The 54,997-nt window shown below is 67.2% G+C and carries 58 protein-coding genes and 3 tRNA genes (1 of these 61 cut by a window edge); 25 read left to right on the top strand and 36 right to left on the bottom strand.

The window, feature by feature from the left end:
- Nucleotides 1-79: 79 nt before the first annotated feature.
- Entirely contained in the window at nt 80-466 is a 387-nt protein-coding gene (gene rpsI, locus VF168_02110; GenBank protein HEX7002965.1) for a 30S ribosomal protein S9, read from the bottom strand.
- 70 nt (nt 467-536) lie between these two features.
- The gene (rplM, locus tag VF168_02115) at nt 537-962 is read right to left on the bottom strand and encodes a 50S ribosomal protein L13 (GenBank protein HEX7002966.1); all 426 of its coding nucleotides are present in this window, start codon (nt 960-962) and stop codon (nt 537-539) included.
- Nucleotides 963-1,188: 226 nt separating this feature from the next.
- Between rplM and VF168_02120 the strand changes: the two genes are divergently transcribed.
- Nucleotides 1,189-3,480 carry a penicillin acylase family protein gene (locus tag VF168_02120; protein ID HEX7002967.1) on the top strand — a complete coding sequence of 764 codons (2,292 nt, stop codon included), beginning with the start codon at nt 1,189-1,191 and terminating at the stop codon, nt 3,478-3,480.
- A gap of 3 nt (nt 3,481-3,483) precedes the next feature.
- Here VF168_02120 and VF168_02125 read toward each other — a convergent pair whose 3' ends face one another.
- Genes VF168_02125 through VF168_02140 form a run of 4 tightly spaced genes read right to left on the bottom strand, consistent with a single transcriptional unit; the run spans nt 3,484 to nt 7,330 of the window.
- On the bottom strand, nt 3,484-4,386 hold the full coding sequence (locus VF168_02125; protein ID HEX7002968.1) for a hypothetical protein: 903 nt from the start codon (nt 4,384-4,386) through the stop codon (nt 3,484-3,486).
- A gap of 46 nt (nt 4,387-4,432) precedes the next feature.
- The gene (locus tag VF168_02130) at nt 4,433-5,872 is read right to left on the bottom strand and encodes an RsmB/NOP family class I SAM-dependent RNA methyltransferase (protein ID HEX7002969.1); all 1,440 of its coding nucleotides are present in this window, start codon (nt 5,870-5,872) and stop codon (nt 4,433-4,435) included.
- A complete protein-coding gene (gene nrdR / locus VF168_02135) occupies nt 5,869-6,489 on the bottom strand; it encodes a transcriptional regulator NrdR (GenBank protein ID HEX7002970.1) in 621 nt (206 codons plus the stop codon). The genes VF168_02130 and nrdR overlap by 4 nt, the downstream gene beginning before the upstream one ends.
- A 13-nt stretch (nt 6,490-6,502) precedes the next feature.
- Nucleotides 6,503-7,330, bottom strand: coding sequence for an SDR family NAD(P)-dependent oxidoreductase (locus VF168_02140; GenBank protein HEX7002971.1), 828 nt, complete (start codon nt 7,328-7,330; stop codon nt 6,503-6,505).
- A gap of 170 nt (nt 7,331-7,500) precedes the next feature.
- Between VF168_02140 and VF168_02145 the strand changes: the two genes are divergently transcribed.
- The 3 genes from VF168_02145 (at nt 7,501) to VF168_02155 (ending at nt 9,973) form a co-directional block, all read left to right on the top strand.
- Nucleotides 7,501-8,013: a polymer-forming cytoskeletal protein gene (locus VF168_02145; protein HEX7002972.1), complete on the top strand. Its 513-nt coding sequence runs from the start codon at nt 7,501-7,503 to the stop codon at nt 8,011-8,013.
- 132 nt (nt 8,014-8,145) lie between these two features.
- Nucleotides 8,146-9,033: an acetyl-CoA carboxylase, carboxyltransferase subunit beta gene (accD, locus tag VF168_02150; GenBank protein ID HEX7002973.1), complete on the top strand. Its 888-nt coding sequence runs from the start codon at nt 8,146-8,148 to the stop codon at nt 9,031-9,033.
- On the top strand, nt 9,017-9,973 hold the full coding sequence (locus VF168_02155) for an acetyl-CoA carboxylase carboxyltransferase subunit alpha (protein ID HEX7002974.1): 957 nt from the start codon (nt 9,017-9,019) through the stop codon (nt 9,971-9,973). The genes accD and VF168_02155 overlap by 17 nt, the downstream gene beginning before the upstream one ends.
- Before the next feature lie 12 nt (nt 9,974-9,985).
- Here VF168_02155 and rpe read toward each other — a convergent pair whose 3' ends face one another.
- Together rpe and gabT are read right to left on the bottom strand one after the other, a co-directional pair.
- Nucleotides 9,986-10,645, bottom strand: a complete 660-nt coding sequence (gene rpe / locus VF168_02160) for a ribulose-phosphate 3-epimerase (protein ID HEX7002975.1) — start codon at nt 10,643-10,645, stop codon at nt 9,986-9,988.
- A gap of 156 nt (nt 10,646-10,801) precedes the next feature.
- On the bottom strand, nt 10,802-12,118 hold the full coding sequence (gene gabT, locus VF168_02165; GenBank protein HEX7002976.1) for a 4-aminobutyrate--2-oxoglutarate transaminase: 1,317 nt from the start codon (nt 12,116-12,118) through the stop codon (nt 10,802-10,804).
- Nucleotides 12,119-12,264: 146 nt separating this feature from the next.
- Between gabT and VF168_02170 the strand changes: the two genes are divergently transcribed.
- Both VF168_02170 and VF168_02175 read left to right on the top strand, forming a co-directional pair.
- The gene (locus VF168_02170; protein ID HEX7002977.1) at nt 12,265-13,020 is read left to right on the top strand and encodes a class I SAM-dependent methyltransferase; all 756 of its coding nucleotides are present in this window, start codon (nt 12,265-12,267) and stop codon (nt 13,018-13,020) included.
- Nucleotides 13,021-13,203: 183 nt separating this feature from the next.
- Nucleotides 13,204-14,049, top strand: coding sequence for a 3-hydroxyacyl-CoA dehydrogenase family protein (locus VF168_02175; GenBank protein HEX7002978.1), 846 nt, complete (start codon nt 13,204-13,206; stop codon nt 14,047-14,049).
- 31 nt (nt 14,050-14,080) lie between these two features.
- On the opposite strand, the gene VF168_02180 is transcribed toward VF168_02175, so the two are convergent.
- Nucleotides 14,081-14,154, bottom strand: a tRNA-Gln gene (locus tag VF168_02180).
- 53 nt (nt 14,155-14,207) lie between these two features.
- Nucleotides 14,208-14,281 (bottom strand) — tRNA-Gln (locus VF168_02185).
- A 272-nt stretch (nt 14,282-14,553) separates the two neighbouring features.
- On the opposite strand from VF168_02185, the gene VF168_02190 reads away from it, so the two are divergent.
- The 8 genes from VF168_02190 (at nt 14,554) to VF168_02225 (ending at nt 20,293) form a co-directional block, all read left to right on the top strand.
- A tRNA-Ser gene (locus tag VF168_02190) sits at nt 14,554-14,643 on the top strand.
- Between the two features lie 90 nt (nt 14,644-14,733).
- The gene (upp, locus tag VF168_02195) at nt 14,734-15,363 is read left to right on the top strand and encodes a uracil phosphoribosyltransferase (GenBank protein HEX7002979.1); all 630 of its coding nucleotides are present in this window, start codon (nt 14,734-14,736) and stop codon (nt 15,361-15,363) included.
- Between the two features lie 79 nt (nt 15,364-15,442).
- Nucleotides 15,443-16,549, top strand: coding sequence for an MraY family glycosyltransferase (locus tag VF168_02200; GenBank protein HEX7002980.1), 1,107 nt, complete (start codon nt 15,443-15,445; stop codon nt 16,547-16,549).
- The gene (gene wecB, locus VF168_02205; GenBank protein ID HEX7002981.1) at nt 16,546-17,667 is read left to right on the top strand and encodes a UDP-N-acetylglucosamine 2-epimerase (non-hydrolyzing); all 1,122 of its coding nucleotides are present in this window, start codon (nt 16,546-16,548) and stop codon (nt 17,665-17,667) included. The genes VF168_02200 and wecB overlap by 4 nt, the downstream gene beginning before the upstream one ends.
- 85 nt (nt 17,668-17,752) lie before the next feature.
- Nucleotides 17,753-18,616, top strand: coding sequence for a dihydropteroate synthase (gene folP / locus VF168_02210; GenBank protein ID HEX7002982.1), 864 nt, complete (start codon nt 17,753-17,755; stop codon nt 18,614-18,616).
- On the top strand, nt 18,609-18,971 hold the full coding sequence (gene folB, locus VF168_02215) for a dihydroneopterin aldolase (GenBank protein HEX7002983.1): 363 nt from the start codon (nt 18,609-18,611) through the stop codon (nt 18,969-18,971). Before folP ends, folB begins: the two co-directional genes overlap by 8 nt.
- Entirely contained in the window at nt 18,968-19,501 is a 534-nt protein-coding gene (gene folK / locus VF168_02220) for a 2-amino-4-hydroxy-6-hydroxymethyldihydropteridine diphosphokinase (protein ID HEX7002984.1), read from the top strand. Before folB ends, folK begins: the two co-directional genes overlap by 4 nt.
- Nucleotides 19,502-19,597: 96 nt before the next feature.
- The gene (locus tag VF168_02225; GenBank protein ID HEX7002985.1) at nt 19,598-20,293 is read left to right on the top strand and encodes a metallophosphoesterase; all 696 of its coding nucleotides are present in this window, start codon (nt 19,598-19,600) and stop codon (nt 20,291-20,293) included.
- Here the strand turns inward: VF168_02225 and VF168_02230 are convergent, their stop codons facing one another.
- Complete coding sequence (locus tag VF168_02230; GenBank protein HEX7002986.1) at nt 20,294-20,692, bottom strand: DUF2203 domain-containing protein; 399 nt, start codon at nt 20,690-20,692, stop codon at nt 20,294-20,296. It abuts the gene before it with no gap.
- 311 nt (nt 20,693-21,003) lie between these two features.
- On the opposite strand from VF168_02230, the gene VF168_02235 reads away from it, so the two are divergent.
- The gene (locus VF168_02235; protein HEX7002987.1) at nt 21,004-21,900 is read left to right on the top strand and encodes an ROK family protein; all 897 of its coding nucleotides are present in this window, start codon (nt 21,004-21,006) and stop codon (nt 21,898-21,900) included.
- 12 nt (nt 21,901-21,912) lie between these two features.
- Here VF168_02235 and VF168_02240 read toward each other — a convergent pair whose 3' ends face one another.
- Genes VF168_02240 through VF168_02250 form a run of 3 tightly spaced genes read right to left on the bottom strand, consistent with a single transcriptional unit; the run spans nt 21,913 to nt 23,776 of the window.
- Nucleotides 21,913-22,182: a hypothetical protein gene (locus tag VF168_02240; GenBank protein ID HEX7002988.1), complete on the bottom strand. Its 270-nt coding sequence runs from the start codon at nt 22,180-22,182 to the stop codon at nt 21,913-21,915.
- The gene (locus VF168_02245) at nt 22,182-23,072 is read right to left on the bottom strand and encodes an acyltransferase (protein HEX7002989.1); all 891 of its coding nucleotides are present in this window, start codon (nt 23,070-23,072) and stop codon (nt 22,182-22,184) included. The genes VF168_02240 and VF168_02245 overlap by 1 nt, the downstream gene beginning before the upstream one ends.
- Nucleotides 23,073-23,128: 56 nt before the next feature.
- A complete protein-coding gene (locus VF168_02250; GenBank protein HEX7002990.1) occupies nt 23,129-23,776 on the bottom strand; it encodes a hypothetical protein in 648 nt (215 codons plus the stop codon).
- Nucleotides 23,777-23,863: 87 nt separating this feature from the next.
- Between VF168_02250 and VF168_02255 the strand changes: the two genes are divergently transcribed.
- Together VF168_02255 and VF168_02260 are read left to right on the top strand one after the other, a co-directional pair.
- Nucleotides 23,864-25,189, top strand: a complete 1,326-nt coding sequence (locus VF168_02255; protein HEX7002991.1) for a PASTA domain-containing protein — start codon at nt 23,864-23,866, stop codon at nt 25,187-25,189.
- Nucleotides 25,190-25,317: 128 nt separating this feature from the next.
- The gene (locus tag VF168_02260; protein HEX7002992.1) at nt 25,318-27,102 is read left to right on the top strand and encodes an E3 binding domain-containing protein; all 1,785 of its coding nucleotides are present in this window, start codon (nt 25,318-25,320) and stop codon (nt 27,100-27,102) included.
- On the opposite strand, the gene VF168_02265 is transcribed toward VF168_02260, so the two are convergent.
- Together VF168_02265 and VF168_02270 are read right to left on the bottom strand one after the other, a co-directional pair.
- On the bottom strand, nt 27,099-27,353 hold the full coding sequence (locus VF168_02265; GenBank protein HEX7002993.1) for a PspC domain-containing protein: 255 nt from the start codon (nt 27,351-27,353) through the stop codon (nt 27,099-27,101). The two genes, VF168_02260 and VF168_02265, sit on opposite strands and share 4 nt — an antisense overlap.
- Complete coding sequence (locus VF168_02270) at nt 27,350-27,709, bottom strand: DUF309 domain-containing protein (protein ID HEX7002994.1); 360 nt, start codon at nt 27,707-27,709, stop codon at nt 27,350-27,352. The genes VF168_02265 and VF168_02270 overlap by 4 nt, the downstream gene beginning before the upstream one ends.
- Nucleotides 27,710-27,768: 59 nt before the next feature.
- Between VF168_02270 and ispD the strand changes: the two genes are divergently transcribed.
- The gene (gene ispD, locus VF168_02275) at nt 27,769-28,440 is read left to right on the top strand and encodes a 2-C-methyl-D-erythritol 4-phosphate cytidylyltransferase (protein HEX7002995.1); all 672 of its coding nucleotides are present in this window, start codon (nt 27,769-27,771) and stop codon (nt 28,438-28,440) included.
- Entirely contained in the window at nt 28,437-29,285 is an 849-nt protein-coding gene (gene ispE / locus VF168_02280; protein HEX7002996.1) for a 4-(cytidine 5'-diphospho)-2-C-methyl-D-erythritol kinase, read from the top strand. The genes ispD and ispE overlap by 4 nt, the downstream gene beginning before the upstream one ends.
- A 4-nt stretch (nt 29,286-29,289) precedes the next feature.
- Here the strand turns inward: ispE and VF168_02285 are convergent, their stop codons facing one another.
- The 8 genes from VF168_02285 to VF168_02320 form a co-directional block, all read right to left on the bottom strand.
- Nucleotides 29,290-30,042 carry a ThuA domain-containing protein gene (locus VF168_02285; GenBank protein HEX7002997.1) on the bottom strand — a complete coding sequence of 251 codons (753 nt, stop codon included), beginning with the start codon at nt 30,040-30,042 and terminating at the stop codon, nt 29,290-29,292.
- Nucleotides 30,039-31,736 carry a dihydroxy-acid dehydratase gene (gene ilvD / locus VF168_02290; protein HEX7002998.1) on the bottom strand — a complete coding sequence of 566 codons (1,698 nt, stop codon included), beginning with the start codon at nt 31,734-31,736 and terminating at the stop codon, nt 30,039-30,041. The genes VF168_02285 and ilvD overlap by 4 nt, the downstream gene beginning before the upstream one ends.
- 66 nt (nt 31,737-31,802) lie before the next feature.
- Nucleotides 31,803-32,999: an aminotransferase class I/II-fold pyridoxal phosphate-dependent enzyme gene (locus tag VF168_02295; protein HEX7002999.1), complete on the bottom strand. Its 1,197-nt coding sequence runs from the start codon at nt 32,997-32,999 to the stop codon at nt 31,803-31,805.
- Nucleotides 33,000-33,009: 10 nt separating this feature from the next.
- Nucleotides 33,010-34,092 (bottom strand): 3-isopropylmalate dehydrogenase, encoded by a 1,083-nt coding sequence (gene leuB / locus VF168_02300; protein HEX7003000.1) that lies wholly within the window; start codon nt 34,090-34,092, stop codon nt 33,010-33,012.
- Nucleotides 34,089-34,697, bottom strand: a complete 609-nt coding sequence (gene leuD, locus VF168_02305) for a 3-isopropylmalate dehydratase small subunit (protein HEX7003001.1) — start codon at nt 34,695-34,697, stop codon at nt 34,089-34,091. The genes leuB and leuD overlap by 4 nt, the downstream gene beginning before the upstream one ends.
- On the bottom strand, nt 34,698-35,309 hold the full coding sequence (locus VF168_02310; protein HEX7003002.1) for a class I SAM-dependent methyltransferase: 612 nt from the start codon (nt 35,307-35,309) through the stop codon (nt 34,698-34,700).
- Between the two features lies 1 nt (nt 35,310).
- A complete protein-coding gene (leuC, locus tag VF168_02315; GenBank protein ID HEX7003003.1) occupies nt 35,311-36,756 on the bottom strand; it encodes a 3-isopropylmalate dehydratase large subunit in 1,446 nt (481 codons plus the stop codon).
- A gap of 259 nt (nt 36,757-37,015) precedes the next feature.
- Entirely contained in the window at nt 37,016-37,564 is a 549-nt protein-coding gene (locus tag VF168_02320) for a dihydrofolate reductase family protein (protein ID HEX7003004.1), read from the bottom strand.
- Between the two features lie 436 nt (nt 37,565-38,000).
- Here VF168_02320 and VF168_02325 point away from each other — a divergent pair, with 436 nt between their 5' ends.
- Nucleotides 38,001-38,321: a hypothetical protein gene (locus tag VF168_02325; GenBank protein ID HEX7003005.1), complete on the top strand. Its 321-nt coding sequence runs from the start codon at nt 38,001-38,003 to the stop codon at nt 38,319-38,321.
- Between the two features lie 77 nt (nt 38,322-38,398).
- On the opposite strand, the gene VF168_02330 is transcribed toward VF168_02325, so the two are convergent.
- The 4 genes from VF168_02330 to VF168_02345 all read right to left on the bottom strand — a co-directional run bounded on the left by VF168_02330 (nt 38,399) and on the right by VF168_02345 (nt 43,805).
- Nucleotides 38,399-39,664, bottom strand: coding sequence for a type IV pilus twitching motility protein PilT (locus VF168_02330; protein ID HEX7003006.1), 1,266 nt, complete (start codon nt 39,662-39,664; stop codon nt 38,399-38,401).
- Nucleotides 39,665-39,681: 17 nt separating this feature from the next.
- Nucleotides 39,682-42,339, bottom strand: coding sequence for an ATPase, T2SS/T4P/T4SS family (locus tag VF168_02335; protein HEX7003007.1), 2,658 nt, complete (start codon nt 42,337-42,339; stop codon nt 39,682-39,684).
- Complete coding sequence (locus VF168_02340; GenBank protein HEX7003008.1) at nt 42,317-42,817, bottom strand: YqeG family HAD IIIA-type phosphatase; 501 nt, start codon at nt 42,815-42,817, stop codon at nt 42,317-42,319. Before VF168_02340 ends, VF168_02335 begins: the two co-directional genes overlap by 23 nt.
- 88 nt (nt 42,818-42,905) lie before the next feature.
- Complete coding sequence (locus tag VF168_02345; protein HEX7003009.1) at nt 42,906-43,805, bottom strand: alpha/beta hydrolase; 900 nt, start codon at nt 43,803-43,805, stop codon at nt 42,906-42,908.
- A gap of 206 nt (nt 43,806-44,011) precedes the next feature.
- Between VF168_02345 and VF168_02350 the strand changes: the two genes are divergently transcribed.
- Nucleotides 44,012-44,506, top strand: coding sequence for a DUF4258 domain-containing protein (locus VF168_02350; protein HEX7003010.1), 495 nt, complete (start codon nt 44,012-44,014; stop codon nt 44,504-44,506).
- A 51-nt stretch (nt 44,507-44,557) separates the two neighbouring features.
- Here the strand turns inward: VF168_02350 and VF168_02355 are convergent, their stop codons facing one another.
- The gene (locus VF168_02355; GenBank protein ID HEX7003011.1) at nt 44,558-45,340 is read right to left on the bottom strand and encodes a TatD family hydrolase; all 783 of its coding nucleotides are present in this window, start codon (nt 45,338-45,340) and stop codon (nt 44,558-44,560) included.
- Nucleotides 45,341-45,508: 168 nt separating this feature from the next.
- On the opposite strand from VF168_02355, the gene VF168_02360 reads away from it, so the two are divergent.
- Both VF168_02360 and VF168_02365 read left to right on the top strand, forming a co-directional pair.
- On the top strand, nt 45,509-45,700 hold the full coding sequence (locus VF168_02360) for a hypothetical protein (GenBank protein HEX7003012.1): 192 nt from the start codon (nt 45,509-45,511) through the stop codon (nt 45,698-45,700).
- Nucleotides 45,701-45,754: 54 nt separating this feature from the next.
- Nucleotides 45,755-46,396, top strand: a complete 642-nt coding sequence (locus VF168_02365; protein HEX7003013.1) for a septal ring lytic transglycosylase RlpA family protein — start codon at nt 45,755-45,757, stop codon at nt 46,394-46,396.
- 48 nt (nt 46,397-46,444) lie between these two features.
- On the opposite strand, the gene trpA is transcribed toward VF168_02365, so the two are convergent.
- The 4 genes from trpA to VF168_02385 all read right to left on the bottom strand — a co-directional run bounded on the left by trpA (nt 46,445) and on the right by VF168_02385 (nt 49,719).
- Entirely contained in the window at nt 46,445-47,224 is a 780-nt protein-coding gene (gene trpA / locus VF168_02370) for a tryptophan synthase subunit alpha (protein HEX7003014.1), read from the bottom strand.
- Complete coding sequence (gene trpB / locus VF168_02375) at nt 47,221-48,444, bottom strand: tryptophan synthase subunit beta (GenBank protein ID HEX7003015.1); 1,224 nt, start codon at nt 48,442-48,444, stop codon at nt 47,221-47,223. The genes trpA and trpB overlap by 4 nt, the downstream gene beginning before the upstream one ends.
- A 182-nt stretch (nt 48,445-48,626) precedes the next feature.
- On the bottom strand, nt 48,627-48,773 hold the full coding sequence (locus tag VF168_02380; GenBank protein HEX7003016.1) for a hypothetical protein: 147 nt from the start codon (nt 48,771-48,773) through the stop codon (nt 48,627-48,629).
- Nucleotides 48,774-49,059: 286 nt separating this feature from the next.
- Nucleotides 49,060-49,719 (bottom strand): hypothetical protein, encoded by a 660-nt coding sequence (locus VF168_02385; protein HEX7003017.1) that lies wholly within the window; start codon nt 49,717-49,719, stop codon nt 49,060-49,062.
- 67 nt (nt 49,720-49,786) lie between these two features.
- Between VF168_02385 and VF168_02390 the strand changes: the two genes are divergently transcribed.
- Both VF168_02390 and VF168_02395 read left to right on the top strand, forming a co-directional pair.
- On the top strand, nt 49,787-50,989 hold the full coding sequence (locus VF168_02390) for an MFS transporter (protein HEX7003018.1): 1,203 nt from the start codon (nt 49,787-49,789) through the stop codon (nt 50,987-50,989).
- A 69-nt stretch (nt 50,990-51,058) separates the two neighbouring features.
- A complete protein-coding gene (locus VF168_02395) occupies nt 51,059-51,445 on the top strand; it encodes a PH domain-containing protein (GenBank protein HEX7003019.1) in 387 nt (128 codons plus the stop codon).
- An 8-nt stretch (nt 51,446-51,453) separates the two neighbouring features.
- On the opposite strand, the gene gluQRS is transcribed toward VF168_02395, so the two are convergent.
- The 3 genes in view from gluQRS to VF168_02410 are tightly spaced (at most 27 nt apart) and all read right to left on the bottom strand, a layout consistent with a single transcriptional unit that may run on beyond the window.
- On the bottom strand, nt 51,454-52,410 hold the full coding sequence (gene gluQRS / locus VF168_02400; protein HEX7003020.1) for a tRNA glutamyl-Q(34) synthetase GluQRS: 957 nt from the start codon (nt 52,408-52,410) through the stop codon (nt 51,454-51,456).
- 27 nt (nt 52,411-52,437) lie between these two features.
- Nucleotides 52,438-53,031 (bottom strand): xanthine phosphoribosyltransferase, encoded by a 594-nt coding sequence (gene xpt / locus VF168_02405; protein ID HEX7003021.1) that lies wholly within the window; start codon nt 53,029-53,031, stop codon nt 52,438-52,440.
- 7 nt (nt 53,032-53,038) lie between these two features.
- Nucleotides 53,039-54,997, bottom strand: partial view of a prolyl oligopeptidase family serine peptidase gene (locus tag VF168_02410; GenBank protein ID HEX7003022.1) — the 3' portion only. Its footprint extends 120 nt past the window's final position; only the last 1,959 of its 2,079 coding nucleotides appear in the window; the start codon falls outside the window, past its right edge; the stop codon is at nt 53,039-53,041.

A 54,997-nucleotide genomic window follows, 5' to 3' on the forward strand; every position in this document is an offset into this window, starting at 1 on the left:
AGATGTGGGGTCGTAGAGCGCTCTCCGACCCCTGCCTCACGGCCGGCGTCGAACACCGGCCGGGTTGCTCGTCGATTCTCTAGCGCTTGCTGAACTGCGGCGCGCGACGGGCCTTCTTGAGACCGTACTTCTTGCGCTCCACGATGCGGGCGTCGCGGCTCAGGTAGCCACCCTGCTTGAGCGCCGGGCGGAAGTTGGGATCGACCTTCAGCAGGGCCCTTGCGACCCCGAGGCGGATGGCGTCGGCCTGGCCGCTGGGACCACCGCCGCTCACGGTGATGACCGCGTCGTAGCGACCGGCGGTGTTGGTCACCTTGAGCGGCTCGAGGGCCTGAACGCCGACCAGGATGCCGCGGAAGAACTCCTGGAACTCCTTGCCGTTGACCGTGATGCGGCCGCTGCCGGGGCGGAGGAAGACGCGGGCGACTGCCGCCTTGCGGCGTCCGGTACCGTAGTACTGATCCATCAGCGAGACTCCAACTCGGTCGAGCGCCGCGAAGACCGCGCCGTCCGATTCCGTTCACGACTGTTTGCCATCAGGCCAACTCCATCTCTTTCGGTTGCTGGGCGGCGTGCGGGTGGGCAGGACCGGCGTAGACCTTGAGCCGGCGGATGAGCTTGCGGCCCATCCGGGTCTTGGGGAGCATTCCCCAGACGGCCCGCTCCAGCACCCGCTCAGGATGCTTCTCGAGCATCTCGCGCGCGGTCGTCGTGCGGAGTCCGCCCTGGTAGCCGGTATAGCGGGTGTAGACCTTCTGGTCGAGCTTGTGGCCGGTGAAACGAACCTTCTCGGCGTTCACCACCACCACGAAGTCTCCACCGGCCTGGTTCGGTGTGTAGTCGACCTTGTGCTTGCCGCGCAGGATCTGAGCGATCTGCGTGGCCAAACGACCGACGGTCTGGCCGGCGGCGTCGACGAGAATCCAGTCGTGCGTCGTTTCCTTCGGAAAATACGTCTTCACGTCACTTCACGTCCTCTAACTGGGTTTGCTCTGCCGCCAGTTCGCCAAGGTGCTCCACCAGTTATCCTGGGACGAAGCGGATCGGGGAAGCGTCGTGGCCGACAAGGCACGAAACCAAACGCGAGTGTAGCACAGGCGTTCCGGCTCAGTAAAGCGTTCATGAGCGGCGGAAGCGAGGTAGCGGCTCGCGGCTCTCACGATACAATCGCGACAGTCCGGAGGTTCCATGTCACGCGCTGTTCGCGGCCCGCTCCTGCTGATCGTCTTCATCGCGCTGCTGCTCGCAGGGCTCTGGTTCTGGGTTCGCACGTCGCTCCCGGAACTCGAGGGAGAGGTCAGACTCCCCGGTCTGGCCCATCCGGTCGCGATCACCCGCGATGACTACGGGGTGCCTCTGATCGAGGCCGAATCGCAGGAGGACCTCTACTACGCCCTTGGCTACGTTCACGCTCAGGACCGGCTCTGGCAGATGGAGTACCGACGCTTGCAGGCGGCCGGCCGCCTCGCCGAGCTGCTGGGTGAGGAGGCCTTGCCCTCCGACCTGCTCATGCGCACCCTCGGGCTCCACGAAGCGGCCGAGCGTGAACTGGCCGCTCTGAGCCCTCGTACGAGCGGCGTCCTCCAGGCGTACAGCGACGGGGTGAACGCCTACCTCGCGACTCGTACCGGCGCTCTCCCGCTGGAGTTCCAGTTGCTCGGCCATGCGCCGGAGGAGTGGTCGCCGGTCGACGTCGCCCTTCTGCAGAAGCTGGTCGCCTGGCGATGGTCCTCGGCGGCCGCCGATGAACTGTTCGCGGCGCGGCTCCTCGCCGCTTCGGAGCGGGCGGGGCTCCTCATCGGGGCCCAGCGGCCGCCACCGCTCGCCGGTCCGGACGCACCCTTGCGGGGGTCGTTGCAACGGCTGCCCCTGGCCCGACTGCACGACCTCCTGGTCCGCTCGAGCGGCGTGTTCGCCGGCAGCGAAGCGTGGGTGCTGGGCCCGGAGCGTAGCGCCGATGGAGTCCCGCTCCTCGCCGTCGAAGGGGCCGGGCCGGCCACCGCGCCGGCTCCCTGGTACCTGGTGCGGCTGCGGGCCCCGGGCCTGAACGTCGCGGGCGCATCCCTGCCCGGACTCCCGCTCCTCTTCTCGGGCCGTAACGGTGAGATCGCCTGGGCGCTCGTTCCTGCCCCGGTCGATGACGCCGATCTGTTCATCGGCCGTACCACTCGGGGGGAGGGCCGGGAGGACGGTTATCGCAGCGCCGGCCGGTACCACGAGTTCGCCAGGCGCCGGGAGGCGATCGAAGTCCGCGGGGCCGACGACGTCGAACTGGTGGTGCGGGAAACTGTTCACGGCCCGATCATCTCGGACCTCGTTCCGGCCGATAGCGAGCCGAACGGAGGCGCCAGCGAGCCGGAGGGTGACGCGGAGGATCCGTTCCTGGCTCTGAGCTGGACGGCGCTGCGAGAGGGGGACTCGACCCTCGGGGCGGGCCTCGCCCTCGCGGGCGCCAGCGACCGGGAGGAGCTCAGGGCCGCTCTCGCCAGCCTCGACGAACTCCACGGGTTCGCGCTCTATGCCGATGAAGTGGGGAGGATCGGGCGCCAGAGGATAGGTCGTCTCCCAGCGCGGCGGGAGACGGGTGGGCGCCTTCCTACTCCGGCGGAGGCTGGCGGCTGGCAGGAGTGGGCAGCTTCGGCGCGGCTGGAGAGCAGTGGCGGAGGGACATCACTGGCTGCTGCCGGCAATCTCGCCGCCAGCAGCCAGCTGATCGACTCCCTCGAAGTCCACACCGCGGCCTCCCTCGCTCACATCCTCGAGAAGGAGTACCTGCACGGGTCCGCGGAGTTGCTGCCGGCGCTGAGGGAGAGCGTGCCGGTCGGCGCAGCCGCGGCTAGCGCCCAGGCCGAGCTCGTCGGCTGGTCCGGGGAGGCCGCGGAGGGCGCTGCCCCCCTCCTCTTCTCTGCCTGGCTCATCGAGTTGGGACGTGAGCTGCTGGGCGACGAGCTGGGGAACGAACTGGCCGAGGAGGCCAGCCGCTACCCGGAACTCCTGCGTCGGGCCCTCTCCTCGAGAGACTGGTGCGACGACCGGCGAACGGATGAGCGGGAATCGTGCGCGGAGGTGACTTCGAAGGCGCTTTCGGCGGCGGCAGGCGATCTGGCGGAGCAGCATGGACCGCAGCCGGCCCGATGGCCCGAGCACCCTTCCGCCCAGGTCGCCTATCGCCACCTGGTACTGGATGAGACGCTACTGGCGCCGCTCTTCGTCGTGGGACAGGACGGGCGCTCGAACCGGCCGGGGATCGGAAGAGGCCCCGTCTTCCGAGCCGTGTTCCAGCTCTCCGACGAGACCGTTCCGGAGGAAGATGATGATGCAGCTCGGTCCGGCTTCCTGATCCCCACCGGCCAGTCGGGTAACGTGCTCTCACGCCACTATCGGGACCTGTCCGCACGCTGGCCTGAAGTCCGCTTGCTGCCGCTCTTCGCTAACGGGGCCGAAGCGGGTGCCAGGCTCCTGCTGGAGCCGCCCCGCTAGCGTCTACTCGCGGCCCACCGGGTACGGCTGCCCCCGCTGGGTTGCGCTGAACTTCCTGCGGAGCCCGAGTGCATCGAGCAGTTCCAGCGTTCGCTGCTCGATCACCGACGGTTCGTGATCGACGAGGAGCTGCCACCCCGGCCGCGCCAACGGCCTCGCCCGTCGCTCGGCGGGCGCTTCGTCCGGGGGCAGCACCAGGTCCTCGCCGGGGATAGCGTCCGCCCGTCCGTGCCGCAGAGCGAGTTCGGCCAGCACGTAGTAGAAGGCCGACCTGGAGGTGATCTCCACCGGCTCACCGTCGAACGAGACCTGCAGCTTGCCGCGCATGTTGCGCACCGCCTCCGCGTAGCGCCTCACCTCTTCGCCGGTGATCCGCTCGAAGGGGTCAGCCGGCACGAACTCGGTCCGTTGCCCGGCAACCGGCGCCGACCTCTCGCCGGTGTCGCGCCCACCTCCGGACCGGGCGGCGCTCGTCCCCCCGTCGGACTGCGCTTCTCCGGCGATGAGATGCTTCAACTCCTGAGCGAACCCCTCCTCGAACAGGTCGGCATCCTTCCCCCCATGACGCCACTGCCGTCCGTTGCAGTAGACGACGCTGCTGACTTCCGCCCCGGCCGGTTCCGGCAACTGGGAGTCGACCGGCAGCACGACGAAGCGAAGGTCGCGTTGGCCGCTCAACCTGTACTCGAGCCGTTCGGCGCTTACCTCGCCGGTAAGGCGCAGCCGCTCCAGGTCGAACACCTCGACACCCAGGGAGGCGAGAACGGGGAAGAGCACTCCTTGGGCCACGTCCGGCGCGGTCGCCGGGGGGCGCAGGACGAGGGTCGCCCGGGCTCGTCCAAGTGCGGCGGCCACCCGCGGGTGCTCGGCATGAGCGGGCGCGTCGGGTGGCGGGGTCTCGGGCATCGACCCACTCTACCGTGCCCTTCGGAGGGCGTTCCCCGACCGCTCCTCAACCGGCGAGCGGTCTACGGAGTCCTTTCGGGTAGTGGTTCTTCACGATGCCGCGGGCGCGTCGGCCCCAGCCCAGCGGGTGGCCTGCGACCGTCACCAGCAACCAGCCGTCGGACCCGGCCACGTCCAGCTCGGCGCCCAGCATGTAGTGGGCCAACTGCTCGTCGTCGGGCTCTAGATCTACCCTCCTCTCCGACTCGCTCGCGTCCAGTGCGAGAGCGAGGGCGTGGGAGGGTATGAAGCGGCCCTTGGCTGCGCTGCCGAGCCAGACTCCGGGGCGCATGACCGTTACACCCGCGAGCGAAGGCGCTCCCGATGGTAGGGCGTAGAGGCCGTCGTTCCGCAAGGTCTTCTCGTGCTCCGGGAACGGGTCGTGCGTCAGGTTCTCGGCCACGAACTCGTTCCAGGCGGCGACGGCCCGATGCAGCTCCGCTTCCGCAGGCTCACTCCCTGAGCGCCGACGCCGCCTCGGGTCGGGCACGACGCCACTCCGGGCGTCCTCGACGCCTGAGCCGGCCCGGTCGCTTCCCGAACGGCGCAGCAGGGCTACGAAGTGACCTTCGCCGCGGCTTCGGTGGGGCCAGATACGGGCGGCCAGTGAAAGGCGAGGACCGCTGGTGAACTCGGCGGCCCACTCCGGACGGCCGCCGTCCACGCCTGCGAGTCCCGTGGGCGCCAACTCCCAGTCGGGGTGAGCGTCGAGGAAGCGGGCGACGAGCCTCTCGTCCTCGAGCGGTTCGAAGGTGCAGGTGCTGTAGACCAGGCGTCCGCCCGGCTTGACCAGCCGCGCGGCGACCGCCAACAGTTCCGCCTGAGTGCGGGCACAACTCTCGACGAGGCCGGTCGTCCACTGCTCGACAGCCTGCGGAGTCTTGCGGAACATCCCCTCTCCCGAACAGGGGGCGTCGAGCAGGAGGGCGTCGAAATGCGCCCCCCAAGCGTCCGCCAAACGCCCTGGATGAGCGTTCGTAACCAGGGACCGCTTCGAGCCCCAGCGTTCCATGTTCCTGCTCAGTTCGCGGGCCCGGGCGCCGTTTACATCGTTGGCGACCAGCAGGCCGTCGGTCCCCAGCAGCGAGGCGAGGTGGGTGCTCTTGCCGCCGGGCGCGGCGGCCAGGTCGAGCAGGCGCTCGCCGGGCCGTGGCGCCAGCGCCTGGGCTGCAGCCATCGCCGAGGGCTCCTGCAGGTAGTAGAGGCCGGCTGCATGGAACGGATGAAGTCCAGGCCGCTCGCCGGCCGCCAGCAGATAGCCGGCAGGACACCAGGGAACGGGGTCGAGGGGCCAGGGGGAGATGCGCTCGAACTCCCCGGCCGAGATCTTGAGGGTATTCACCCTCAGGCCGATCACCGGCTCGGCCTCGAGGCTGCGCTCGAGAAGGTTCGCCTCCTCGCCCAGCAACTCCTGCATCCGCCGCCTGAACGGGGGTGGAAGATTCAGCCCTTGCCTCTGTCCTCGGCCTCGAGTCCGTCGAGCAGGGCGGGCTGTTGGGCGGCCGTCCTGGCCCGCTTGGGCGCCGGTGCGGTCTCCGGGCCGCGTGTCTCGCGCACAGCACGCTCCTGAGTGTCAGGGACCGTCGCCTCATCCGGCTCGACAGCGCTCTCCTCGCGGCTGCCTACCTCTCCGAGCTGCTTGATCTCGTCGATGAAACGGTCGACCGAGTCGAAGTCGCGGTAAACGCTCAGGAACCGGATATAGGCTACGTCGTCGAGCTCCTTGAGGAATCTGAGGGTGCGGAGGCCGATCTCCTCGGAGGCGATCTCGGGCACCTGCACCTCGTCCTCGAACCCGTAGGCGAACTCACGCAGCTGCTTCTCGGTGACCGGCCGCTTGTTGCAGGCTATCCGCAGCTTGTCGAGCAACTTGTCCGGGTTGAACGCCTCGCGTCGTCCCGATCGCTTGCTCACCATCAGCGCCTCGAACTGGGCGCGTTCGTAGGTCGTGAAGCGGCGGTGACAGTTCTCGCAGTCGCGTCGACGCCGGATGGACGCCCCTTCATCCGAGGGACGCGAGTTGATGACGCGGGTGTTGCTGGAGGTGCAGTAGGGGCACTTCATCGGAAGCCAGGCATCAGCCGGGCAGCTCCCGCGGGAAAGCTACCTGGTCCTCGAACTCGTCCTCGCCTTCCTCGGTCTCCAGGTCCTCGAGGCCGTCGCCGGTCCCGTCGTCGTAGAGGCTCGCCTCCAGGTCGTCCTGGCGAACGGACGTATCGAGGGCAGCGCGTACCTCGGGCAGGAGCGATTCGACGACCTTGGGAGGCGGGGGCAGGTCGACGTAGAACTGTTGTCCCCGGAGTCCACCTGCCGTATCAGACCCCAGGAACATCACGCTCTCGATGAGGGCAGCATCGTGCCGCGGGTCGGACGCCGACCGCGATGGGATCACGACGTTGGTGCGGATCTGCTCGTAGCGGTCCCCGAAGCCGGCGACCATGCCCGTCAACGCCGAGCGAACGGCCACCATCTGGGGCTCCTCCGCGCTCTCGGGCGGCGCCACGAGGACCAGCCACCCCTCACGGAGCACCTGAGCGCACACCTTCAGAGTGAGGTAACTGCTCTTGATGTCCTCCTCGAGCAGTTCCATGAACTCGCTCTCCCCCAGCGTGTGGAAGGCGGTGTGGCTGCCGTAGGCGGCCACGTGGACGACCCCGTTCAGGTCCCCGAAGATCTCGTACACCTTGTGGAAGGCGTTGAGAACATCCATGTGGGTGGTCATGTCTGCCTGGATCGGTATCGCCTGACCGCCCAGCTCTTCGATCTCGGCGGCTGTCTTCGAAGCCAGGTCCACGTCGCGGTCGGCACACACCACGTCGTACCCGGCCTGGCCGCAGGCGAGGGCAACTGCCCTCCCGAAGCCCTGCCCGACGTTGGTAACGAGCACGACGCTGGCTGTACCCATGACGGCTAGGATACAGCCCTTCGTGAGAAGGTCACAAGTGATGCGGCGACCGGGAACCCGTGAACTCCGGTGAGCCGCCGGCGAGGACCCTGTGAAGAGCTTTATGGACGCCTGCAGGTGCCCGCCGGATAGAACAGAGCAGGGTGGCCGGCGGTTACTGGAGGGCACGAGTGTTTTCTAGAAAAGGCAAGGGAAGACGCGGCAACGAGCCGTTCACCTACATCCATGAGGGAACTGTCGTTCGCGGCGACCTGGAGGCGACAGGCAGAGTCCGCGTCCACGGCACCGTTCACGGCAACGTGACGGTCGAGGGCGTACTCGAGGTCGCTGCCGAGGGCAGCATCAAGGGCGAACGGGTCGAAGCGGAACAGGTGAGGATCCTTGGAACGGTCGAAGCGCTCGTCGCCGCTTCGGGCAAGGTCGAGATATGGCGTGGCGGCAGCTTGGATGGCGATGTCCGTGCTGCCTCGCTCGACATCGAGGAGGGCGCCAGCTTCACCGGTCGCAGCGAGATGCGTCCGGCAGGCGCGCGTCCTGCCCTGCCGCGTGCCAGCGACAGCGCCCCTGCCGAGGAGCAGCCGCAGGAGGTCGCCGTCTCCGAGGAGGGCCAGCCTGACAGCGTGAGCGACGACGAGCAGTTCCCAGACGCTTTGCGCTCGGCGCCGCCCGTGGAGCAGGTCTGAGGGTCTGATGGAAGCGGAAGCGCCGCTTCGCGTCGCTACGACGGCGTTAGAGTAGCTCGAAGCGGCCCCGAACGCTGAATCCGGCGTCGAGAACAGGGTCGCCACAGGCACCATGATAGGTTTGGAGAACTGATGGCACTGGAACGCTTCTTCCGCCGTAACCGGCCCACCAAGGGGGAAGACGACAACAGTCCTTCCGGGCTGTGGTTGAAGTGTGACGCGTGCGCTTCTCAGATCTACCGTAAGGATCTGGTGGCGAACCTCTACGTTTGCCCCGAGTGCCACTTCCACTATCGGATGCCTGTCGACGCCCGCATCGAACTGCTGGCCGACGAGGACAGCTTCGAGCAGTGGTCGGGACGGCTCGCTCCCCAGGATCCGTTGGAGTTCGTCGACACCGAGCCCTACCTGGACCGGATCGACCGGGTCCAGCAGAAGACGGGGCGTCAGGACGCTATCGTCACGGGCGGCGCCTTGCTGCACGGTGAGCCCGTTGCGCTTGCCGTGATGGACTTCTTCTTCAACGGGGGCTCGATGGGCTCGGTCGTCGGCGAAGAGATCGCTCGAGCTGCCGAACGGGCTGCCGACGAGGGGCGGAGCCTGATCGCCGTGACCGCGTCGGGTGGCGCCCGGATGCAGGAGGGCGCGCTCTCCCTCATGCAGATGGCCAAGACGACGGTCGCTCTCGATGCGCTCGCGCGTCGGCGGCTGCCGTACATCTCTGTCCTCACCGATCCCACGACCGGTGGTGTGACGGCGAGTTTCGCGACCCTGGGCGACCTGATCGTCGCGGAACCGAAGGCGCTCATCTGCTTCGCAGGGCCGCGGGTGATCCAGCAGACCATCAAGCAGGATCTGCCCGAGGGCTTCCAGCGCGCGGAGTTCCTGCTCAAGAAGGGGATGATCGACGAGGTCGTCGAGCGGAAGCGGCTGAAGGACCAGCTCGCTTCCTACCTTCAGCTTCTCCGCGGTGGACTCACCGCTTTCGCCAAGGAGGAATCCCATGGCGTTGCCGTTTGAGAAGCCGATCGAGGACCTCGAGGCGAAGATCAGCGACATGCGCAGCTACGCTCAGGAGCAGCAGATCGACCTGAGCGACGAGATCAGGTTGCTGGAGGAGCGGCTCACCCGGTTGCGGGCCGAGACGTTCGACAACCTCAGCCGCTGGCAGAGGGTGCAGGTGGCGAGGGCGCCGGGGAGGCCGACCGGGCTCGACTACCTCGTCAGCGTGTTCAGCGACTTCCAGGAGCTGCACGGCGACCGGACACTGGGCGATGATCCGGCGCTGGTGGCCGGGCTGGCCCGGCTCGACGGCCAGTCGGTGGTGGTCCTGGCCCAGCAGAAGGGCCGCGACACGAAGGAGAACATCCACCGCAACTTCGGCATGGCGCACCCGAGCGGCTACCGCAAGGCGATGCGGATGTTCGACTTGGCCGATAAGTTCGCTCTGCCCGTGATCACCCTCATCGACACGCCCGGGGCGTATCCCGGCATAGCCGCTGAGGAGCAGGGCCAGGCGTGGGTAATCGCCGAGGCGATCCAGCGGATGAGTCGCCTGCGGGTGCCGGCCATCAGCGTCGTCATAGGCGAGGGGGGTTCGGGCGGAGCCCTCGCCATAGGCGTTGCCAACAGGGTCCTGATATTGGAGAACGCAATCTACTCGGTGATAAGTCCTGAGTCGTGCGCGGCGATCCTCTGGCGTGACGCCGCGGAGGCACCACGGGCAGCCGAGGCGCTCAAGCTCACCGCCCGCGACCTCTTGAAGCAGGGCGTCGTGGATAGGGTGATCGAGGAGCCGGTAGGCGGCGCTCACAAGGATCCGGCGGGCGCCATGAAGCGCGTGGCCGCGGTGCTCCGCGAAGAGCTGGACGGCTTGCAGGAGATGCTCCCCGATCAGCTGGTCTGCGACCGCAGTGAGCGGTTCAGGAAGCTGGGGAGCTTCAAGGAACTGTCGTCCTGAGGGCGCAGCTGGTCAGCCTGCCGCCACTCGGAGCTCGGCGAGGTTGCGGGCGATGCTCCCCTGCTCGTTGAAGATCGCGCTGCCCGCGACCAGAATCTGAGCCCCGGCTTCCACGGCGCCGGCGGCGGTCGATCCGTTCATGCCGCCGTCCACTTCGATCGTGCAGGCCGGGTTGAGTTCATCGCGCCACTCCGCGAGCTTCGCCAGGCGGCCCAGGGCTCCCCGGATGAAACTCTGACCACCGAAGCCCGGGTTGACGCTCATGACGAGCGCCAGGTCGAGGTCGGGCAGCGCCTCGCCAAGCACCTCCAGCGGCGTGAGGGGGTTGACCGCGAGGCCGGCGCCAGCACCCGCATCGTGGATCATCTGCAGAGCCCGGTGGACGTGGGGCGTAGCTTCGGCATGAACGGTGATGTTGGTCGCTCCGGCAGCAGCGAACGCGTCGATGTAGCGCTCGGGCTCGACGATCATCAGGTGCACGTCGAGTGGCAGCTCGGTCGAGCGGCGGCAGGCCTCGACGATGAGCGGTCCGATGGTGATGTTGGGGACGAACCGACCGTCCATGACGTCGACGTGGATGAGATCGGCGCCGGCCGCCTCGGCCTCGCGTATCTGTTCGCCCAAGCGGGAGAAGTCGCAGGAGAGGATGGAGGGGGCGATCTTCACCGGCACGGCTGAGTATACGGGCTGTCGGACGACCGGTGAACTGCGCGAGGGAGGCCGGGGCCGAGGAGCGTCGTTGCGAAGCGGGCTCTAACCGAGCGCAATCCGGGCGATAGCGGAACGGCCGGCTCGGTGAGCCGGCCGCCACGACGTTGCCAGCCGCTGCTAGGCTACCGCCGTCACCGCGTCCAAAGCCTTCGCGAAGGCGCGCTCCATCTTCTGGAGGCCCTCTTCGAGTTCGCTGTCGCTCAGGTTGATGGGGGGCAGAAGCCGGATCACGTTCCCGTAGGTTCCCGTGGGCAACAGGATGAGCCCATCCTCGCGAGCTTCAGCGGCGATGGCTTCGACCGCTTCCTTGTTGGGCGCTTTCTCCTCGCCCTGCACGAGTTCGATGCCGATCATCGCTCCGGGACCCCGGACGTCGCCGATCTGGCTCCAGCGGCGCTGCCAGTCGCGGAACCTCGCGGTCGCCTTCCGGCCGATCTCTGCCGAGCGGGCCAGCAGGTCTTCGTTCTCGATCACCTCGAGGGTGGCGAGCGCCGCAGCGCAGCTGGTCGGGTTGCCGCCGAACGTAGAGCCAAGCATCCCGGGCTTGATTTCGTCCATGATCTCCGCCTTGCCTACGACGGCCGAGAGCGGGAACCCGGAGGAGAGGGCTTTCGCGGTGGTGACGAGGTCGGGCTCGAGCCCGTAGTGGTCGACAGCCCACCACCTTCCGGTACGACCGATACCGGCCTGGACTTCGTCGTCGATCCAGAGCGCGCCGATCTTGCTGGCGTAGTCACGGAGGCCACTCAGGAAGCTGCGCGGCGCAGGGATGAAGCCGCCCTCGCCGGCGACCGGTTCGATGAGGAAGGCTGCTACCTCACTCTCGCCGACGGTGGTCGAAACCATGTCGATGAGCAGTTCGAGGGCCCGCCGGCCGGTTTCCTCCTCGTCCGCGGCGCCCCACGGATTGCGGTAGGCGTACGGGTAGGGCGCGCGGTAGATCTCGGCGGCGCGCGGGGCGAAGCCCGCCTTGTACGGTTCGGCCTTCCCGGTGAGCGAGAGCGCCATGTGAGTGCGGCCGTGGAAGGCGTGGGTGAAGGCTACGATGCCCGGGCGGCCGGTGTAGGCGCGAGCGATCTTGACGGCGTTCTCCACCGCCTCGGCGCCGGAGTTCACCAGGAAGGTCTTCTTCGGGGTGTTGCCCGGCGCTATCTGGTTCAACTTCTCGGCCAGTTGGATATAGGTCTCGTTCATCGCTACCGCGAAGCAGAGGTGCTGGAACGTCTCCGACTGCTTCCGCACGGCCTCGAGCACTCGTGGATGGGAGTGGCCGAGGTTCATGACCGCGATCCCCGCCGACCAGTCGAGGTACTTCTTGCCGTCCGCGTCCCAGACGTAGGAGCCCTCTGCCCGTTCGGGATAGAACGGGTGGACGCTGTACGCGGCCGGCGCTACCGCCTTGGCGCGACGCTGCGCTAGTTCCTGGTTGCTCATCTTCGCCTCCTACGCTGCCCCTGCCTGTAATTCGAAGCATATCACGGACCCTCGCCTACGATTGGCAGGAGAAATCACGCCAGAGCCTGCAAAACGTAGGCCGGGGCGGCCGGTACTCGATCGGCGTCGGACCGGTAGCATTAGCCATGCGCGTCGTAGTCGGGGCCCAGGAAGGCGGGAACGAAGAGGTCGCCCGTGAGTTGGCGGAACGGCTCGGTCTGGAACTGGTGCCTGACGACGAAGCCCCGGCGGAGGCGCTCGTACTGGCTTGCACCCGCTCGGGACTGCTGTTGCGGGAAACCGGGCCCCGAGCGGCCGGCCCTCTGCGGGTCGCCTTCCGCAGCGGGCGCGGCCCGGCCCTGCTGAGCCGTGCCACCCTCGCCGGCCGCCGGGAGGTCGAGACGATCATCGACGCCACCGCTGGCCTCGGGGCAGACGCTTTCGCGATGGCCGAAGCCGGAGCCAGAGTCGACCTGATCGAACGCTCACCGGTGGTCGCTGCACTCCTCGCCGACGGCCTCGAGCGAGCGACTCGCGACCCGGCGCTGGCCCCCACCGCCCGACGGATGACGCTGCACGTGGGCGAGGCGTCCCGGCTGCTGCCCAGGCTGGCGCCCGCTCACGTCGTCCACCTCGACCCGATGTACCCGACGAGCGGGCGGGAGGGCGGCAAGGCCAAGGAGATGCGGATACTCAGGCGACTCCTGGGCGACGACCTCGACGCGCCCGAGCTGCTAGCGCTGGCAAGGAGCTCGGCGACGAAACGGGTGGTCGTCAAGCGGCCGCTCAAGGCGCCACCGCTTGCGGGCGAGGAACCGTCGGGCAGCCTGCGGGGCAAGACGGTCCGCTACGACCTCTACGCCCCCGCTGCGAAATCTTCAACTGGTGCGCAGCGTGACTGAGGTTACAAGCGAAGGAGGCAGAGCGTGCCGAGCCGACCTTCTGACGGCGACCCGCCGGTCACCACGAACGTTGGCCTGGAACGGTCGGGCGGCGTGCTACTGCGAGATGCTACCGGGAGTAGTGCAAGCGAAGTCGACCGGGCAGCAGGCGATGCGGTCGCCTGGCGGACTGGAAGGGATGAGATGAGCGCGACCAACGTCGAGACCATAGCCGTGATCGGCGCCGGCACCATGGGCGGAGGCATAGCTTCGGTCTGCCTGTCGGCAGGCTTCGAGGTGCGCCTGTTCGATCCGAACCGTCAGGCTCTCGACCTGGCGGGGAAGAGGATCGCCAAGCGACTCGAATCGGACGAGTCTGCCGGCTCCGCTGAGAACCTCGACGTGCACTACCAGCTGGAGGGTGCGGTCGAGGGTTGCGACCTGGTGATAGAGGCCGTTCCCGAGAAACTCGACCTGAAACGCGAGGTGTTCGGGCGCTGCGATTCGGTGGCCCCACCTCACGCCATCCTTGCCACCAACACCAGCGAGCTGTCGGTGACGGCGATAGCAGGAGCGACGAAGCGGCCGGCCCAGGTAGTGGGCATGCACTGGTTCAACCCACCGGAGCGGATGCGCCTCATCGAGATGGTCCGGGCAGTTCAGACCTCGAAACAGACGGTCCAGACGGTCATGGCCGTAGCCGAGCGCTGCGGGAAGACGACCGTGCTGGTGAAGGACCGGCAGGGGTTCGTGACCACCAGGGCGCTGGCGGCGCTCCTGACCGAAGCGATGCGGATGCTGGAGGAGGGAGTGGCCACCAAGTCCGATATCGACACGGCAATCAAGCTGGGTCTCAACCATCCCATGGGGCCACTCGAGTTGGCCGATTACGTGGGCCTGGACACGATGCTCTTCATTGGCGAATCGATGACCGAGGCGCTCGGCGAGCGCTTCCGGCCACCGCAGACGCTCCGGAAGATGGTAGAGGCCGGACGACTGGGCCGCAAGAGCGGAGCCGGGTTCTACGACTACGGCAAGAGGCGGGACTGAATGGAGAAGCCTCCCCGAGAGGGAGGCTCCGTGGCTGGCCCACAGGGATTCGAACCCCGACCGTCCGGACCAAAACCGGATGTCCTGCCATTAGACGATGGGCCATCGAACCGCGGACGCTAGTGGAGTCGCCTCCCTCTCGTCCGCGGTGCGCTCGTTGGCTGGCCCACAGGGATTCGAACCCCGACCGACCGGACCAGAACCGGTTGTCCTGCCATTAGACGATGGGCCAACAAAGCGACGACCAGTGTATGGGGCTTCGGGAGGGCCCGTCAAGGGCGAGTGAGACGGCTTTCGTGCTCGCGAGCGGGACGCCCCGTATGACCGCCAGCGCCTCGACTTCGCCGGGCACGCTACCCGGCCGCGACATCGAGCCTGCCATCGCTCGTCGGTCGCCGGAACCCGGGCCGTACGGGCACCGCGAACGTCTGCGACGACTGGCGTGCCGGAATCTGCTGCGATATACTTCCTTCCGCTGTCGCGCCTGGAAGCCGGCAGTATCGAGGAGAGGTGCCGGAGCGGTTGAACGGGACGGTCTCGAAAACCGTTGTATCCTCACGGGTACCGTGGGTTCGAATCCCACCCTCTCCGCCAAGAGAAGAAGAACGTGCAGGCGTCGCGAAAGCGGCGCCTCAACTGTGAGGCACATGCGGGGTAGCATCGGGGTCGAGTCCAGGAGGCATCATGGAGCAAGTACGCGTCATCGACCACCCGCTCGTGCAGCACAAACTGTCGATCCTCCGCGACCGTGACACCGCCGTTCGCGACTTCCGGGCCCTGTGCACCGAGGTGAGCATGCTCATGGCCTACGAGGCGATGCGCGACCTGCCGCTCGACGATGCGGTCGTTCAGACGCCTGTCGCCCCCGCCCAGGTGAAGCGGCTGACCGGGAAGAAGCTGGCCCTGGTAGCGATACTGCGAGCAGGTTTGGTGATGGTCGACGGGCTCCTGACCCTTGTGCCCAGCGCCCGCGTTGGGCACATCGGGCTCTACCGCGACCCCGAGACGCTGAAGCCGGTCGAGTACTACGAGAAGCTGCCGTCGGACATCGACGAGCGGGATGTGTTCCTGCTCGACCCGATGCTCGCGACGGGTGGCTCCGCGGCCGCCGCCATCACCATCCTGAAGAACCTCGGCGCGCGCCGGATCCGGCTTCTCTGCATCCTCGGCGCACCCGAAGGGATCGCCGCCGTCCACGGCGAGCACCCCGACGTAGAGATCATCCTCGCGGCCAGGGACGAGCGCCTCAACGACCATGGCTATATCGTTCCCGGCCTCGGTGACGCCGGAGACCGGATCTACGGGACCCGCTAACACCTGGACCTTCGGGATAGCCCGTGATGAGCGTCATATGTCGCATTTCCTGCTCATCGCCCTACGTAGAATGTGAGTTGTGCCAGAGAACACCGTCGAGATCGCGCCACTCGTTTTCTGCTCCTTCGCCGTCGCCCTGGTCGTCGTCTCGTTGGCGGTTCCCTGGGTCCGTGATTTCGCCTTGCGCATAGGTGCCTTCCAGAACGGTGGCGCCAGCCACGGCGAGGGGAAGCGGATCCACTCCGGCAACGTTCCCAACATCGGCGGGATCGCCATCTTCGGCGGCTTCCTCATCGCGCTCCTGGTGGGTAGCCTGGTGCGGCCGGCGCTGCTCGATGCCTACCGGGTAGAACTGCTCGCCATCGTCCTCGGCGGCAGCCTGATGGTGCTGGTGGGCTTCATCGACGACATGTGGGAAGTTCCGCCGGCCATGCGCCTGGCCAGTCAGTTCCTGGCCGCCGGCGTACTCGTCGTCAACGGGGTGAAGATCGAGTTCGTGACCGACTACTTCGGCGCCGGGAAGTACCTGTTCATGCCCGACGTGGTGGCCGTCGCCATCACTCTTCTCTGGGTCGTCGGCTTCACCAACGCCTTCAACTTCATCGACGGCCTCGACGGTCTATCGTCGGGTATCGCCGCCATCTCCTCGCTCAGTCTGCTTGCGGTAGCACTCCAGTTCCCCGACCGGGGCGCAGCCATCCTGCTCCTCGCCTCGCTCGCGGGCGCGGCGCTGGGCTTCCTGCGTCACAACTTCAATCCAGCGAAGATAATCATGGGAGATTCCGGAGCGTACATGCTGGGCTACGTCCTCGCGGCGGTGAGCGTGCTGGGCGCTCTCAAGGTGACGGCCGCCGTTACCGTGGCGGCACCAATACTCATCCTCGCGGTGCCGGTACTCAACATCACCCAGGTGACCCTCCGCCGGCTCCGTCGGGGGGTGAGCCCATCGCTCGCCTCGAACGACCACCTCCACGATCTCATCCGCGAGCGCAGCGGTTCGCAGAGGGTCACCGTGATGGTTCTCTGGTTCGCCACCCTGGTCCTGGGGGCGCTGGGCATGATCCTCTCCAGCACGCCTCCGGCGATCATGTATCTGACCGTGGCAACTACCGTTCTGCTGATAGCCGGAGCCAGCCTGGTGCGACTCATCGAGGTGAGGCTCGAGCGTGAGGTAACCGGTACGTGACGGTCAAGCGGGTGTGTGTCGCCTTCGGCACCCGACCAGAAGCGAACAAGATGGCGCCGGTGGTTTTCGGGCTGCGCGAGCAGCCGGGCCTCGAACCTGTCGTGCTCGTCACCGGGCAGCATCGGGAGCAGCTCGATGGCAGTCTCAGGCTCTTCGGCCTGCAGCCCGCCGCCGATCTCGCGGTGATGACCAGCAGGCAGACCCTGCCCGAACTGATAGCCCGTATCGTGCCGCTGGCGGCCCAGAAACTGCGGGAGTTGCGTTGCGACTACGTGCTGGTGCACGGCGACACCCTCACAACCTTCGCCGTTGCGCTGGCGGCCTTCTACGAAGGTATCCCCGTGGCGCACGTCGAGGCGGGTCTGAGATCGTTCGACCTTGCCCAGCCGTTCCCCGAAGAGGCCAACCGCCGCCTCACCGACGTCCTCACCGACCTCGACCTGCCGCCCACGCCGCTGGCAAGGCGGAATCTGCTGGCCGAGGGGAAGAGCGACGAGCGGATGGTCGTAACCGGCAACACCGCCGTCGATGCCGTCGAATTCGCCCGCTCCCGGGCCAGGCTCCCCGGGCATGTACCGTGCGACCGGCTGGTGGCGGTGACGATGCACCGGCGAGAGAACCTGCCGGTGATGAGGGATCTGGCGGGAGCGCTCGCCAACGTGGCCCGGGCCAACCCCGAGCTCACCTTCGTCTATCCGGTGCACCTCAATCCGGCCGTACGTGAAGCGGTTCGGCCACAGCTGTCGGGTCTCGACAACGTGATCCTGGACGACCCCTGGGACTACCTGTCGATGCTGGCCCTGCTCGACCGTTCAGAACTGGTGATAACCGACTCGGGCGGCATACAGGAGGAGGGGACGGCGCTGGGAGTCCCCGTGGTAGTGCTGCGGAACGTCACGGAGAGACCGGAAGGGGTCGATGCGGGCGCCCTCGTACTGGCCGGCAATGAGCCTCGCCGGGTGGAGGAGATCGTCTCAGCACTGCTGGCCGATCCGGAACGGCGCGACGCCATGCGCAAGCGCGAGAACCCGTACGGCGACGGGAGGGCCGGGAGCAGGATCGCAGCGGCGGTCGCTTGGCGCCTCGGCCTGGCAGACCGGCCGGCGGACTGGCGCTGAGGGCGACGAAACCCGAACCGCGGTTGAGGACCAGCGAAGGATAGAAGGAAGTTCGCCGTCGAGAGCCGGTGATAGAATCTGCGCCGTGACCGAGCATCGGCTCAGCTCCCGCCGTCCCCTGCCAGCCTCGCTGCAGGAGGGGGAGCGGCACGTGAGGACCTGGCCCGGCACCGCGGTCATGGGCATCCTCAACGTCACGCCCGACAGCTTCTCGGACGGCGGCGCCTACGCCGATCATCAGGCGGCCATCGAGAGGGGCGTCGCGATGGCCGAGCAGGGGGCGCTCTTCGTCGATGTGGGCGGCGAGTCGACCCGGCCGGGGGCAGAACCGGTCACACCCGAGGTCGAGGCCGAGAGGGTCGTGCCCGTAGTGGAGGCCTTGGCGCAGAAGACCGAGGCGATCATCAGCATCGACACCTGCAAGGCCGAGGTAGCCCGGTGCGCTCTGGAAGCTGGCGCTCACCTCGTCAACGATGTGACTGGCCTGCGGAACCCGTGGCTGGTCGAGCTCTGCGCCGAGTTCGGCGTACCGGCCGTGATAATGCACATGCAGGGTGAACCGCGGACGATGCAGCGGCAACCGCACTACGACGACGTGGTCGTCGAGGTCGGTGGCTTCCTGACCGAGGCTGCGGAGCGGGCCCTGCAGGCGGGCCTGCCGGACCTGTTCATCGACCCCGGCATCGGTTTCGGCAAGACGCCGGAACACAACCTGGAGCTGCTGCGAGCCCTACCCCTCCTGATGGCGCAGGGCATGAAGGTTCTGGTGGGCGGCTCCCGCAAGAGCACCATCGAGTACCTGGCCGGCCCCAGCCGTCCGGCCGACAGGGATCCCGGCTCTATCGCCCTCCACCTCCACGCCGCGAGCTGCGGAGCCGCCGTAGTGAGGGTTCACGATGTCGCCGGACATGTCCAGGCGCTGGCGGTATGGGAGCGTCTGCGTGAGTGAAGGGAAGATAGTACTCCTGGGCATGGAGTTCCACGCGCACCACGGAGCGCTCGACGAGGAGGCGACACTGGGGGCGCGCTTCACGGTAGACCTCGAACTCGCCCTCGACCTTCCTGCGGAGGACGTGCTCGATGCGACGATCGACTACGCGCGGGTCTACGGGGCGGTGCAGCAGGTGGTCACCGGTTCCCGGCACTATCTGATCGAGTCGCTCGCCGCGATCATCGCCGAGAAGCTGCTGGCCGCGGAACCGCTGCTCGACGCGCTGCTGGTGCGGGTCCACAAACCCCATGCGCCTCTCCCCGGGGTGGTCCGCGACGTGTACGTGGAAGTGCGGCGCGAGCGCCAGAGTTGACCCCTCCATTGGCGCTCGTGGCGCTCGGCAGCAACCTCGGCGATCCCGCGGCGAGATTGCGGGCTGCCCGTTCCGACCTGGCCGAACTGGGTCGCATCGCGAGAAGCTCGAGCATCTACCGCACCGCACCGGTCGGTGGTCCTCCTGGTCAACCCGACTACCTGAACGCGGTGGTGGCCCTCGAGCCGAGACTCGGCCTCGCGGAGCCGCGGTCGCTGCTCGGCGCGCTACATGAGATCGAGCGTCGTCACGGCCGGCTGCGCCGGTTGCGATGGGAGGCACGAGTACTCGACCTGGACCTCCTGGCGTTGGATGAACTCGTCAGAGAGGAGCCGGAAATCACGCTCCCGCACCCGCGCATGATGGAACGCTCCTTCGTGCTCGTTCCCCTCTGCGAAGCAGTGCCCGAATGGCGCCACCCGCTCACCCGGGAGAGCGCCTGCGAGGCCCTCGCGCGACTCCCGATGGAGGGGATCGAACGCACCGTCCTCGGCTGGGGCGACAGCCGGGCGCGTCGCGCCGAGACGTAAGAAACGAGACGTAAGAAACGAGATGTAGGGACCGAGGCGGATAGCGTTACGGGCCCTGGCAGGGGGGCGCCAGGGTCACGCGGTAGACTCCGCTGTATGCGCGTTTTCGCCATCGCCGACCCTCATCTCTCGCGCGCCGACCCGAAACCGATGACGATATTCGGACCAGGCTGGGAGGGGCATCCCGAGGCCTTCTTCGAAGGCTGGCGGGAGGAGGTCACGAGCGACGAAGACCTAGTGCTGATTCCCGGCGACCTCTCCTGGGCGCTCAAGCTGGAGGACGCCCTGCTCGACCTCCGGGACATAGCGGACCTGCCGGGCCGCAAGGTGATCCTGAGGGGCAACCACGACTACTGGTGGCCGTCGGTTTCGAAGTTGCGCGCCGCCCTGCCAGCCACGATGCGGGCGATACAGAACGACGCCCTCGAGATGGACGGGCTAGTGATCGCCGGTACCCGCGGTTGGGTGTGCCCCGGCAGCCACGGGTTCTCCGAACAGGACGAGAAGATCTACCGGCGCGAACTCGAGCGGCTGAGACTCTCGCTGACAGCGGCCCGCAAGCTCGGCGGCGACGCGTTCGTGGTGATGCTCCACTTCCCCCCGGTCAATTCCAGGCTCGACCCCTCAGGGTTCACGGAGCTGCTGCTCGACGCGGCTCCCGATGCGGTCGTATTCGGCCACGTCCACGGTGAGCCTGCCGAGAAGGTTGTACCCGACCTTCCCGGCATCGCCGTGCACTTCGTCGCGGCCGACGCCCTCGGGTTCCGGCCGCGACTGGTGATGGAGTTGTGATCAGAAGCTGGCGCTGCTGTTGTCGTTCGCCTGGTGGGGCAGGAGCTTGGTGGCATCCTCGCCGAAGCGGTGGTAGTGAGTGATGGCGTCCTGGCCCTTCTCCCACGAGAGGCAGACGACCTCGGCGCCCAGCTGACTGGGGAAGTCGACGACGCCGGACTCGACATCCTTGATGTGAACCCCCATCCGATCCAGTTCGGCCTTCACCGAGTGCAGCCCATTGATGAGGAAGGCGATCTCCTGGGCGCAGTTCCTGGCGTCGACCGAGATCGGATCGAGCTTGCCGAGTCGTTCCTTGAGGATGGCGATATCGCGTGCGGCGTCCTGCATCTCGCCGAGCAGCCGGTCTACGGTCGGGATCATGTCGGTGGCTTCCGCGAGCGTAAAGAGTCGGTACATCAGCTCATCCGTCCTTTCGTCACCGAGCGTACCTCCGAAGCGCTCGACGACCTGTCTCTATTTATACAAAAGTTGAGCGACGCCGACTAAGATTTTGATGAAGCACGCTTCACTTTCCGCCACTTCACGCGTCTGGATCGCGAAACGGACAGTACGTGTGGTTTGATTAGGGCTCCGGGCCGACCACCGGTCTGCTCGTTCCGAACGGTCCCCGGGGCAGAGGACCGGCCGATCCGATCGCCGGCGCTGGAAGTCTCTCCGGCGCCCGTCGTCGTTCGCAGGCGCCCGCTGCCGCGGAGGAAGGAAGATCGATGAAGACGCTTGGCCTCGACCTGGGTGGCACGAAGATAGCTGCCGCGGTCGTCCTCGATGGCAAGGTGCTCGAAGGTGAGCGTTGCGACACGCCCCGGAGCGGGTTCGATGCCGTGCTCGACGCCTTGGCCGGCCTGGCCCAGGGGCTGCTCGAGCGGCACCCGGAAGTGACCGCGGTGGGGATAGGCTCCCCGGGACCGCTCGACTACGAGCAGGGGCTCGTGCTGTTCGCGCCGAACATACCCGGCATGGAGGGAGCCCCGCTCGTTCCCGGGCTCGTCGAGCGTCTCGCCATGCCGGTCGTACTCGAGAACGACGCCAACGCCGCCGGTTACGCCGAGCACCTCTACGGGGCGGCTAGGGACCTCGAGACGAGCATCTACATGACGATCTCGACAGGCATAGGCGGGGGTCTTTTCATAGGCGACAGGGTGATCCGCGGCGCTCACGGCCTGGCGGGGGAGATAGGCCATACCGTCATGCTTCCCGGTGGGCCCATCGACGGAGACGGACACCACGGGACGCTCGAGGCCCTGGCGGCGGGTCGCGCCATCGCCCGCGAAGGCTCGTACGCCTACGGTGTCGCCATCACCACGGAAGAGGTGTTCGAACGCGCCCGCGCCGGGGAGCGAAAGGCGCTCGCCATCGTCGACAACGCCGCCCGCTTCACGGGGATGGGCATCGCCAACCTGGTGAAGGTTTTCGACCCGGAAGGCTTCGTGATCGGCGGGGGCATGAGCCAGGTGGGCGATTTCTATCTCGACCGCATCCGCGCAGCCGCCGAGGCCTACCTCGTCGGCTACCCGGTGCCCGAACTGCGCAAGGCGAGCCTGGGGACGGCAGCGGGGGTCATCGGCGCGGCAGCCGTAGCTGGCAAGGAGTCGGGAACCGGCTAGCGGCAGCGGCGGCTAGAGGACGGCGATACGCCGCACCACGACCAGCGAGCCGTCGAGAACCCCCTCGACGTAGACGCGTGCGCCCGGTTCGAGCCGGGCAGGGGGATGCTCCCGTGCGAGCGACAGCCTCACCTCGCGGCCGTCCTCCAGCAGTGCGGTGGCGTATGGGAGAGAGATCGAGCCGATGCGACCGGCGAAAGCCGTCTGCACCGCTGCAGTGGGAGCCGGGCAGCAGGCGATGAGGACCAGGGTGAGGCCGAGGAGCGGCCAAAGCTTGCGCACTAGTGCGGCTCCCCGTCGGTGTCGTCGACCGCGGCGACCGCTTCCCGCTCCCTGAAGTCGGGGTTGGCGACGACCTCGGGGGGGCGGGGGTAGGTAGCGGAGTCGACGGTGAGCCTGGCGAAGTCCGGGTCGCCGGCACGCTCCTTCCATACCCGCGGCTTGGCCGGGATCCCTAGCCCGATGACGTGCGGTGCGAGGTCTCTCGTGGCCAGCGCCATCGCCCCCAGCATACTGTCGTCCGAAAGCACCGTCCCGGCCAGGACGGTCGCGTGGTAGGCGACCCGGACCCCCCTGCCTATGACGGTGCGCCTGAGCCTGACGTCGCTCGACTCAAGAGTGTCGTGAGTGTGGGAGTAGATGTTGGCGTAGTCCGAGATCGAACAGCCGTCGTGGAGCTCGACGCCGCCTATGTCGTCGATGAACACGTGCCGGTGGACCACGACGTCGTCGCCGGCCTCGATGTTGTACCCCACCGACACCTCGACGTTCTGGAAGATCTTCAGGTTGCGGCCGGCTCGGGCGAAGATCCGTTCGGCCAGCAGCCGCCTCAACGGGATGCCGGTGGCCAGGGATTGCCCGAGCGGCGTGCCGTCGATGCACTTCCACAACCAGAGGAGCGGCTTGACGGCGGCGAACTTCTTGGCGTCCGTGACGACGTAGCGCTCGGCCTCGAAGGTGACGTTCCGGGGGTCGAGCGCCAGGGCCGCCATCGGCGCCACCTCCGACAGCTCGTCGAACGACCGTGCGTGCATCACCTGCGAGATGATCTCCCGCACGACCTCGTTACGGTCGAGGGTCGGGTCGTCTATCCGCTCGCCGAGCTCTCCCAGGAACCGGCGTATCTGGCGGTCGGCCGACTCCGGGAGCTCCTTGGGTATCAACCAGGGCATCTGGTCCTCATGGAGTTACCTTAGCCCTGCCCGGAGCCGGCCCCGGGTAACGCCTGCTACCCGTATGGGCCGCCGCCGACGGGCCCCCGCTGCACTATCCGACTGATCCCCATCACCGGATCGCCCAAGAGCTCGAGTGGCCTGCCCAGCAGAGCCGACGCGTCGCGCGAGAGCACGGCCGGTAGCGGTGCCAGCTCGGCGGCGTGAAGGAGCAGAGGGCGGGGCGGCGGCATCAGTTCCCCGGACGCCGACAGCCTCGCCCACACCGAGTCGAAAGACCAGGAGGCGCTCCAGTTGCGCTTGAGGCCAAGCAGCGCTCCCCTGGCCCCGGATACGGTGATCCCGTCTTCCCCCGGCCGCCGTATCCGCAACTCGTCCGGCAAGCCCTCGATGGCCGCGTAGAAGGCGTCTATGAACTCGTCGAGCAGGTAGTGGCCGTAGACGGTGGCCTCTGCCGCGGGTGCCAGATCTTCGATGTCCTCGTCATCAGGGAAGCCGAGGTTCACGCCGCTGAAGCGCTCCTGCAGCCGCTCACCCAGGTTGTTCAGACGGTAGAACTCCGCTTCGACTTCGGGCGGAACCACGATGATCGTGGCCACCGGCAGGCCGCACTGGGCCAGCGTGGCCAGGTCCTCCACCTCCCTGTCGAGCTCGCCGGACCTCCCGGCGAACTGGCTCAGGGCCACCGTCGCGGGGCTGCTCACAGGCCGGAGTCTAGCAGCCCGACTCGCGCGGGGACCGTCGTCGAAAGCATCTCATCGGCCTCCTGGGACCGGTGCTAGACTTCCCGGGTGACAGGCCTGCAACAGTTCAAAACCCTCCGTGTGAGGTGGCGCCTGGGGTTGCTGGCGGCAGTCGTGCTCGTGATCCTGGGACTCGCCTCGAGCGCCGCGGTGCGCTACCTGAGGGTCGACGAGGTGCGTCTTCCCGACCTGCGAGGGATGCCGTACGCCGAAGCCGTCGAACTGCTTCGGGAGAACGAGCTCGATCCGGTGACCTACCCCGATAACGTAGCCGACCTGCCCGTGGAGGTGGTCACCAGCCAGACGCCCCCGGCGGGCTCCGTGGTGCGCAAGGGACGCAACGTGTCCATCGGCGTCAACCGGCCGCCCGAGGCCGCCCGTGCACCGGTACTGGTCGGCCTTACGCTCGACCAGGCGACGCGCACGGTCCGGGACGTCAACCTCTCCCTCGACAGCGTGACCTACGCCCACAGCAGTCAGCCACCGGGTCTGGTGATGAGTCAGCTGCCGGAACCGGGCGACACGGTGGGCCGGGGCGAAGGCCTCGCCATCGTCGTCTCGCGGGGCCCTCAGATCTCGACCGTGACCATGCCCGACCTGAGCGGGATGTCTGTCGAACAGGCACGCGAGCTGCTCTTCGACATGGGCCTTCGCAGCGTACAGGCGGTGCCCGCCGGAGTGAGTTTCGACGCTCCCGGCTCGGTCACGAGCCAGGAACCGACGGCGGGAAGCGAGGTCGCCGTGAGCACGCCCGTCCTTCTCGGGGTGAGGCTCTCGGCCCGGCGGGTAGTACCGGTACCGGGCGTCGTAGGCCGGGAGGCACAGCTGGCCGAACGGATGCTGCGCGCCGCCGGGCTGCAGGTGGGCCACGTGCGCTACGTGGACGACCCGGCACTGCCGAGCGGAACGGTCGTCGAGGTGAAGCCCGATGGCTACACCCTCAGGGGTTCTCCGGTGACCCTGACCCTCAACGCCGCGCAAGGCAGTTTCGACGACCTGGCCGGCCAGGATGACGATCTCGACGCGCTCTTCGGGGACGAAGTCGCAGAGGAACCGAACGACGGCCGCAACGGCGAAGCGCGGTTCACGCGCGCGGGTGGCGACGAGGGAGACGAGGCGGCCGAACTGGCGGGGCTGGAGCCGACCGGGAGGCGGATCTCGGTGACTTTCGATCCGGCCACCCTGGGCGTTCGCTCCCTCCTGGAACGGGATTACGACCTCCGCCTGGTAGTCCAGGACGACAACGGGGAACGCACCGTGATCGACCGAAGGGTCCGCGCCGGGGAACCGGTATCCGCTGTCGTTCTCGTCGAGGGCGACGCCCTGCTGCAGACCTATATAAACGGCGTCTTCTTCCAGGCCTGGCGCCCCTGATGGCGACGGCGGGAACGCCGACCTAGTGGGAATCTTCGCTGCGAGCCCTGGGGACCCCCGCGAGACTGTAAGGACTGGTGGCGTGGCGGCTGACGGGCAGCGAGCGCGCTTACACGAGGAGGAAATCGGTGGCTGAGGTCGACATCTCACCGCTCGCGAAGCGGTTGGCCGAAGAGAACAACGTGAACTGGCGCGCCCTTAGCGGCAGTGGTGAGGATGGCAGGATCGTCGAGCGAGACGTGCTCGACTACCTCGCCCGGGTGATGGCGGGTGAGGAAGCGCCCGACCCCACACCGGAACCGCTTCCCGATGGCATGCAGGCGTGGCCGGACGGCGCGCCGCCAACGGGCGGCACGGCTGCAGAGGCGTCCCGCGACGAACGTTCGAGCGCGCCGAGCGGGGGTGACGACGACCTCCTCGAGGTCGAGAGCGCCGATGCGGGCTCGCCCGGCGGCAGCTCCGACGACTGGTCGCAGGGTGAGTGGGGCGCTGACGATTGGGGAGCAGCGCCCGCGAACGAGAGCGGCGAAGACGACGACGTCTTCAGCGGCTTGAACGACCTGGGCGGGGACGCGGGGCGCGAGGACGACGAGGGCGGCTTCGACTTCGGCGGCGCCGACGATCATCGTTCCTTCGAGTTCGGCAGGGAGAACGAGGGGCAGGCGTACGGCCTCGCTGGGGACTCCGGGGAGGGCGGTGATTTCGACTTCGGGACCGAGTCGTCCGACGATGACCGGTCGGTTTTCGACACCTCGTCGATGGAACCGCCCATAGACGAAGGTATCTTCGTGTTCGACGACGAGGAGCCCGTGCAGTCCGGCGCTGCGCCGGAAAGCGCGCCGAACCCCGCGGCGGCTGAGCCCGAGCCGGCAGCTGGCGCGCGCGGGAGCGAGCCGGCCCAGGAGACACGGTCGGCCGAGGTAGCCGACGATTTCGACTTCGTCGCCGAGGGGACCGAGGATGAAGCCGGCGAAGAAGGCGAGGCCGGTTACGACGAAAGGACGGTCGGCGCTGCGGCCGGGAGCGACACGGAACACACCCCCTGGGAAGGGATGGGCGCGACCGCAGCGGAGGTAGAGGACGACGTGGCGACGGCCGAGCGCGCCGGGGAGAGCCACTGGACGCCGGCCGAACCAGGGGCGATGGAGCTGGCTTCCAGTGACGCTCCCTGGACCGCGGTGGCTCAGGAGGAGTTCGAGACTGCTCCCCGGATGCCTGCCGAGGCGAGCGAGTACGACTTCCTCGACACGGCCGACGGCGCCCTGCCCGAAGGCGTTCGGATAGAGGAGGACGAGTACCGCGTGGTTCGCTCCGGAGCGGCCGCGGGCCCGGCCGTGACGACAGCGGTCGAAGCCACCGGAGCGGCGCCGACCGACCCGGATCGCTCCCGGTCGGCACGCGGTCTGACGGGCGGCGGTATCGTGCTGCGCCGCGAAGTGGACGTGACCGCCCTGATCGAAGCAAGCCAGGCGCTGGCAAGCGAACTGGACGGCGAGCCCTCTCTGGCCGCCTTCCTGCTGCGCGCCGCAGCCAGGGCGGGGAACCCCTGGCCGCTGGCGGCTATGGGCCAAGAGGTGGGCGTGGCCAGGCTGAGCGACGACGGGATAGCCATCACGGTCGTGCCTCAGGCGGGCACGATGCCTTTCCGAGACCTGATCGTAGCCAGCAGCGGCGGCCCAGACGGCAGCGGCGAGCCGGCCCTGGCGGTGGCGGACGTCTCGCAACTCGGTATCGACGAAGCCGTCCTCGATGTGGGCTCACCGGTCCTCACGATCGGTCGTGTGCTCGACTCGGTCGGTGGCCGGCTGCACGCGACCCTGACCCTCAGCGGTGTCGACGCGCCCGAGTCGGGATCGAAGTTCCTGGGCCGGGTCGCGGAGTTGCTCGCGGCCCCGGTGAGGATCGTTCTCTAGGCGCCCGTTCCCTCCTGGGCCGGCAGCATCAGCCAGAGGAGGAGGTAGGCCAGCCCGGTGATGCCGCCCGAGAGCGGCAGCGACGCCAACCACAGGAGCCGAACGACGGAGGCCCTGGTTCCGATCAGGTCTGCGATTCCCGCGGCAACGCCACCGAGTACCGCCTCGCGGCTGCGCAACAACCGCTGATCTCCCGCCGGCCGCCTCGCCCGCCGGTGGTCGTGCTGCGACCAGTCACGCTCGTCGCTCAAGGTCGTCCTCCCGCCTCTGCCGCCCTCGGTATGCAGGGGCGCAGGTCGTCCCGGCGCAACGCCGCGTGCACCAGCGCTTCGAGCTCACGTACGTCCACCCCCCAGAAGCGGTCCCCCACGGGCGCAAGCTTCGACAGCGCCTTGGCGTAGTTCCGCCTGCCGCCGCGAGCGCTCCCCATGCCCCGTGCCTTGTGGAGGGCAGCCGCCAGCAGGATCACTCCGCCGAGGAAGCGTTTCTCGCTGCCTGACGCCTCGAGCCAGGCGGGTTCGAGCGCCTCGTGGCACTCCCAGTAGCGGCCCGCTTCGAAGAGCCGGACGCCCTCCTCCCAGGCCTGCCGGTGCTGCTCGGTGATCATCCGCAGATTATATGTCGGCTGATCCGGGCCGGCTTCCCGCAGCGGGTTATCTTGACTCGATGGAAGCGATCGCGAAGAGCGCCGCCCTGATCGCTGCCGCCGGTTCGGGTGAGCGGCTGGGGCGGGGGCCCAAGGCGTTCCTGGAGCTCGCCGGCAAGACGCTCCTGGAGCGCGTCGTGGAGGCGACCGCCCCCGCCGTCGACGAGGTAATCGTGGCGGTTCCGGACGGCCGGGAGGAGCAGGCCCGGCGGCTGGTGCCTGCCGCCACGGTCATCGAGGGAGGGAGTAGCCGTCAGGAGAGCGTTCTGGCGCTGATCGGCGCCACGCGGGCGCAGGTCGTCCTGGTCCACGACGTCGCCCGGCCCTTCCTCGAACGAGCGGTCACCGACCGGGTGCTCGAGGCGGCTCGGCGTTGCGGGGCAGCGACCGCCGCGCGGACGGTGCCGGACACTGTGGTAGACGGCTCGAACGGGATGGTGCTCGATCGGGACAGGTTGCGAACGGTGCAGACTCCGCAGGCGTTCCGGCGCGACCTGCTGCTGGAGGCCCACGCGGCCGCGGCGACGGTGGGCCGAGAGGGCACCGACGATGCCTCGCTGGTCCGCGCGCTCGGTCACCCGGTGGAGCTCGTGGCCGGCTCGCCCTGGCTGTTCAAGTTGACCGCTCCGGAGGACCTCGGTTTCGCCAGCGCTCTCGCGGCAGCCTGGGACGCTCTGATGGCCGAACCGTGAACGAGTTTCTCCTCGAGGCGCATGCGAAGCTGAACCTCGGCCTCTGGGTGGTGGGGCGGCGCGACGATGGCTATCACGACATCGAGTCGCTCTTCGTGCGCCTGGGGCTGCACGACGATGTCGCGGTGACGCCTGCCGGGAGCTTGAACGGCCGCGTGGAAGCGGACTCCGGCGTGCGTCTCGAGGGGCTGGGTCTGGACGACGGCAACCTGGCGGTGCGGGCCCTTCGCGCCTATCAGCGCGCGGCGGGAGACGAGCGGGAGGTTCGACTCGAGCTGCGCAAGCGGATCCCGCTCGCAGCCGGACTGGGTGGTGGTTCCTCGGACGCGGCCCAGGTCCTGCTCGCCCTGGCGCGACTCTACCCGGCGGCCGTGGAACTCGACACCCTGGCGCTCGAGCTCGGCTCCGACGTGCCTTTCTTCATGAGCGGCCAGGCGGCAGCCTGGGCCAGCGGAAGGGGCGAGAGGCTGGAACCGGTCTCTCTGCCTCCGATCCCTGTGGTCCTGCTCAAACCCGATGTCGCGGTGAGCGCTTCGGAGGCGTACGGACTGCTGGCGGAGGTGAGCCCACCTCCCGACCGACGCGGCCTGCTCGAACGGTTGTCGAGTTCCAGCGAGCCCGAGTACCTGAACTCGCTACAGGCTGGCGTCGTCGAGGAGTACCCGGTGGTGGGCGAAGCGCTCGAAACCCTGCGCCACGCCGGCTTGAGGGGCGTGCTCATGAGCGGCTCCGGTTCGACCTGCTTCGGGCTCGCGGAGAGCGAGCAGGAGGCGGCGCTGGTCGCCCAGGGCCTGAGGGCTCGCTACCCCGGCTGGTGGGCCTGGTCCGGCCTGGCGGCCGTCTGACGTCCTAGAGGATGTGCTCCTTGCCCGGGTTGGGTACGGGTTCGAGGGCCCGCGTTTCGGGCGCTTTCGAAGCGTCGATGGTTACCCGCCGCCCCGCCCACGAGCAGGCGTTGGCGATGATCCGCTGGACGAACGGGTTGTGGTAGGTGGGGTAGGTCTCGTGCCCAGGACGGAAGTAGACGACCCGGCCGTGACCGCAGCGCCAGGTGCAGAGGCTGCGGAACACCTCGCCGCCCTGGAACCAGGAGATCATCAGCAGTTCGTCGGGTGGGGGCACGTCGAACCGTTCGCCGTACATCTCCTCCTGCTCGAGTTCGAACCGCTCGGGGACGCCCTCCAGTATCGGGTGCGACGGCTCGAGGCTCCAGAGTCGCTCCTTCTCGTCGGCCTCCCGCCACTTGAGCGAGCAGTGGGTGCCCAGCACCCTCTTGAACACCTTCGAGAAGTGGCCCGAGTGGAGGACCACCAGACCCATACCGGCGAGGACCTCACTGTGCACCCTTTCGACCAGTTCGTCCGAGACGCGGGCGTGGGCCTTGTGGCCCCACCAGACCAGGACGTCGGTGGCCTCCAGGACCTCCCGCGGCAGACCGTGCGAAGGCTCATCCAGGGTGGCGGTGCGCACCGTCGCGCCGGTTCGCTCGCGGACCGCTTCGGCCAATACCTCATGCATGCCCTGTGGGTAGAGGGAGCGGACGACGTCGTTCTCCCGCTCGTGAAGGAACTCGTTCCAGATGGTCACGCGCAGTTCGCTCATGGGTCGGTGACCGCCCCCTTCGACGCGCTGGAGACGAGCGTCGCGTACTTCGCCAGGACTCCTCGCCGGTAGCGAGGCTCGGGGGGCTGCCACCGCGCCCGTCTGCTTTCGAGCTCGGCTTCCGTGAGGTCGACCTCGATCAGGTTCCGCTCTGCGTCGACGGTGATCGTGTCGCCTTCGCGGACGAGCGCGATCGGGCCACCGACCTGGGCCTCGGGCGCGACGTGCCCCACGACCAACCCGTAGGTTCCGCCGGAGAAGCGGCCGTCGGTGATCAGGCCCACCGAGTCGCCCAGCCCTTTGCCGATGAGGGCCCCGGTCGGGGAGAGCATCTCCCGCATCCCCGGCCCCCCCTTGGGACCCTCGTAGCGGATGACCATGACATCCCCGGCCACGATGCTGTCGCTCAGGATCGCCGCCATCGCCTCCTCCTCGCTGTCGAAGACGCGAGCTGGGCCGGTGATGCTGGTGCTCGACAGGCCGCTGGTCTTGGCCACGGCGCCCTCGGGCGCCAGGTTGCCGCGGAGTATCGCCAGGTGACCCGACGGGTACTTGGGCCGGTCGAAAGGCAGCACCACGTCCTGGTCGGGGTCGGGCCTGCCGCTCACATCTGCGAGGTTCTCGGCGACGGTCTTGCCGGTGACGGTGATGCAGTCGCCGTGTAGCAGGCCGCGGTCGAGCAGCATACGCATGATGAGCGGGATGCCGCCGGCGCGGTGGAGGTCGGTCGCGACGTAGCGGCCCGACGGCTTGAGGTCGGCGAAGTGGGGGGTGCGCCGGCGGATCCGCTCGAAGTCGTCGATCGTCAGCTCTACGCCGGTAGCGTGGGCGATGGCCAGCAGGTGGAGCACGGCGTTGGTGGACCCGCCGACCGCCATTACGACGGTTATCGCGTTCTCGAACGCCTCGCGGGTCATGATCTTGCGGGGCGTCAGGTCGAGCTCGATGAGCTCCAGAAGCTGCTTGGCGCTCTCTCGCGCGCTTATCCGCTTCTCCTCGTCCTCGTTGGCCATGGTCGAAGAGTAGGGGAGGCTCATGCCGAGCGCCTCGATCGCCGACGACATCGTGTTGGCGGTGTACATCCCGCCGCAGGAGCCGCTGCCGGGGCAGGCGCTTCGCTCTATGGCCCGGAAGGTATCGAGGGGGATGCGGCCGGCGTTGTAGGCGCCGACGGCCTCGAATACGCTGACGATGGTCAGGTCCTCATCCTCGTGGTGTCCCGGTTTGATGGTCCCCCCGTATACGAACACGGTCGGGATGTCGAGGCGTCCTATGGCAATCATCGCGCCGGGCATGTTCTTGTCGCATCCGCCCACCGCGATGAGGCCGTCCATGCTCTGGCCGCGGCATACCGTCTCGATCGAGTCGGCTATCACCTCCCGCGACACCAGCGACAATTTCATCCCCTCGGTTCCCATCGAGATCCCGTCCGAGATGGTGATGGTGCCGAAGGTCTGGGGCATACCGCCCGCCTCGCGCACGCCCCACTCGGCAGCCTCCGCCAACCGGCCGAGCCCTGAGTTGCAGGGGGTGATGGTGCTGTGGGCGTTGGCGATCGCGATGATCGGCTTGGAGAAGTCTTCATCGCTGAAGCCGACCGCCCGCAGCATCGCCCGGTTGGGCGCACGGCTGTCCCCTTGGGTTATCACCGCGCTGCGTCGGTTCAGCTTCTCGCGTTCGAGGGTGTCGCTCATCTGGTCCTCCGGGAGTTCGCGTAGATTCTAACCTTGCCGCCTCGGCGGCTCGACCCTGCTCCGTTCCTACTGGGCCAGCCGCGCCAGCCGTTCACCCGCCTCGAGGATGGCTTCGTCCTTCTTGCAGAAGGCGAAGCGAACGAGATTGCGGGCCAGGTCTCTGTGGCCAGGGCTGTAGAAGGCGCTCGGGGGTATCGCCGAGACCCCGGCTCGTGCCGGCAGGTCGAGGCAGAGGGCCACGTCGTCGGCGTAGTCCAGTTCCTCGGTATCGGCGACGATGAAGTAACCGCCTTCGGGTCGGAGCGCCCAGAAGGGGGTCCCTGCGAGGGCCGCGAGCAGGAGGTCTCGGCGGCGCCGGTAGGCGCTCTCGAGCTCCCGGTAGTAGCTTCCGCCAGCCGCCTGCCTTATCACCCTGGCGGCGGCCTCCTGGAGCGGCATCGCCACCGTGAACGGGACCCACTGGTGGGCGGTTCGCAGGGTCGCGATGAGGGGTGCGGGACCGCACGCCCAACCGATCTTCCACCCCGTCACCGAGAAGGTCTTCCCGAAGCTGGAGATGGCGATCGCGCGCTCCCAGGCACCCGGCCTGCTCAGCAGGTCGACGAAAGGGACGTAGGAGATGTGCTCGTAGACCTGGTCGGCGAGGATCAGGGCGTCGAACTCTTCGGCCAGTTCGATGATGGCGTCGAGTTCGTCGGCGCTGAATACCTTGCCGCTCGGGTTGTGGGGCGAGTTGACTACGATCATGCGGGTCCGCTTGCCGAACGCCGAGCGGAGCCGGTCGATATCCAGCAGCCAGCGGCCATCCTGCTGGGGCTCCAGCGGAACGAACCGAGGTACGCCACCGGCCATGATCACGTCTGCCGGGTAGGCGTCGTAGAACGGCTCGATGAGCACCACCTCGTCGCCTGGATCGATGAACGCCTGCATGGCCGAGAAGAGGGCCTCGGTGGCGCCGACCGTGACCAGCAGATTGCCGGTCGGGTCGAGAGGTCGTCCCAGGCGGCCGCCCTTGTCGGCCGCCAGCGCTTCCAGTAACGCCGGCCAGCCGGGCAAGGGCGGGTACTGCTGATAGCCGTCGACCGAATCGCGGAGCGCCTCGATGACCAACGAGGGAGGATCGAAGTCGGGGAAGCCCTGACCCAGATCGATCGCGTCGGTCTCCCGAGCCAATCTCGAGTAGGTTGCGAACACCGTTTCTCCGAAGGTGGCGATGCGGCGGCTCCCGACCGTCCGCCTGGCGTCGTCGCCCGTTCGCGTCACCGTGCCTCGGCTAGCGGGCGGCCAGCGCGGGAGACTCGTGGACCGCGGCAACCACGGCTGCGGTGAACGCGGCCGTGTCGCGGCTCCCGCCCAGGTCGCGCGTGGGATCGTCGGCCAAGGCTCGTTGCACGGCGCCCTCCAGCTCGTCGGCGGCCGACTGCTCGGCCAGGCCGTGGCGCAGCATCATCGCGGCCGAGAGCATGGCCGCGGTCGGATTGGCGACGCCCTTGCCGGCGATGTCGGGAGCGCTGCCGTGAACCGGTTCGAAGAGTCCGATTTTGCCGCCCAGCGAGGCCGAAGGCAGCAGGCCGAGCGACCCGGGGATGACAGCCGCAAGGTCCGAGAGGATGTCGCCGAAGAGGTTGGAGGTCACCACGACGTCGAACTGCCTCGGGTCGCGGACTATCTGCATGGCCGCGTTGTCGACGTAGAGGTGGTCGAGCGGCACGTCCGGGAACTCGCTCTGATGAACTCCCAGCAGCACGTCGCGCCAGAACTGGGAGACGTCGAGCACGTTTGCCTTGTCAACGCTGGTGACCTTGCCACCCTTCGCTCGCGCGGTCTCGAAAGCGACGCGGGCGATCCTCTCCACCTCGTAGCGTTCGTAGACCATGGTGGAAACGCCGCGATCCCGCTCGACGAGTGACGGCTTGCCGAAGTAGATGCCCCCGGTGAGTTCGCGCAGGATGAGCAGGTCGGTGCCCGCCGCGACCTCGTGCTTGAGAGGGGAGAGGTGCTCGAGTCCGGGGAAGACCTTGACCGGTCGCAGGTTGGCGTAGACGCCAAGGAGCCTGCGCAGTTCGAGGATGCCGCTCTCCACCCGCTTCTCACGCGGCACCCGGTTCCAGGGGTGGTCCTGCGGCCCGCCGGCCGCGCCCATCAGCACCGCGTCGCACTCGACCGCCGCCTCCTTGGTCTGCTCGGGCAGAGATGCGCCGAACCGGTCGAGCGCCTCGCCTCCGAACGGGAGCCGCTGGTACTCGAACTCCAGGCCGTGCCTGACGGCTACCGCGTCGAGCGCCTCGAGCGAGGCGTCGATGACCTCCGGGCCGATGAAGTCGCCCGGCAGGACGGCGATCGTCCTGCGGCTCATCTGCCGCCCTCCAGGTAGGCGAGACGTTGGGCGGTCTCCGCGACGGCGCCTCGCCCCTCGAGCAGGTCGGCGATCGGGTCCCAGCGGCCCTCGACGAGCGCGCTCCTGGCGCTCTCGGGGATGCGGACGGCGAACGCCAATCCGTCGGCCCGAACCTCGCGAGCTTCGACGTCCACGGTTATCTCGAGATCGGGTTTGGCCTGGATCGCCTCCGCCAGCCGGCGGATGTCGGCCCGCTGCGCCTCCACGCAGGGGAGCCCCAGCGTGGTGCAGTTGCCGAAGAAGATCTCCGCGAAGCTCTCGGCGATGATGGCCCGAATCCCGTGGCGGTAGAGCGACTGCGGCGCATGCTCGCGACTCGAACCGCAGCCGAAGTTGTTGCCTGAGAGGAGGATGGAGGCGCCCGCGAAGCGAGGATCGTCTAGCGGGTGACCCTTGGGCCTGCCCTCCTCGTCGAAGCGCACGTCCTTGAAGAGGTGTTCACCCAGGTCATCGAAGGTGACGCACTTGAGGTAACGGGCCGGGATGATCCGGTCGGTGTCTATATCGTCGCCGGGTACGTGAACCCCGCGTCCTGCGACGGTGGTTATAGGATCGAGTGCCATTCAGTTACTCCTTCTGGTAGCTATGAGTATCCCGGTGGACCAGTCGAGGGTCGTGACTACGAGGTCGCTGCGCGTTTCGAGAAGCGCCATCAGGTCTCGCCACTGGCCGGGGATGCGCTGCAGGACCTCGGGCTCGACGCCCGGAACCGGATCGGGGACACGGTAGGCGTTCTGCATGTCGTCGGCCAGGTAGATGCCGCCCGGGGCGAGCATATCGAGCGCGAGTTCGGCTCGTTCGAGCTTACCGGCCCAGGTGTCGGCGAAGATCAGGTCGTAGGTGGTACCGGCCATCCTCTCGAGGAACGCGAAGGCGTCCTCGGTGTGAACGCTCAGTCGCGGGTCGTTGCCCAAGATCTCTCGTGCGACCGCGGTAAGGTCGGGGTCTACGTCGACGGTGTCGAGGGTGGCGTCTGCAGCCATCCCCTCGAGCAGGTAACTGCTGCCTACCCCAACTCCGGTGCCCAGCTCCAGCAGGCGGCCGCCCGGCTTGGTGGCGGCCAGCGACCTGAGCAGGCTGCCCGTGAGGTCGTCGCAGCTCATCGTGAAGCCGAGCAGCTTGGTCCTTTTCCTGAGGACCGCTGCCGCACCCGCGGCTCCTAGCTCCTCGATCACGTCAGGCGACCGCCCCGCGTTCTACCCCGAAAACCTCGCGGGCGTCGGAGATGACGCCGGTGACGGCAGCGGCGGCCACCATCACGGGACTCATGAGCACCGTGCGGCCGGTTGGCGAGCCTTGACGACCCTTGAAGTTGCGGTTGCTCGACGAGGCGCAGAGCTGGTCTCCCACCAGTTTGTCGGGGTTCATCGCCAGGCACATCGAACAACCGGCCTCCCGCCACTCGAAGCCGGCGGCCCTGAAGACGCGATCGATGCCGCGCCGTTCGCACTCCTCCTTCACGAGCTGAGAACCGGGCACCACGATCGCCTTCACGCCCGGGTGGACCCGGCGGCCCTCCAGGTACCGAGCGGCCTCGACCAGGTCCGAGAGGCGCGCGTTCGTGCACGAACCCAGGAAGGCGACATCGATCTTCGTACCGGCGATCGGGGCCCCAGGCTCGAGCTTCATGTGTTCCAGCGCCTCGGTTATAGAGGCGCGGGCGTCCTCCGGGGCGTCTTCGACCGTAGGCACCCGCTCGTCGATCGCGATCGCCTGGCCCGGATTGATCCCCCAGGTGACCGTAGGCGCGATATCCTCTGCCCTTATCCTCACCACGTCGTCGTAGTCGCAACCCGGGTCGGAGGCGAAGTGCCGCCACCGCTCGACGGCTGCGTCCCACTCCCTCCCCTTGGGGGAGTAGGGCCGGCCCTTCAGGTACTCGAAGGTCGTCTCGTCGGGGTTGACGTAGCCGCAGCGTGCCCCGCCCTCGATAGACATGTTGCAGACGGTCATCCGCTCCTCCATCGACATCCGGTCGAACACCTCGCCACCGTACTCGTAGGCGTAACCGAGCCCGCCGTTGACGCCGAGGGTGCGGATGATGTGGAGGATGACGTCCTTCGCGTAGACGCCGGGCCGCAGCTCACCGTCGACCTCGATCCGGCGTACCTTCAGCTCGTTCATCGCGAGGGTCTGGGTGGCGAGGACGTCACGCACCTGCGAGGTGCCGATGCCGAAGGCGATCGCGCCGAAGGCGCCATGGGTGCTGGTGTGGGAGTCGCCGCAGGCGATGGTGGTGCCCGGCTGGGTGATGCCCTGCTCGGGCCCCACCATGTGGACGATCCCCTGGCGCCCGCTGAACAGGTCGAAGTAGGTGATGCCGTAACGTTCGCAGTTGCTCTTGAGCTCGTTGATCATCTCGTCGGCCAGCGCGTCGGCGAACGGCTGCTCACGCACATCGGTGGGAACGATGTGGTCGACGGTCGCGAAGGTGCGATGAGGCATCGCGACGTCCAAGCCCAGATCGCGCAGCATCCCGAAGGCCTGAGGGCTCGTCACTTCGTGGATGAGGTGGGTGCCTATCAGCAGCTGGGTCTGCCCGTTCGGCAGTTCGCGCACGGTGTGGGCGTCCCACACCTTCTGGTAGAGGCTCTTCGGTCTTTCGGAGGCTGATTTAGTCACTGCTTCACCTTTCTGGACACGCTCTCTTGCAAACGAAAAAGCCCCTCGGAATGGGGTCCGAGGGGTTCGTACTCGCTAGTCAGGTTCTAACTGGCTACGACGACCCCTTCGCTGTGGATAGGTAGGTATTGAACCGTTCCTGGATCGCGCTGAGTCGGCGCCGTATGAGCATTGCGAGGAGTATACGGCGGCGGGAGTGGAGCGTCAACGAAGCCGGCATCGGGAAGTGGATCACAGGCTCACCCGCTGCCTTCCTGCGTCACTTGGGGTGGTAGCTGAGGATGACCGCTCCCGTCTCGAGAGGGCGAGTGTCGACGAGTTGCAGTTCCGTCCGCTCGGCGCTCGATTTGAACAGGGGAGTGCCTTCACCGAGGAGGAGTGGGGCGACGCCGATCCGGAACTCGTCGAAGAGAGGCATGAGCCCGGCCGCAAGGTCAGCGCTGCCGAAGAGGTAGATATCCTTGCCGGGCTCGCGCTTCAGCCTCTCGATTTCGCCAACAGCGTTCTCGCGGATGAGCCGGGTGTTGTTCCACTGCACTCTCTCCATCGTTCGCGAGACGACGATCTTGGGCAGGCTGTTCATGCGGTTGGCGATCTCGGCGCTCTCGTCGTTGATCGTGGGCCAGTAGCTGGCCATGAGCTCGTAGGTGCGCCGACCGAAGAGCAGGGCCCCGGCGCTCCGTAGCTGAACGATGGAGAACTGCTCCATCTCCTCGCCCCAGGCGAACTCGTGGAAGCCGAGGTCGTGGTCGGGCCCCTCGAAGAAGCCGTCGAGCGTCATCAAGTTCCACATGATCAGCTTGCGCACGGGCCACTCCTCCGGTCTTCGGATCTCCTCGACATGCTACTCGACCCAACCAGGGCTCCTGCCCCTAGCAGTTCGAGACCTGCCGGTCCAGGGTCGCTCGACTGATTGACAATCGCTCGGCGAAGGAGCAATATCTGGCCAATTCTGAGCTTCCCGTGGCGCCGCCTCCACTGTCGCTGTCGGTCCTCGTGGCTCCATCACCGGGGGCTGGAGGGAAGCGGGGGGAGGGTCGGTGCGGCGACTGGGAGCGGGGACGTCTATCGGGGGGCGAACCGTCGGGTAGGAACCGAGGAGGTCGGACGATCGTACCGGCTGCCTGGACCCGAGGATCAGTCACCCCACTTGACGACCAGGAGTTGGGGCAGGTCGTGGGTCGCCACTGTCGTCGGGCCGTGGGCACCGAGCGACGAGTGGTGCGCAGGAGAGCTGGGATCGGATGAACGGTTTGTCGGAGGAGTTGTTGCACCGGCTGCATCGCGAGCGCCATTCGGCGCTCGACCAGGAAGCCGAGCGGATGGCGGAGTTGAGACGTGCGTTAGCGAACGACGACGGCCTGAGGGCGACGCACTCCTTGCGGTCGCTCCTGCTGTGGCTGCGCAGGAGCAGGCGGAGGATCGCCGCCGCGGCGGACTTCGACGATCCGGGCCTGCCGCTGAGGCGTCTCCAGGAGGTCGTTGCGGCGAAGAGCCGTACGCGGGTCGATCCTCTGCCGGCGTTGCGGCGCTGGAGGTTCCTGGGGCTGATCTCGAGGCGCTGAAAGCTGAGCGACTCGCGCCACAGGTGAACGCCCTCCCGATGAGGGAGGGCGTCGAGTGGATCGGTTGCGCTCGGGGGTCAGGTCCCGCGGCCGGTCCGGCCTGGCGGCACCGGACTGCTGGGCCGGCCCACGTCGCCGTTCCCCTGAGCCGGGGCAGAGGGACGCCCCGCGGGTTGCCCGGGAGCGCTTGCGCCCCGGCCGTAGCCGCCGACGCCACCTGCTCCGCCGGCGCCGCCGCCCGGCTTGCCGGAGATGCCGCCAGTTTCCACGAGCCGCTGGAACTCCTTCTGATCGACAGCGCGTGACATGCCGGTCTCGAAGGTGATGGCCCGCTTGAGGTGGAGTTCGGCGAGGTGGGCGTCCATGGTGATCATGCCAAGCTGGCCGCCCATCTGGATCTGCGAGAGGATCTGGTGCGTCTTCCCCTCGCGGATCAGGTTGCGAACCGCAGGCGTAGCGAGCATGAACTCGTAAGCGAGCACGCGTCCGCCCCCGGCGCGCGGCACCAGCTGTTGGGTGAGGATGGCCTGCAGGTTGTTGGCGAGCTGAACTCGAACCTGCTCCTGCTGCGCTTCTGGGAACACGTCGATGATACGGTCGACAGCTTCGGGGGCCGAGTTCGTGTGCAGCGTGCCCATGACCAGGTGGCCGGTCTCGGCCGCCGTCACGGCGGCGCCGATCGTCTCGTGGTCTCGCATCTCGCCGACGAGGATGACATCTGGAGCCTGGCGCAGCACGCTCCTCAGCGCCTTCTCGAAGCTCAGGGTGTCCTCGCCGATCTCGCGCTGGTTGACGATCGAACTCTTGTGGTGGTGGAAGAACTCGACCGGATCCTCGATCGTGACGATGTGCTTCTTGTATTCGCTGTTGATGACGTCGATCATGGTTGCGAGCGTGGTCGACTTACCGGAACCGGTGGGACCGGTGACCAGCACGAGGCCACGGGGGATGCGGGCGACGTCGGCGACCGACTGCGGCAGGCCCAGCTTGTCGAAGGGCACCACCGTCTCCGAGATGGTTCGCATCACGCCACCCACCGAGCCGCGCTGGAGGAAGGCGTTCACCCGGAAGCGGCCCTGACCCGAGAGGCTGAACGAGAAGTCGAGGTCCTTGCGCTCCTCGAAGTTCCGCTGCTTCTTCTCGTCCATCATCGAGTACATCAGCTTGCGGGTGATGTTGGGGGTGAGAGGCTCGAACTCGGTGGGACGCCACTCGCCGTCGATCCGCAGCATGGGCGGCAGCCCCACGGTGATGATGAGGTCCGAGGCCCGGCGCTCCACTGCCATCTTCAGGAGGTCGACGATGTCGGCCTGGAGTTGAGTCTGTTTGAGGTTGTCTGTCATCGTCGGTTCCTACTTCCTCAGTCGGAGGTCCTGGCCAGCACTTCCTCGAGGGTGGTTATCCCCTCGAAGGCCTTGAGGATGCCGTCCTGACGCAGGGTCTTCATTCCCAGGTCGGTAGCGATGTTCTTGATGTCGAGGGAAGACTTCTCCTGCACGATGGCGGATTCGATCTCGTCGTCCACCACCAGCAGTTCGTGGATGCCGTGGCGGCCGTTGTAGCCGCTGCCGTTGCACTTCTCGCAGCCCACGCCTCGGTAGAGGGTCTTGCCATCTATCTCTGCTTCGCTCAGTCCTATGCGCCGCAGGACCTCGGGTTCGGGGGTGTACTCGACCTTGCAGTTGCTGCACACCTTGCGCACCAATCGCTGCGCGAGCACGCCGATGAGGGACGCCGAGACGTTGAACGGCTCGATGCCCATCTCGACCAGTCGGGTTATGGCGCCGGCTGCGTCGTTGGTGTGCAGCGTGGCGATGAGAAGGTGACCCGTGAGAGCGGCTTCGACGGAGATCTTGGCGGTCTCCTGGTCACGGATCTCACCGACCATGATGATGTCGGGGTCCTGCCGCAGGAAGGAGCGCAACGCCCGGGCGAAGTCGAGGCCAGCCTTCGGGTTCACCTGAGTCTGGTTGATGCCCGGGATCTCGTACTCGACCGGGTCCTCGACGGTGGAGACGTTCACCTCCGGTACGGCGATCCGCTTCAGTATCGAGAAGGTGGTGAACGACTTACCTGAACCGGTAGGGCCGGTGATCAGGAACATGCCGTACGGCTTCTGGATGACGTCCTCGAAACGCTGGAAGTTGTGCTCGAGGAAGCCGAGGTTCTCGATCTCGGGGATGCTCGAGGCCTTCTTGAGGATACGCATCACGGCTTTCTCGCCGTACACGGTGGGCAGGGTCGAGAGTCGCAGGTCGACTTCGAGGCTCTTGTCCTTGAAGCGGACGCGGCCGTCCTGGGGCATGCGCCGCTCGGCGATGTTGAGACCACCCATGATCTTCACTCGAGCGGCGAGAGCGGGCGCGGTTCCCTTGGGCATCGTCATGTACTCGCGCAGCGAGCCGTCCTTGCGCACCCTCACCACCACCTGGTCGGGCCGTGGCTCGATGTGGATGTCGGAGATGTCGGAGACCACCGCTTCACGGATGATGTTGTTGACGATCTTCACCAGCGCGTTGTCGTCGATCGCGCTTACTTCTTCTGCCTCGGTCTCGCGCGCCCCGACCTCTTCCATCACCGCCCGGGCGAGTTCGTCCATGTCGTCACCGTTCCGATAGAAGCGGTTGACGAGCCTGGTCAGCGTCTCCTCGGTGGCGACCGCCGGCTGGATCTCCTTGCCTGTGATCAGGCGGATGTCGTCGAGGGCGAAGACGTGGCGAGGGTCCTTCATCGCCACGACCAGCATGTTCCCGTCGATCCTGATCGGCATGGCGTTGTAGCGGCGTACGGTCGACTCGGGGACCATCGTCACGACGTAGGGGTCGACGGTGACGCTGTTCTCCTCGATGAACTCATAGCCCAGCTGCATCGCCAGTGAGCGGGCCAGCATCTCGGGGCTGATCTTGCCCGACTGGACGAGGGTGTCCTCGAGCCGTCCGCCGCCCGAACGCTGGCGGCTAAGCGCGTCCTCTATGTCGTCGTCCTTCACGTAGCCGAGGTCGACGAGGATCTCGCCGAGCGGCTTCACCCGGCCGAGCTTGTTCTGCTCCTCCAGGGCCCGGCGCAGCTGGTCGCGCTTGAGCTTGCGGTCGCGCAGCAGGGTCTCGCCCAGGCGGCCCTTATCGTCGGCGTAGAGCTGCTCGACCCGCTCAACGATCACGCTCTCGGCCGCCGAGACGAACTTGACCTTGCGACGCACGATGTCCTCGATGTCGGGGATGCGGCGCGGGTCGGCAATCGCCACCACCAGCGTGTCGTCCTCCTCGCCCAACGGCACCGCGTTGAACTGCAGAGCGTCGAGGCGCAACAGGGTAGAGGCGAGGTTCTGGTTCGGCGGGTAGCCGTCGAGCGACTCGAGGAACGGTATCTCCAGCTGTTCGGCCTGCAGCTTGGCGACATCGAGTTCGCCGAGCGCCTGCTGCTCGATGAGGATGCGGGAGAGCAGGCCGCCAGTGCGCTGCTCCTCCTTGATCGCCGCCTGCAGCTGTTCCTCGCTGATCAGGCCCCGTTCGACGGCCAGGGTGCCCAGCCGCTGGCCGCTGTCCACATCGACGTCGGCGGGCGGGACGAGACCCAACTCCGGGTAGTAGGTGGCCATCGCCCAGCGCATCTCCTTGTGGAGCGCCTGGTACGGCTCGACGATGCAACCCGAGGCGTCTTCGACCTCTTCGATCGCGAGAGCGTCGAGCGGGTCCTCGAACGCCACCCTCAGTCGGTTCCCCTCCAGCCGGAACGGAACCGCTCCGACCTCGTAGGCGAGGTCGGAGGGCACCTTGGCGATCGCCTCCGGCATCACGTCGACACGGGGCAGCACCACCAGCGGGATGCCGATCGACTCCTCGATGGCGCGCGCTATGCGCTGTTCCGAGATGACTCCGATGTTTACGAGGATCTCGGCCAGTCGGCCGCCAACCTCCGCGTGTTTGCCGATGGCTTGCTGAAGCGATTCGTCGTTGACGTAACCGCGTTCCAGCAACACCGCGCCTAGGCGCTTGTCACCGATCGACAGGACGGCCATGGCCACCTCCCTGCAATATCCACCGCTCGAGATAGCGAGCTGCGCGTGTATGCGGCAGTTTCCCAGGCGTAAGGGGCCGCACCAGAACCGAAACCATGCCAGCGAGATTCGCCCCCAGTACGTCGGTGAACAACTGGTCACCGATCATGGCCGTCTCGCTGGCGCCGTAGCCGAGCCGCTTGAGCCCTCTCCTGAAGGCCCACCAGAACGGCTTGCCCGCCAGATGGAAACCCTCGATGTCCAACTCCCGGCAGCAGCGCTCGACGCGCTCGCGCGCGCCGTTCGAGAGGAGCGCTACCGGCAGGCCGGCTTCACGGAGAGAGGCGAGCCAGTCGCGAGCGCTCTCCGGCAACTCGGTTTCGTTGGACGCGAGGATGGTGTCGTCGAGGTCGACCATCACGGCCTTGACCCCGTAGCCGCCAAGCAACTCGGGGGTTGCGTCGTGAGCGACCGAAACGACCACATCTGGCGTGAGCATTCGCAAAGTCTATCACTGCCCTCTCATGTCGGAAATAGGAATTTTTACGTTCGTGACGGCGTTTTTGGCGCCCCTAAAGCTGCCGCTGCTACCGGTGGCGGCGCTCCTCATCTTCCTCCACCGGAAGCGACATGCCCTCCCTGAGGACCGACAGGAAGGCATCGGTGCCGTCTATCCACGGGTAGTGGCCTCCCGGGAGCAGGCTGAAGAGCGCGTGCGGAAGCCGCTCCAGCCCGGCCTCGGCCTGCTCCGGATAGCTGGTGCGGTCCTCGCGAGAGGCCATCACCACGGTTGGCGCCGCTACGGCCGAGAGCTCATCCAACACTTCGAGCTTCCAGGGCGCTGCCGGCATCGCCGAAGCGTGCGGTCCCAGCAGGGCTTCGCTGTCGCTGTGCTCGAGGCGCAGTCGACTGGAGGGGTCGGGGAACTCCATCCGGTCGAACAGCTGCTTGGCGGCGACCCACTCGAAGGCCTGGTCGACCAGTTCCTCGGCATCGAGCGCTTCCGGGTCGGCCAACGCCTCCTCGGGAGGCAGAGCCAGTTCCGTCTGCCGGGAGGCGACCGCCGCCTCGCGCTGGAGAGCGCGGGCGAGCAGCGGCATCGAGAACCAGGGGTTGACGAAGAGGAGCCGCTCGAGCCGCTCCGGGAAGCGGGTGGCGAAGCGAGCGGCTATGAGCGCACCGAAGCCGTGGGCAAGCAGGCTGGTAGCCGGCAGTTCGAGCGCGTCGAGTACGGTGACCACGTCCTCGGCCAAGTCGTCCAGTTCGAAGTCGTGACCGGCGTAGGAGCGGCCCGCGCCCCGCTGGTCGGCGTAGATCATCCGGAAACTCTCGAGATCGTCGCCGATCAGGTCTCTGAACGAGTAGCTGTTGTAGCCCGGGCCGCCGTGGAGGTAGTAGAGGAGGGGACCGCTTTCCGGGCCTACCTGCTCGACGTACAGGTCGGCGTCCTCCCGCTCGATGTGATAGGGGGTGTCGAGGAATGCCATGACGTACTCTATGCACGCCCTTCGCCCGTCACAAGGAGAATCGAAGCGGCCGGTTTCGCTCCGGCCCAGTGCAGGCGACTGCCTGCTTGCTCACATCCGGTTCCTGCCGCACCGTGGTACCTTCGTACATGGCCGCTTGAGAAGGGCGCGAGGTTTCTTTCGATACCTTGCGCCCTTCTTCTATTCGCGGTCGAGCTGGAGGCGATATGGACGATTTGACGCGTTATTCCCGTCAGTGCAAGCCCACCGCCCAGCAATCCGGACACAACCAGGGCGCCTCCGATGGCGCCAAGCGGGGTGACAAGCGTGGAGGAACGCGTCTACGGAAGCGTACTCTTAGCGACCTGCAACCGCTGGTTCGTGATGGTCGCTACCGGATAGGTCCTCACGCGAGCAAGCACGCCACCTGCGAAGGCTTCACCGAGCAGGACATCCTGGCGGCCGTCTTCTACGGGCGCGAGTTGATGCGCTACGTGCAGGACGAGAGGTTGCTCGTGCTCGGATTCATCCGTCCCAGTCCCGAGGTCCACATCCCGCTTCACGTGGTCCTCGACTACAGCACGCCACGGTGGGTCGATGTGGTCACGGCGTTCATCCCCATGGAACCGCACCGGGTGGTGTCGCGAACGCGCTTGGCCGAGGCGCTCCGCTACGACCGGCACATCCCGGCGAGCCGCTGGGTGGGTCCGGGCGCGGGCTGAACGAGGGGTCGCACCTGGAGGCCGACGTGCCGCCTGACGGCGGCCGGGCAGCTACCGGTCGGCGCTGGTGTTCCGTCCTTCGAATCGGTAGAAGCGCCGCGCGTTGGCGTCGGTACACTCCTCGATCCGCTCCAGGGTCTCGCCTCGCACTTGGGCCAACCGCTCCGCCGTGTGTCTGACGAAGGTCGGGAGGTTGCGCTTGCCTCGCTTGGGCGCCGGCGCCAGGTAGGGGCTGTCCGTCTCGACCATCAGTCTGTCGAGAGGCACCAGCCTGGCCGCTTCCCGTAGCGGTTCGGCGCTCGGATACGTCAGGTTGCCCGCGAAGGAGACCAGCCAGTCGAGTTCCAGAGCCGTCTCTAGCAGTGGCTGGTTCCCGTTGCAGCAGTGGAGGACGCCGCGCCGGTGACCCGCCTCGCGGATCGCCCGACTCGCCTCACTCGACGCCTCGTCGCTCCCCTGCCTGTCGCGTACGTGGAGGATGAGCGGCAGATCGAGTTCGATCGCCAGGCCGGCGTGCCACTCGAACGCCGCACGTTGGCTTGCCAGCGTCTCTCTGTCCCAGTGGGTGTCGAATCCGGTTTCGCCTACCGCTACCACTTTGTGCCCACGAGCCTGCTCTTCGACTCGATCGCGTACTCCCTCGTCGGCTGCGTCACCAGCGTCGTTCGGGTGGATGCCGACGGCCGCCCAGACGTTGGCGATGGTGGCAGCGAGACGCAACGAGCGTTCGTTGCTCTCCACCGACGTGCCGACGGTAACGAGGGCCGCCAAGCTCGGATCGGCGGCGGCCGCGGGATCATCGCACGAGTCGAGGTGGCAGTGGCTGTCCGTCATAGGCGGTCAGCATACCGGCGATCCAGTGTCGAAACGGCTCCTGGAAAACCCGGTCGGGACCATGACGTAGAGTGAGAATCCCGTAAGAAGTCGGTAAGAACCGAGTAAGAGGCTCCTTGCTACCTTCCTCACAGACGATGATCTGACCGGAGCCCGAGCGGCGACCGGATGTCGGAGAGGAACACGAGGATGGTCCAGGAGATCGAATCGTTCGAGTACATAGCGAGTCTTTCTAACGAGCAGCTCGGCGAGCTGATGGGCAAGTGCCAGGACATGATCGACGACGGCTCGGCCACCATCGACGAGTACGAGGCGTTCGTGATCTGTCAGAGGGAACTGGCGAGGCGCACCTGGGCCTGACGCCCAGCGCCTGATTTCACAAATGGAGATGCAGGTGGCGACGTAGCATGCCCCATGTTGCGTCGCCACCTGCTTTTCTTCGTCACCATGCCGCTGCTGGCGGCCTGCGCACCGCATTTGCCCGCCCTCGGTCAGGCAACACCGACTGCTCTCGAGACCGCGGTACTGCCCGAGTTCACTCGTGTAGGCACAGCCTCCTGGTACGGCCCCGGCTTCGCCGGCCGGCTCACCGCCAGTGGCGAGGTGTTCGACCCCAGCGAGCTGACGGCCGCTCACCGCACCCTGCCCTTCAACACCCACCTGAGGGTCACCAACCTCGCCAACGGCCGCAGCGTCGTGGTGAGGATCAACGACCGTGGACCGTTCAGCGGTGGCCGGATAATCGACCTCTCGAGGGCGGCGGCCGAAAGCATCGGCATGATAGGCAGCGGCACCGCCCGGGTGAGGCTCGAACCGATCAGCGGCGTCGGAGGGGTACTGCCTGCCGCCCCGGATCCTTCCCTCGCCCACTGGGACGTCATCGCACGCGGCTTTCAGCCGGGTGAACTCCTGCTCCTCTCCTCGGCCACCAGCGGGCCAATCCTCGTGCGCGTGGTGGGCAACGAGATACCTGCCTCGGCGGGGGCAGAGATACTCGTCTCTCCGGAACTGTCGAGGGAGCTGGGAAGCAGCGTCACCGTGCAGGCCCGGCGCTAAACCGAGCCCGGTCGCCTGCGACAGGCGGCGGCTATCTCCCTAGCTAGGTCACCTGCGACATGCCGCGGCTATCTCCCTCGCAAGGCCCGCTGGCGAGCCTCCCTCCTCGAGTAACCTGACCAGGGCCGAGCCCACGACGACGCCATCGGCGGCCCGGGCTACCGGCCTGGCAGTTGCGCCGCTGGAGACTCCGAAGCCCACCGCCACCGGTATCTCGCTCACCTGCTTCACGCGCCGCACCAGCTCGGGCACCTCGGCCCCCACGGAATCGCGAGCGCCGGTGACGCCGGTGACCGAGACCGCGTAGACGAAACCTCGGCAGGCCGCCGTCACCTTGCGGAGGCGCTCCTCCGTCGACGTCGGCGCCACCAGGAAGATCGTGTCGAGGCCCACGTCGCGCGCGACGGGGAGCAGCCCCTCGGCCTCTTCCGGGGGAAGGTCCGGGAGGATGACGCCGTCCGCGCCCGCCGCCCGCAGCTCTCTCACGAACGCCGATTCGCCCCCTGGGTAGGTGTAGATCGGGTTGTAGTAGGTCATCACGAGCAGCGGCTTCTCGGTCCCGGCTCTCAGGTTCGAGACCAGTTCGAGGGTTCGCGCGGGTGTCACGCCGGCTTCGAGCGCCAGCTGGGAGGAGCGCTGGATGGTGGGTCCGTCGCCGAGCGGGTCGGAGTAGGGGAGGCCGACCTCGAGCAGGTCGGCGACCTCGAGCAGTTCGCGGGCCGCGGCGAGGAACCGCTGGTCGTCGGGGAAGCCGGCCGTCAGGTAGGGCACGAACGCCGCCCGGTTCTCGCTGCTCGCTGTAGCGAAAGCCTCCGAGATCCGGCTCACGACGGCACCTCGGTACGTTCCAGCAGCCGGCGCGCCTCGTTGACGTCCTTGTCGCCGCGGCCGGAGAGGTTGACCAGTACGACCGAGCCGGCACCCAGCTCACGGCCGAGGGTGAGGGCGTGGGCCACCGCGTGAGCGCTCTCGAGGGCGGGGATGATCCCCTCGGCCCGCGCCAGCAGCTGGAACGCCTGCAGCGCTGCGGTGTCGTCGACAGCGACGTACTCGGCAAGCCCGGCATCCTTGAAGTAGCTGTGCTCGGGCCCCACGCCAGGGTAGTCGAGACCGGCCGAGATGCTGTGAGCCGGCATTATCTGGCCGTTGTCGTCAGACAGGAGGTACATCAGCGCACCGTGGAGCACGCCCCTCTTGCCGAAGCTGATCGAGGCCGCGTGGGAGCCGCTGGCGATCCCGTGACCGGCCGCTTCGACCCCGACCAGCCGAGGCCGCTCCCCTGAAGGGAGGTAGGCGTAGGGCGCGAAGAGCCCGATCGCGTTGGAACCGCCCCCGACGCAGGCGACGACTGCGTCCGGGGCACGTCGTCCCTCCTGTTCTTCGAGCTGCTCCATCGCCTCGAAGCCGATCACGCTCTGCAGGTCGCGGACGATCATCGGATAGGGGTGGGGACCAACCACCGAGCCGATGATGTAGAAGGTGTCGCGAACGTTGGTGACCCAGTCGCGGATCGCCTCGTTGGTGGCGTCCTTGAGGGTGCGGGTGCCGCTCGCAACGGGACGTACCTTTGCCCCCAGCAGCTCCATGCGGAAGACGTTGAGCGCCTGACGGCGGACGTCCTCCTCGCCCATGTAGACGATGCACTCGAGACCGAACAGGGCGGCCGCGGTAGCGGTGGCGACGCCGTGCTGGCCTGCCCCGGTCTCGGCGATCACCCGCTTCTTGCCCATCCGCCTGGCGAGCAGGGCCTGCCCGACGGTGTTGTTGATCTTGTGTGCACCCGTGTGGTTGAGGTCCTCGCGCTTGAGGTATATCCGGGCGCCGCCGGCTTCGCGACCCAGGTTGTCAGCGCGAGTGAGCAGGCTCGGACGGCCCACGTAGCTCTCGAGGTAGCCGTCCAGCTGTACCCGGAAGGCCGGGTCGGCCATGGCTTCGCGGTAGGCCCCCTCCAGCTCGTCCAGTGCGGGAATGAGGGTTTCTGGCACGTAGCGGCCGCCGTAGATGCCGAAGCGGCCGCGCCGGTCTGGCGTCGGGAAAGTGAAGGTCATCTGGCCTCCAGGGAGTTGTCGAATGGGGTTACTCGGTATATGGGCCGGCAACAGGCCGGCCTGGGCCGCCGAACCGGTCAGCCCAGGCGCCACCAGCGCTGATGATGCCACTTGAAGCTGCGCGGCGTACGGTAGCGCGGCCGAGAACGCATGGGCAGATTGTAGCAGCAACTCGGCGTAGCTCAGGCCGAGGCGATGATGAGGCCCGTGCTCTTGGTGATCCGAACCCGCCCTTCGCGATCTATCCGTTGCTGGATCAGACCTCGGACCTCGGCCAGCCGTTCCTCCTGCTCGGAGTCGAGGGCGAGCGCCGAGAGGATGTAGCGCACCAGTACCTCTGGTGTAGGGCGATGCGGGCCTCCAGTCGGGAGGAGTCCCGGTACTGACTGGTGAGCAGGTAGTTCTGGTCGGTGTAGCGAGTCACGACCTCAGCAAACCATCTGATGCCGTGCCGGTGGCGCCAAAGAGAAGAAGGCCGGCGCCCCCGTGCCGGCCTTCCCTCTGTCGGTGGTTCCGCTGCCCCCGATGTGAAAGAGGATAAGGCAGGCGTGCATGTGCCGATAGAACCAGGTGTCGCATCCGATCGATGACAGTTGTCTCAAGGCGCCGCGGCGATCACCGGATGGTCCGTGCTCCGCCGCGCGCCGGGACCAGTTGGATCCGGGCGAGATAGCGCTGGCTCCCGCCCAGTGAGGCGTACTTCCGCCAGATCGCGTCGAGTTCGCTCTGCATCGCCTTGGCGTCCTCGAAGTTCAGGTAGAGGGCATCGTGCGAGGCCGAGAGAATGGCGGGGGAGGCACTGGCCAACGGGTCCACGAGTTCGAACGGTCGGCGGGCCAGTCCTACGTTTAGTACTCCGGCCTCGTCACGCCATACCTGGTGCCCCCAGTTCGGGTACCAGTCCGACCATGCCTCGAGCATCCCCTTGTCGAACTCTTCGTCCCAGTACCGGTTCCACTGGCCGCTCCAGGTTTCCGGTCCTTCCGCCACCGCATGAGGGATGAAGAAGCTTCGAGCGGCGCTACGGTAGAGCTTCAGCGGCTTGCCGATCCGCCGGATAGTGCCGCTGACTTCGAGCAGGCCCAGCTGCAGGAACCGCTGTACTCGCCTATACTGCGTGCTCACTGGGACATCGAGCATTCTTGCCACTTCGGTTACAGTCAGTTCCTGGTCGATGAACGGCGAGAGTTGCGAGAGCGTCGCAGGCTCCCTGAGGAGGACGGCGGCGCGCGGGTCGCGCACGATCATCACCCTGTTTGCATCCAGCTCTTCCATATCAAGCAGGGTAGCGCGACAGTCAGTCATGGATGCGAATCGACCGAACCGGGCGAAGGGAGTTGGAGTGCTTCGCCCGTTTCATTACGGACCCTTCCTCCGCTACTTCCTTAGCCAATCCATTTCCAGCGTCGGCAATCGCGTTTATGCACTGGCTCTCCCGTTCCTGATATTCGAGCTAGGGGGCGACGCGGGTGATCTCGGTACCGCTTTCACCGCCTTCTCGGTCCCGCAGCTCCTGTTCCTCCTGGTAGGCGGCTTGGCGGTGGATCGGCTACCGCGCCGGCAGCTCATGATCCTCGCTGACCTTCTACGCCTGGCTGTCCTAGCGGTCGTCGTCGTCCGGCTGGCGACAGGAACACCGACCCTCCTCGAAGTGCATCTGATGGCAGGGCTCTTCGGCTTCGCCAGCGCCTTCTTCCAACCCGCGTCGTTCTCCATCGTGCCGGAACTCCTACCGAAGGAGGAGTTGGCCTCGGGGAACAGCCTGAGGGCGTTCTCGCAGGAGATGGCCGGGGTGCTCGGTCCCCCGATAGGTGGGGTTCTCGTGGCCTCGGGCGGCGTCGCTTTCGCACTCGGCTTCGACCTTCTCACTTTCGTGGTCGGGGTGGCACTGCTCTTCACACTACCGGGCGCTCCTCCGACTGATCCCGACGTCCATGAACCGTTCGCCTTCCGGCAAGAGTTCCTGGCTGGTTTCGACTACGTTCTGGGAAGCACCTGGCTCTGGCTGACCATCCTCATCTTCGCCTCCGTCAACGTGTTCATGGCCGGCTCGATAGCCGTGGTCCTACCGGTAGTCGCCGAGTCGTCGCTCGGCGGTGCAGCCGCTTTGGGTTGGCTGCTCGCTGCGATGGCCGGCGGCGCTCTCGGTGGATCGCTGCTCCTGGGCCAGCTGGGACTACGCCGGCGGCGGGGCCTCACGGCCTACCTGGGCGTTGCTGTCTCCGGGTTCTGCCTGCTGTCGTTCGCCCTGGTTCCTACTATGACCGTGGGGCTTACCTCGATGTTCCTGCTGGGGGCGAGCCTGATCCTCTTCGGTGTGATCTGGGAGTCTACCGTTCAGGAGCTGGTGCCGGCCCAAATGCTGGGCCGGGTGATAAGTATCGACATGCTCGGGTCGTTCGCGCTCCTGCCTCTCGGATACCTGCTCCTCGGTCGAGCTGTGCAGGCGTACGGCCCGGCCGTCGTGCTGTTCACATGCGGTACGCTCACCGTCGCGCTCGTGCTCGTCGGCCTGGCGGTTCCCGCCATCAGGCGTCTCGATTAACCGGATCTGGCGTTGGAGGGCGGTTCGGTGCTCGGCCGAGCAGACGGGCCGGTACGGCGAGAAAGGCAGGTGACCGTGGGAATACTCAGTGGACTACTGGGGCACGCTTCGGAAGTCGACGTCGAGAGGCTGGAGCAGGAGTTCTCGACGCTGCTGGTCGAAGGTGAGGCGATAGAGCATGCCTATCGGGTCCTCCGCGACCTGATCGTGTTCACCAACCTGCGGCTTGTGCTAGTGGACAAGCAGGGTCTCACGGGGAAGAAACGGGAGTACGTCTCGGTCCCGTACGGCAGCATCACCCGCTTCTCCAAGGAGACGGCCGGCCGTTTCGACATGGACGCCGAGATCAGGCTCTGGCTGCGCGGCGAGGGCTCCCCGATGACTTTCGAGTTCCGGAAGGACAGGAACGTTCACGACGTCTACCGGATACTGAGCAGTTACGTGCTGAAGGGGTAGCCTGAGGCCTACAGACCGAGCCACCGCAGCTCCTCGGGCGTGAGGGCGTGTGGCTCCCGGCGCAGTTGATCGAGCGAGGCGATCGACAGGAACTCGGCCGCTTCCAGCGGCTCGGGCCGTTCGAGGAAGCCGAGGGTCGCGGCCAGCAGGCCTACCACCTTCGCGGCCGTTACACCGCTGCTCCTCAACGCCGAGAGGGTGAGGGAACCGCGTCGTTTGGCGAGGCGCTCGCCACTTTCGTCGAGCAGCAGCGGAACGTGCATGAACGCCGGAGGCTCCCTGCGCAGCGCCCTGTAGACGAGGAGTTGGGCGGCGGTCGAATGCAGCAGGTCGTCCCCCCTCACCACCTCTTCGATACCCATCTCCAGGTCGTCCACCACCACCGCGAACTGGTAGGCCCAGGCGCCGTCCGCTCGCCGCAGCACGACGTCGCCCACCTCGCTGGCGGCCTCGAACACAACCTCGCCGTGGAGGGCGTCGTGGAAACGCAACTCGGTCTCCTCGGCCTGCAGCCTCAACGCGGGTCGCTTCCCTTGGGCCCTCTTGCGCTCCCTGACGAGCCGGTTCCGCCGCCGCTCCTGCTCCCCGTACACGGGTGTTGCACCATGCGGGGCAGAGGAGAGCTCGCGTAGTTCCCGCCTCGAGAGGTAGCACTCGAACACCGCTTCGCGGTCGGCCAGTTCGGCCAGCGCCCGCTCGTACAGGGCGTGGCGCTGCGACTGGCGGTACGGTGCGTGGGCGCCCCCCACGTCCGGACCCTCGTCCCAGTCGATCCCCAGCCAGCGGAGCTCGTCGAGGTTCCCTGGCACCGCCGCCGGCACGGTGCGCGGTTCGTCGAGGTCTTCGACCCTCATCACGAAAGAGGAACCGGCGCCACGGGAGCGCCACCAGGCGACGAGCGCGGTGCGCGCGTTGCCCAGATGGAGGTCGCCGGTGGGGCTGGGCGCGTAGCGTCCGCGACTCATGGCCGGCAGATCAGCGTCGTCGGGCTCTCACCGTTGCGCCTCGTCGGCGAGGACGATACCGTCGACGCCCAGCGACGAGACGACGGCCAGGGACACCAGTGGCACGCCGAGGGGACCCAGCAGCGACCTCCCCCCGGCGAACGACTTCTCTATCACGAAGCCGGCGCCGACGAGCTTCGCCCCGGCTCCTTCGATCAGCTGTGCGAGCGCCACGACCGTTCGACCGCTGGCGAGGAAGTCGTCGATGAGCAGGGTCCTGTCGCCGGGCCTCAGGTACTCGGGAGAGACCAGCAGTGAAGTGATGCCCCCCTTCGTATGCGAGGGCGCCCGGGCCTCGAGCGCACGATCACTCATCGTCACCGGGCGCTTCTTCCTGGCGTATACGAGGGGCACATCGAAGGCTATCGCCGTGGCGAGCCCCGGCCCTATGCCGGAAACCTCTGCCGTCACCACGCGGCTGACTCCCGTCACGCCCGCCGCTTCGAAGCGCCGTCGGAACTCGCGCCCCATCTCGAGCGTGAGGCGCGGGTCGAGCTGGTGGTTGAGGAAGCCGTCCACCTTGAGGATGTTGCCCGGGAGGACCCTTCCCTCCGCCAGGATACGCTCGCGAAGCTCCTTCACGTCCCCCTCACCCGGCCGCCTCACGCGGATGCGTTGCCGTCGACTCCGCTCCTTCACCCAGCTCCTTGAGGAGGAATGCCCAGACCTCGGCGTACTCATCGATGATCGCGTCCGTAGGCTTGCCCATGCCATGGCCTGCCCGCGTTTCTATCCTCACGAGAATCGGATGATCACACCCTTGAGCCGCCTGCAGCGTCGCAGCGAACTTGAAGGTGTGAGCGGGAACGACGCGATCGTCGTGATCTCCGGTCGTGAGCAGAGTGGCCGGGTAGCAGGTACCCGGCTGCACGTTGTGAAGCGGCGAGTAGGCGTGGAGGAAGGGGAACTGCTCGGGGTCGTCGGCTCGACCGAAGTCGGATGCCCAGCGAGAACCGACGGTGAACAGGTGGTAGCGAAGCATGTCGAAGACGCCTACGGCGGCGTGAGCCGCCCCGAACAGTTCCGGCCTCTGCGTGATACACGCCCCAACCAGCAGGCCGCCGTTCGAACCTCCCTGGATCGCAAGCCTCTTAGTCGAGGTGATCCCGCTCCAGATCAGGTGCTCGGCACAAGCTATGAAGTCGTCGAAGACGTTCTGCTTCCTCTCGAGGGTGCCGGCCTCGTGCCACTCCCGGCCGTACTCGCCCCCGCCACGGAGGTTGGCGATGGCGAGGACGCCGCCCCGCTCGAGCCAGGCGAGTCTGTTGACCGAGAACGCTGGGGTGAGCGAGACGTTGAAGCCGCCGTAGCCGTAGAGGAGCGCAGGGTTGTCGCCGTTGCGTTCCAGGTCGCGATGGTGGACGAGGAAGAGCGGCACCCTGGTGCCATCGGGCGATTCCGCGAACTCCTGCCGCACCAGGTAACGAGAGGCGTCGAAAGGTAGATCGGGGTCGCTGAGTCGCTCCATCTTGCCGGAGGGGTAGCTGAGTCTGTAGGCGGTCGGTGGTTCGAGGAAGGAGGTGAAGAGGATGAATCCTTCGTCGTGGTCCCGCTCTCCGGTGAGGGCGGCGACGCTACCCAGGCCGGGCAGTTCGATCTCACCCTGCGGCTCTCCTCCCGTGCTGCAGCGCCTGAGCCGGTGGCTGCCATGCTCCTGGTATGTCAGCACGAACTCGTTGGCGACCAGGCCGGCCCCCTCCAGCAGATAGTCCCCCTCGGGCACGAGGTCGCGCCACACCGTAGGTGAGGCCAGGTCGACCGCAACCACTTTGCCCATGCCGTTGCCGCGGTCGGTCCGCAGGTAGAAGGTGTCGCCGTCGTTGCCTATGAACAAGACCTGATCCTCGAACTCGTCGACCAACGGCTGGAACTCTCCCCCCTCGAGTGGGCGATAGTAGAGCAGGTTCCTGGGCTCGGTACTGCGGGAGATATGCAGCACCAGGTAGCGGTCGTCATCGGAGGTCGCAGCGAAGAACATCCAGGAAGGCTCGTCCTGACGCTCGAAGACGACCACATCCTCAGACTGCTCGGTGCCGATGCGGTGGAGACAGAGCTTGGGTGCCTCGTTCCGCTCCAGATAACGGTCACCCTGCGGCTCCTCGAATCGTTGATAGTAGAAACCGGAACCGTCGCGCAGCCAGGCCAGGCTGGTGAACTTCACCCACTCGAGCCGGTCGGCGAGATCCTCGCCGGTAGCTACGTTGCGCACGTGCCAGGTGGTCCAGTCGGAACCGGCCTCACTCAGTCCGTAGGCGAGCAGTTCTCCATCCGGACTCGCCGAGGTACCGGTAAGCGCCACCCGACCGTCGCGTGAGAGGGTGTTGGGATCGAGGAGGATTCGTCCTGCCGCGCCCGCTTCCGGCATGACGAAGAGGACGTCCTGCTTCTGCAGGCCGCTATTGCGCAGCTGGAAATAGCGCTTCCCCTTGCGGACCGGAGCGGATTCGCGGGGATGGTTCCAGAGTTCAGCCAGGCGACGCCTGATCTGAGCCGCCAGCGGATCCCCTTCGAAGTAGCATCGCGTCACTTCGTTCTGGCGGGCGATCCA

The sequence above is a fragment of the Trueperaceae bacterium genome (assembly GCA_036381595.1).
Lineage (GTDB): Bacteria > Deinococcota > Deinococci > Deinococcales > Trueperaceae > DASVCN01.

What these genes read in the sequence shown, in the direction of transcription:
- VF168_02285 (HEX7002997.1), bottom strand. Translation starts at nt 30,042, where the DNA reads ATGAGCGAACTGCGCGTGACCATCTGGAACGAGTTCCTTCACGAGCGG.
- gluQRS (HEX7003020.1), bottom strand. Translation starts at nt 52,410, where the DNA reads ATGAGTCGCGGACGCTACGCGCCCAGCCCCACCGGCGACCTCCATCTG.
- VF168_02225 (HEX7002985.1), top strand. Translation starts at nt 19,598, where the DNA reads ATGCGCGTTTTCGCCATCGCCGACCCTCATCTCTCGCGCGCCGACCCG.
- VF168_02170 (HEX7002977.1), top strand. Translation starts at nt 12,265, where the DNA reads ATGCGCGTCGTAGTCGGGGCCCAGGAAGGCGGGAACGAAGAGGTCGCC.
- VF168_02350 (HEX7003010.1), top strand. Translation starts at nt 44,012, where the DNA reads ATGGACGATTTGACGCGTTATTCCCGTCAGTGCAAGCCCACCGCCCAG.
- VF168_02245 (HEX7002989.1), bottom strand. Translation starts at nt 23,072, where the DNA reads ATGCCCTGGTTGATACCCAAGGAGCTCCCGGAGTCGGCCGACCGCCAG.
- VF168_02120 (HEX7002967.1), top strand. Translation starts at nt 1,189, where the DNA reads ATGTCACGCGCTGTTCGCGGCCCGCTCCTGCTGATCGTCTTCATCGCG.
- VF168_02155 (HEX7002974.1), top strand. Translation starts at nt 9,017, where the DNA reads ATGGCGTTGCCGTTTGAGAAGCCGATCGAGGACCTCGAGGCGAAGATC.
- VF168_02125 (HEX7002968.1), bottom strand. Translation starts at nt 4,386, where the DNA reads ATGCCCGAGACCCCGCCACCCGACGCGCCCGCTCATGCCGAGCACCCG.
- leuB (HEX7003000.1), bottom strand. Translation starts at nt 34,092, where the DNA reads ATGAGCCGCAGGACGATCGCCGTCCTGCCGGGCGACTTCATCGGCCCG.
- VF168_02175 (HEX7002978.1), top strand. Translation starts at nt 13,204, where the DNA reads ATGAGCGCGACCAACGTCGAGACCATAGCCGTGATCGGCGCCGGCACC.
- VF168_02365 (HEX7003013.1), top strand. Translation starts at nt 45,755, where the DNA reads ATGTTGCGTCGCCACCTGCTTTTCTTCGTCACCATGCCGCTGCTGGCG.
- VF168_02345 (HEX7003009.1), bottom strand. Translation starts at nt 43,805, where the DNA reads ATGGCATTCCTCGACACCCCCTATCACATCGAGCGGGAGGACGCCGAC.
- trpB (HEX7003015.1), bottom strand. Translation starts at nt 48,444, where the DNA reads ATGACCTTCACTTTCCCGACGCCAGACCGGCGCGGCCGCTTCGGCATC.
- VF168_02330 (HEX7003006.1), bottom strand. Translation starts at nt 39,664, where the DNA reads ATGACAGACAACCTCAAACAGACTCAACTCCAGGCCGACATCGTCGAC.
- gabT (HEX7002976.1), bottom strand. Translation starts at nt 12,118, where the DNA reads ATGAGCAACCAGGAACTAGCGCAGCGTCGCGCCAAGGCGGTAGCGCCG.
- VF168_02385 (HEX7003017.1), bottom strand. Translation starts at nt 49,719, where the DNA reads ATGGAAGAGCTGGATGCAAACAGGGTGATGATCGTGCGCGACCCGCGC.
- ispD (HEX7002995.1), top strand. Translation starts at nt 27,769, where the DNA reads ATGGAAGCGATCGCGAAGAGCGCCGCCCTGATCGCTGCCGCCGGTTCG.
- VF168_02360 (HEX7003012.1), top strand. Translation starts at nt 45,509, where the DNA reads ATGTCGGAGAGGAACACGAGGATGGTCCAGGAGATCGAATCGTTCGAG.
- VF168_02230 (HEX7002986.1), bottom strand. Translation starts at nt 20,692, where the DNA reads ATGTACCGACTCTTTACGCTCGCGGAAGCCACCGACATGATCCCGACC.
- VF168_02340 (HEX7003008.1), bottom strand. Translation starts at nt 42,817, where the DNA reads ATGCTCACGCCAGATGTGGTCGTTTCGGTCGCTCACGACGCAACCCCC.
- rpsI (HEX7002965.1), bottom strand. Translation starts at nt 466, where the DNA reads ATGGATCAGTACTACGGTACCGGACGCCGCAAGGCGGCAGTCGCCCGC.
- VF168_02270 (HEX7002994.1), bottom strand. Translation starts at nt 27,709, where the DNA reads ATGATCACCGAGCAGCACCGGCAGGCCTGGGAGGAGGGCGTCCGGCTC.
- VF168_02335 (HEX7003007.1), bottom strand. Translation starts at nt 42,339, where the DNA reads ATGGCCGTCCTGTCGATCGGTGACAAGCGCCTAGGCGCGGTGTTGCTG.
- upp (HEX7002979.1), top strand. Translation starts at nt 14,734, where the DNA reads ATGGAGCAAGTACGCGTCATCGACCACCCGCTCGTGCAGCACAAACTG.
- VF168_02355 (HEX7003011.1), bottom strand. Translation starts at nt 45,340, where the DNA reads ATGACGGACAGCCACTGCCACCTCGACTCGTGCGATGATCCCGCGGCC.
- ilvD (HEX7002998.1), bottom strand. Translation starts at nt 31,736, where the DNA reads ATGAGCGACACCCTCGAACGCGAGAAGCTGAACCGACGCAGCGCGGTG.
- nrdR (HEX7002970.1), bottom strand. Translation starts at nt 6,489, where the DNA reads ATGAAGTGCCCCTACTGCACCTCCAGCAACACCCGCGTCATCAACTCG.
- VF168_02325 (HEX7003005.1), top strand. Translation starts at nt 38,001, where the DNA reads ATGAACGGTTTGTCGGAGGAGTTGTTGCACCGGCTGCATCGCGAGCGC.
- leuD (HEX7003001.1), bottom strand. Translation starts at nt 34,697, where the DNA reads ATGGCACTCGATCCTATAACCACCGTCGCAGGACGCGGGGTTCACGTA.
- VF168_02235 (HEX7002987.1), top strand. Translation starts at nt 21,004, where the DNA reads ATGAAGACGCTTGGCCTCGACCTGGGTGGCACGAAGATAGCTGCCGCG.
- accD (HEX7002973.1), top strand. Translation starts at nt 8,146, where the DNA reads ATGGCACTGGAACGCTTCTTCCGCCGTAACCGGCCCACCAAGGGGGAA.
- VF168_02140 (HEX7002971.1), bottom strand. Translation starts at nt 7,330, where the DNA reads ATGGGTACAGCCAGCGTCGTGCTCGTTACCAACGTCGGGCAGGGCTTC.